This window comes from Methylobacterium sp. E-066 (genome assembly GCF_022829635.1).
In the GTDB taxonomy this organism is placed as follows: Bacteria; Pseudomonadota; Alphaproteobacteria; order Rhizobiales; family Beijerinckiaceae; genus Methylobacterium.
The window spans coordinates 1-56,170 of record NZ_JAKSYO010000022.1 but is presented as its reverse complement, the minus strand read 5'-3'; the positions used below and the strand labels follow the sequence as shown (position 1 = coordinate 56,170).

Genomic DNA, 56,170 nt, shown 5'->3' with positions numbered 1-56,170 from the left:
CGCCCGGGCGAACACCTGACGACGCGCCAGTATGGTCGGCTCGTCGACGAATGGGTAGCGCTGATCGGCCTCGACCCGGCGGGCTACGGCACGCACAGCCTGCGTAGGACGAAGGTTGCGCTAATCTACCGGCGGACGGGCAACCTGCGTGCCTGTCAGCTGCTGCTCGGCCACACCAAGCTGGAGAGTACGGTGCGCTACCTCGGCATCGAGGCAGACGACGCGCTGGTCATGTCCGAGCAGACTGACATTTAACGAACATCGCGGCGGCCTACTGCAGGCCGCCGCACCAAGTCCCCCCGCCGTCCTATAAGGGCGCCAAACAGCGAATTTGGTTTGACCGAAAAGAGATGGTGCGCTTCCGAGTAAGCGCGGCAGGGAAATCCGACGCTCGCTTCAGAGGTTTTAGAACGGGAAGAGCCGCCGAAAGCGGGCAATGTTCACGAGCGCAACGAGTGACGAGGCCACGTATGTGAGGGCGGCAGCGCGCAGTACGGTGCGGGCGCCGGGCATGTCGCCCACGTCGAGGAAGCGACCCGTCTCCAGTATGGGCAGGGCCCGGCGGAAGCTCGCATCGAGTTCGACGGGCAGCGTCAGGAAGTGGAACAGGAGGCGAACGCCAAGGAGCGCGATGCCGATACCTACCTGCAGGGCGAGAAGGGCAGGCGAATGGACGAAGGCGAGCACCACGGGCGCGGTCATCATCACCAAGGCCGCGGCGAACTCGAAGCCCTGCACGATCGGGGCGAACCTCACCCGCGCCGCGAGGAGCCGGTCTCCCGCCGCGTGCTGGAGCGCATGGGCGACCTCGTGCGCCGCGACCGCGACCGCCGTGATTGAGCGGCCGTCATGATTCCCCGGCGACAGCCGCACGACGTTCGCGACCGGATCGTAGTGGTCGGCAGGCGCGATCTTGACGAGGACGTGCTCCAGCCGTGCCAGGTCGAGCAGATGGCGGGCGAGCTCGCCGCCGGTCCCGGGCAAGTCCGGCCGCTCGGTGGCGTATTGCTGCATCGCCCGGCGCACCCACCACTGAGGGCCGAACACCAAACCGAACAGGAGGGCGGCGCCAAGCGCTAGAAGGACGGGCACGAGGGATATGTAGGCACGCCGCCGTAGACGTGGAAGCGCGGCGTCTTACCCGAGATGTTCACCGTCCGACAATCGCGCCACAAGCGTCAAAGACCGGACTGGGTGGCAACCGGACTTTGACCCTTCAGCGGGAAGCGGAAGTTCCGCCCCCAACCTGGGCGGGCTCACGGTGCGTGGATGAGATCTTTGATCCTCGAAGCGAGCGCTTCCATCGCGAACGGCTTGGTCAGCACCTGCATGCCGGGCTGCAAATGCCCGTTGCCGAGAAGCGCGTTCTCCGCGTAGCCGGTGATGAACAGGACCTTGAGGTGGGGGCGCCGCTCACGTCCGGCATCCGCCATCTGTCGCCCATTCATGCCGCCCGGCAGGCCGACGTCGCTCACCAGCAGGTCGATGCGCACGTCCGACTGCAGCACCTTCAGCCCCGCGACGCTGTCGGCCGCCTCGATCGCCGTGTAGCCGAGATCCTCCAGGACCTCGGTCACCAGCATGCGAACGGATGGCTCGTCGTCGACGATGAGCACGGTCTCACCGTCTCCAGCACGCCCCACCTCCGCGAGCATGCCCACGACATCATCCTCGTCGGTCTCCCCGTTGTGCCGCGGCAGATACAGGCACACGGTCGTTCCCAGGCCGACCTCCGAGTAGATCCGCACCTGTCCACCCGACTGCCGGGCGAAGCCGTAGATCATCGACAGGCCGAGCCCCGTGCCCTCACCCAGCGGCTTGGTCGTGAAGAACGGCTCGAACACCTTGGCGATCACCTCAGGCGGCATACCTGTGCCGGTGTCGGTCACGCTCAGCGACAGGTACTGCCCTTCTGGGATCTCGTGCTTGATCGCGGCCGGTCGATCCAACCACCTGTTGGCGGTCTCGATGGTGATGCGTCCGCCGTCCGGCATCGCGTCGCGAGCATTGATGCACAGGTTCAGCAGCGCGTTCTCGAGCTGGCCCGGGTCAATCAGGGTGGCCCACAACCCCGCCGCACCGACCACCTCCAGCGCGATCTGCGGCCCGATGGTGCGCCGGATCAGATCCTCCATCTCCAACACAAGACGGTTGACGTTGGTGGGCTTGGGATCGAGTGTCTGACGGCGCGAGAAGGCGAGCAGGCGGTGGGTGAGCGCAGCAGCGCGCTTGGCCGCGCCCTGAGCGACCGTCATGTAGCGGTCGAGATCGTTCAGTCGTCCCTGGCTCATCCGGGCCTGCATCAACTCCAGCGAACCCGAGATGCCGGCGAGCAAGTTGTTGAAGTCGTGCGCTAGCCCGCCCGTGAGCTGGCCGACCGCCTCCATCTTCTGGGACTGGCGGAGCAGTTCCTCGGCCCGCATCAGCTCTGCCGTGCGCTCAGCGACGCGCTGTTCCAGCGTCTCATTGAGGGCGCGAAGATCCGAGGCGGCACGGTCGCGCTCGGCCTCGACCGCACGGCGCGCCTCGACGTCGAGTAGGACGCCGGGGAAGCTCAGAGGCGTACCGTCAGGCCCGTGGTCGACCCGGCCATTCGCTTCCAGCCAGTAGTACTTCCCGTCCGCGCGCCGGGTGCGATACTGATGGGCGTACGCGCCACCGCGCACGATGGCCTCGTTGATCGCCTCAGCCAATCCCGCCTGGTCATCGGGGTGAACGGTCGCGACGATTTGTGCGAGGGGGATGCCATCCCGACCGAGCGCCGGGTCGAGGCCGAAGGCGCAGGCGAAGGCTTCGTCGACGGTGAAGCGGTCGGTCGGCAGATCCCAGTGCCAAGTGCCGATGATCGCCCCGGCCGCCAGCGCGAGCTGGACACGGTCCACGTTCTCGCGGGCGAGCGCCTCGCTGGCACGCAGGCGCTCCTCCGCCACGCGCCGGGCGGTGACGTCGTTGAAGAAGATCGCGATCTGCCGGTCGACCGGATCGCCGACCGGAACGGCCCGGACATCGAACCAGCGCCCGAATGCCTCGGCATAGTTCTCGAAGTTGGTCGGTTCTCTGGTCTTTGCGACCCGCCCGTAGGTCTCGAACCAGAAGCGCTCCAGATCCGGGGCGAACTCCGTGACCCATTTCCCGCGCAGATTGACCCCGGCCTCTCGCTCGAAAGCGGGATTGGCTTCGACGAAGCGGTAGTCCACCGGCTCATCGTCGACATCGAACTTGACCTGGACGATGGCGAACGCCGCCTCGACCGTGTCCAAGATCGTCCTGAACCGCTCCTCGCTGTGCGCCAGGGCGTCGATCGCCCGCCGCTGCTCGGTGACGTCACGCGCTATGCCCGAGAACCGCAATGGACGCTTAGAAGGGTCACGTTCGATCTCGCCTTTGCGGGCGATCCAGCGAAGCTCGCCGGTATCCGGACGGCGGATGCGGTACTCGACGTCCCGGGGCGGCTCGCCCTCTCGCCGGGTCGCCGCCGTCGAGATGAGATGCGCGTCCTCGGGGATGATCAGCCCCTCGAACGCCGTCGCGGGGTAGCTCGCCCGTTCGGGCAAACCGTAGAGGCGGCAGAACTCCGGGGTCGGGGTGAGAACGTTGTCGGCTAGGTCGATGGTGAACAGGCCGACGCCGCCGGCAGCCTGAGCCTGACGCAGGCGCGCCTCGGCTTCCACAAGCGCCCTTCCCGCCATGTGCTGGTCGGTGCGGTCGCGCAAGATCTTGACGAAGCCGATGGCGGTGCCAGCCTCGTCACGCAGGGCCATCATCTCGCCGCTGCCCCAGAACCGCTCACCGCCCTTGCGCAAATGCCAGCGCTCGTCGACCCCAGGTCCCTCGGTCAGGGCGCTGTGCATCTCCTGGGCAGGGATGTCGGCGGCGCGGTCCTCGGGCGTGAAGAACACGGCGGCGGGTTTGCCGCAGACCTCTCCAGGCGTCCAACCGAGGATGCGCGTGGCGCCCTCGTTCCAGTTGGTCACATGCCCGTCGAGGTCCATCACGACGATGGCGTAGTCGGTGGCGCTCTCGAAGACCGCTCGGTAGCGGCTCTCGCTGGCTTGCACGGCACGCTGAGCGGCAGCCTCCCGGACTTCGATCAGGCCAGCCGAGGCCGCACCGGCGAATAGGCGAGCGACCTGCAGATGCCGATCCGTGAAGGCGTCCGGTCGGCTCGATTGCAGCTTCAGCACGCCGATGCTCTTGCGCCCGCGGAATACCGGCACGGTCACGCACGAGCGCAGCTTCATCCGCTCGGCCCGGAGCTGGTTCACGCGCATGTCGACCCGCACGTCGGGTACCAGCAACGGCTTGCGGGAGTGGAAGCAGGCCCCGGACAGGCTGCCCTCCAACGGAACGCGCTGGCCCTGGAAGGCTTCGAGGGTGCCGACAACGGCTCGGTATTCGAGCTCCTCGCCTTCGACGAACTCGACGGCCCCGCCATCAGCCTCGGAGACGACTTCCATGGCGCCGTCTATGAGAAGCTTCAGAATAGCGTCGAGATCGCCCCCGGCTTCCGAGATGGCCGTCTGTGTGCGGTGGAGAGTGTCACGGGTACGCTGAACCACCGCCTGCTCGGCCAGCAGCGCATCGCGCTCGATCACCGCTCGCTTGAGGTCGAGCTGGCTCATCACCTGCCGGGCGAGTGCCCTCAGGTTGCTGGCCTGGGCATCGGTCAGGCGGTCCGGGCGGGGCTTGGTGTCGATGACGCACAGGCTGCCGATGACCTGCCCCTCGGCGGTACGCAGTGGCGCGCCGGCGTAGAACCGGATGAAGGGATCGCCGGTGACGAGAGGGTTCGCCTCGGTCCGCGGATCGGTCGTAAGATCCGGGATGACGAGCAGGTCTGGCTCGGCCAAGACATGGGCGCAGACCGAGCTGTTGAGGTCAGTCTCACAGTGTGGGAACCGGACATTAGCCTTGAACCATTGGCGATCAGCCGCCACGAGGCTGACCAGCGCCACCGGGGTCTGGCACAGCTGGGCGGCCAGCTGCACGATGTCGTCGAAACCTTCCTCAGGCGAGGTGTCGAGGATGTTGTGGGCGTCGAGCGCGGCGAGCCGGACCGGATCCTGAACGACGTCTTCAATGACGGACATCGCGCTCAGACCGAACCACGCTCGGTCTCTGGCCGCTCTCCCACAGGCGGAGCACCGAGTATCGCGCCTTCACGGTCGATCTTGAGGCGCAGTGCTGAGCGGACCACTTCGCTTGCACTGGTGTAACGGCCTGAGGCGACCTGGGCCCGGATGTATGCCTCCAACTCTTTCGTCAGGGCGATGCAACGTGTGGGGGTAGCGGACATGAGCCGCCCTCGCACGGGCGGGCGGAGCTATCAATCCTTATGGGTGACGGCGGCGTTCAACTGTTCGCCATCACCGATCTCGACATGTTTTCCGTTTTCGGTGCCGATCGCGGCTCGACCACTTTCCATCTGCCCCAGTCGTATAACTTGTTTCATCAAGCGCTGGGGAGCGGACTTTCCGACCTTCTGCAATGGGTGGAAAGCGTCCCCTAGCCTTTCCCCTGGAAGCAGACGTTCAGTCTTCACCCTGACCACGACCTTGATGCCGATGTAGTCTGTTTCCAAAGGCTGACGAAGGCGACGTTCCGGAAGGCGAGTGCGATGAAAGAATTGCGCTCCTAGAAGTTGCATATCTGGTTGCATCAAATGCGATCAAAATTGCTATCAACATTTACTTTCGGACGATGCATCCTGCAATCACAGGGCAGATAAAAGATTTATCAGCCCACGCTTGCAGCGTAACCCAAGATCAGAAAGCTCAGAGCATGCTTACTCGCATCCTCAATTCGCTTTTCCTCCAGGCCTTGAGTTCGCCAGCCTCCGGTTGGGTAGTGCGTACGGTCATCGTCTTGGCGTCAGGAGAAGCATCACCTTGTGGCGCCGCCTCCGACGGTGGAGCCCGCAAGATAGTCCTGATCCGGTAGTCAGAAGGTTCGCCGAGAGGTGGCTCGGTTCAAGCTGCCCGAGCGAGATCGCCCTCGATTGCGGTGAGCGCCCGCTCCAGCGCCGCAAAGCAGAGCGGGTCGAACGCCGTGCCAAGGTCTGCGCGCATGATGCCGAGCGCCTTCTCAAGCGACATGGCCGCACGGTAAGGCCGGTCGGCGGTCAGCGCGTCGAACACGTCGGCGACCGAGACAATGCGGGTCTCGGGTGCGATCGCGTCGCCTTTCAAGCCGCGTGGATAGCCCTTGCCGTCGAGCCGTTCGTGGTGCCCGCCGCCGATGCAGGCCATCTCGTGGAACACCGCGGCGCGGGTCAGGATGGTCTCGGAAAGGGACGCGTGATTGCGCATGTCCCGCCACTCCGCGTCATCCAGTTTGCCGTTCTTGTCGAGGATCGCGTTCGAGACCCCGAGCTTGCCAACATCGTGAAGCAGCGCAGCCCGCTTCAGCCAGCGGCGGCGTTCCGACGTATAGCCAAGTTCAGCCGCGATCATGTCGGCGTAGACCGCAACCCGCTCCGAATGGCCGGAGGTGAACGGGCTCTTGGCGTCGATAATCTGAGCAAAGGCACGGGCGATGTCGTCGAGGTAGTCTTCGTCAACGACGATCGGGCTGACCGGCGCCAACGCGAACACCGCCTCCTCGACCTCATCCGAGGCCAGGGTGTTCCAGAAGCCGGGTTTGGACGCGGCCGCCTCGAAGCAGGCGACCACCTGAGGATCGAACCATGTGCCCGAGCGCGCCCGCACCTCGGCAATCGCGGCCGCGGGGCCGGCCGCGGTGTGGAACACGTCCACTACCTGAGCGAGCAGCGCTACCCGTGCGTAAATTGGGATCGCTGGGCCAGCGAGGCGGTCCGGTCGACCGCCGCCGTTCCAGTGCTCGTCCAGGGCGTGGATGGCCTCGGAGACGCTCGCGGGGAAGCGAAGCTGTCGGGCGATCTGAGCACCACGCTGACAGCGGGTCTGGATCAGGTCGTCGGTAATCGCTCCGCCGTTCTGCAGGATGTTGAGCACGGCACGGAAGCGTTCGGCGAGGCCGGCCTTGAGGCCGGTATGAGAGAAGACAAAGCCGAGCACCTTCGGCAGACTGTCGCTCACCGTTTTGAAGTCACGTTTGAAGCTGAGATCGTCGGAGAGGTAGAGTTCGCAGATGCGCGCGGCATTGCTAGAGCACCCTAGGTCCTTCAGCATCACCGTGTGGTAGAGTTCCCAGAGCTGCAAGTCCGGCAGGCCCATTTCCCGGCCGATGTTAAAGCCGATCCAGGTCGCGCGCACGCAATGCCCGACGGGCTGACCCTCCGTCAGGTCCAGGGCATGGCTCAAGGCGCCGAGCACTTCCGACAGCTGGATCGTCCTGGCTTCCTCTTCGCTGCCTGACACGATCCGCATCGTTCTCGTCCAGTCTCTTGCCTTATAGGCCTCTATAGGCGGCAAGACTGCCTGAAGAACCTAATCAAAGCGTTGCGCTGCCTTTCGCTCGCTAATCAGCCCCAAGCGGACATTTCCAGCTTCCGCAAAGGGTCGAAGTCGCCCGTTTGATCAAGGTCGAGAATTAATTCGGCGGCATCCGTGCCTGGGCGTCCTGAAACTTTTCGTCGACCAGCGCCGTAGCGATACGCGACGGAAACTTCGTGCCCAGGCTGAAAGCTTTGATTTGAGCGCGCGCTGCTTATTGTAAAATTATCATAGTATAGAAAATTAGTTTTCTAATACAAGGAACAGCAATACGATGATGCTGTTGTTCAGTGGGTTGGATAATATATTCACCTCCATAGGAGATCCTGCATGAAAAACTTCGCTCTCGCCCTCACCGCCCTGGCCGCCCTCGGCGGCGTGACGCTGGCCGCCGGCTCCGCATTCGCTGCCCCGATGGCCGTCAACGGCCTGAAGTCCGATACCGGCGTGACCCAGGTCCGCATGATGCACGGCGACCGGATGATGATGAAGAAGCGCATGATGCGGAAGCGGATGATGAAGAAGCGCATGATGATGAAGCGCGGCATGTAATTCGAGGCGCCCTGCGCTTCCGGAGGCCCCGATCCAGGGGCCTCCAACCTTTTCGAGGATCGCCCCGAGGGAGTTCGTTTGCCACGCACCTATCTGACGCGCTCGGCGCCCGACACGGGCGAGGTCGAGACACGACGCTGGATGTTCCGGCACCCGGTTGTTATCCGCGTCACGCATTGGTTGAATGCCATCTGCCTCGTCGTGCTGCTGATGAGCGGCTTGCAGATCTTCAACGCCCACCCAGCCCTATACTGGGGCAAGATCTCGACCTTTGACACGCCGCTCCTGGCGATGTCTTCGACCGAGGACGACCCACCCAAGGGCGTGACCACGGTCCTTGGGCGCACCTTCGACACCACCGGCTATCTCGGCTCCTCCGCCGGCGCCGACGGCGAGCCAGCGGATCGCGGCTTCCCGTCCTGGCTGACCCTGCCGAGCGACCAGGACCTCACCGGCGGACGCAGCTGGCACTTCTTCTTCGCCTGGGCCTTCGTCCTGAACGGCGCCCTCTACCTGCTCTACGGCCTGTTCAGCGGGCAACTCTGGTTCCGGGTGATCCCGTCGCGCGACCAGGTCCGGCACTTCGGCGCCTCGGTGTGGGAGCACCTCACCTTACGCTTTCCGCAGGGCGACGAGGCCAAGCGCTACAACGTCATCCAGAAGCTCACCTACGCCCTCGTGCTGTTCGTGTTCCTACCGGTGCAGGTGCTGGCGGGCCTGGCGATGTCGCCGGCGATGAACGCAGCATTCCCGTTCCTCCTGACCCTGTTCGATGGGCGCCAATCGGCGCGCACGATCCACTTTGTCGTCGCGGCGCTGCTGGTCCTGTTCGTGATCGTGCACGTCACCCTGGTCCTGCTCTCGGGCTTTTGGAACAACATGCGCGGCATGGTGACCGGCTGGTTCGTGATCGAGCGCAAGGTCGAGCCGGCCGGCGCTGCGGGGGAGCCCCGGGCATGAGCCACCTTCCAAGCCGACGCTCCCTCCTGACGGGGGCTTCCGCCGCGGCCGCGGCGGCCATGCTCGGCGGGTGCGACCGCCTCGGCAAGGCAGAGTGGTTCCAGCGCACGCTCAAGACCGGCGAGGACGCAAACCTGTTCGTCCAGCGCTTGCTCCTGACCGAGCGGGCCCTCGCCCCAGAATACGCCGAGGCGGCCATCTCGCCGTGGTTCAAGCCGAACGGCACCGAGGATCCGCCAGACAAGGACTACAAAGCCCTGGCGAAGGGCAGGTTCGCCAAGTACCACCTGGAGGTCGGCGGCCTCGTGGAGGCGCCCTTCAGGCTGTCCCTGGCCGAGCTCCGCGAGCTTCCCGCCCGCACCCAGATCACCCGGCACGATTGCGTCGAGGGGTGGAGCGCTATCGGCAAGTGGACCGGGGTGCCGCTCGCCGACCTCCTGACCCGGGCCAAGCTGAAGCCGGAGGCGCGCTACGTGGTGTTCCACTGCGCCGACACCATGGACCAGGGCGACGACGACGGTGCGGCGGACACCGCGCAGGATGAAGGCTCGGACGAGGCGACGCCCGCGGGCAATGCCAACCCGGCCATGACCAAGCAGTCGGGCGGCGGGGAGAGCAAGCGGAGCTCAGGCGGGCAGCAGGCGTCCGACGAAACCGCGGCCACCGCCGGAAAGCCTGTCCGATACTACGAGAGCATCGACCTAGTCGACGCGTTCCACCCGCAGACGATCCTCGCCTATGACATGAACGGCAAGGCGCTTCCCGTCTCGAACGGCGCCCCGCTTCGCCTGCGCGTGGAACGCAACCTCGGCTACAAGCAGGCCAAGTACGTGATGCGCATCGAGGTGATCGAGAGCCTTGCCGGCATCGGCGAGGGCAAGGGCGGCTACTGGGAGGATCAGGGCTACGCCTGGTATGCCGGCATCTGAGCCGTCTGCGCGCTGTCGGCTTCGGGTGGGACCCTGACCTCTGGTCCGGAAGCGGACGTTCCGCCTCCGACCCAACCCGGTCAAATTGGACACCGTTATCGCTGCCCGTAAGCAGACCTTTACGTCTCCCGCCGTGGGCAAAACGGTGCCGTTTTCGGTTCACGCAACACCCGGGCGAGCCACATCGACGGAGTTAAGCCGACTTACGGGGGGCGGCGGCCTGAAGCGAGCCATGTCGCGAGCCGGGGGCATGCCGTACATGCGCGCGTATTCCCGGCTGAACTGCGATGCGCTCTCGTAGCCGACAGAGAAAGCGATGGCTGCGGCATCGCGTGGCTCGAACAGCAACAACCGGCGCGCCTTCAGAAGGCGAAGCCGCTTCTGGTACTGGATCGGGGTCATGGCGGTGATCGCCTTGAAGTGGCGATAGAAGGCCGCAACGCTCATCCCGGCCATCGTCGCAAGGACCTTAACGCGGACTGGCTCGGCATAGTGTGCCTGTATCCATTCGAGGGTCCGTCCGACCTGGGATAATCGACTGTCCGGCCGACCGATTTGCCGGAGCAGGTCTCCCTGCGGTCCCTGAAGCACGCGAAACAGGATCTCGCGCTCGATCATCGATGCCAGCATGCCGATTTCGTTCGGTCGATCAACCAAGCGCATCAGCCGGAGCCAGGCGTCGATGAGTTCCGGTTCGGCGGCGGTGACCGAGAAGCAAGGACCACACGTCGGCGACCGGGCATCGCCAAGGTCGTCGAGCATGTTCGCGATAATGCCCGGGTCCAGGGTCAGGCTAAGCGCGAGATACGGCTCCCGGGGGCCATCGGACTGGATCTGGCCGATTGCCGGCACGTCGACCGGGATCAGGAAGTACGTCGCTGGCTCGAAGCGCAGGATCTGATCCCCGACCGAGAGGCTTTTGGTCCCCTGCAGGACCATGTGGAGCATCGGCTCGTACACCTGGTTCGAGCAGGCTTCCGCCCGGACCATCGACACGCGGGGAAGCCCTGTTGGCGTCCACTTGTCTCCGGCACGCATCACGATGGCGCGCAGTTCGTCCATCCCGTCCGTCATGCCTGATGGGCTAGCACCAGGTGATCGCCGCCACAAGCGACTGAGAAGATTGGGCAAGGATGAGCGAGTAACCGGCACGCGGAAAATCGACCGACGACTTAGGTTCCGGTCGTCGACGGGGCCCCTCGGTTCCGGTGACGAAAGTCGCGAACCTTAGGGACAAACCATGAAGCTCGATGGAAAGATCGCCGTCGTCACCGGTGCCTCCAGTGGCATCGGCGCCGGCATCGCCAAGGCACTCGGTGCCGAGGGTGCTACCGTTATCGTAAACTTTGCGACCAGCCGGACGGGAGCGGACGCCGTCGTCGCGTCCATCGAGGCGGGCGGCGGGAGGGCGGTCGCGATCCAGGCGGACATGAGCAGGTCGACCGACGTCGCCCGCCTGTTCGACACCGTGAAGGCCGCCCACGGCCGGGTCGACGTCCTCGTGAACAACGCGGGCATCGCCGTCTTCGAGATGGTCGCCGACCTCACCGAGGAAGCCTTCCACCGGCAGTTTAATGTCAACGTGCTGGGCTACTTCCTGGCGATCCGAGAGGCGGTGAAGCACTTCGGAGAGACCGGCGGCAGCATCATCAACGTCAGCTCGATCCTCAGCTCCGACCCGTATCTCGCCTCCAGCGTCTATTCGGCGACGAAGGGCGCCGTCGACACGATGACGTTCGCCTTGGCCCGCGAACTCGGACCGCGCGGGATCAGGGTCAACTCGATCCTGCCCGGCCACACGAATACTCCGGCCACCATCGGGCATTTCGACGGTGCATTCGGCGAGAAGCTCGTTGCTGGCACGCCGCTTGGCCGCTTTGGCGAGCCCGAGGACATCGCCCCAGTCGCGGTCTTCTTAGCGTCGAACGACTCCCACTGGGTGACTGGGGAGGCCATCCGGGCCGCGGGCGGCGTGCGCGGTGTAGGATACTAGCCAATCCGCCCACTCAGGCCGTAGGTCTATGTCTCACCAAGTAGCCTACGATCGGACGGTCCAGGCTTATGCAAAGGGTCGTGGCTGGCCCTCCGGCTATGTCCGCTTCGATGCATCCGCCGTCCGAAAGCGGACGGACAGAAAACCACCCGACGCGGACGTGGAGCGTCCTCCATTAGGCAGCTGCGAAGCGGACCTTCCGAGGGTCTGAGAAGGGTCGGAGGCAGACCTCCATGGATCAGCCATGAAGGCTACGTCGGGAGGATCAGGCAACCGTCGTCTGCGAGAGCGAAGTCAGGGTTCCAGGCCACCTCCCACACAAACCCATCCGGGTCGCAGAAATGGCCGTGGTATCCACCCCAGACCGCGTTCTGCGCCAACTGGGTGATCGTCCCTCCGAGCGCCTCGGCACGCGCGAGCACTTCATCCACTTCGTCACGGCTGCGCGTGTTGTAAGCGAGCGTGAAGCCCTGTGAGGGGAGGCTCTGCAGAGGGACGCCAGCATCCGCGGCCAGCTCAGCGCGTGGATAGAGCGAGAGACCCAGACCGCCCAGCTGAAAGAAGGCGACACCCTGTGCGGCAACGACCCGGCGAGGCCAGCCCAACCCTTCGTAGAAGGCGGTTGCGCGGTCGAGGTCAGTGACGCCGAGAGTGACGAGGCTGATACGTGGTTCCAAAGCAGGCCCTTCTATCGGTGACAGCCTTCTCGCATGAACCGTTGCCCTTGCCTTGAGCGTCCTTGTGGGCGCCAAGCAGAGCGCGGTGCTTCTCGGTATCGGCAGACATGCGTTTCTCCCAGCCGGCGACTGGCCGACTCGGTGAGCCAAGCTCCTTCTTCGGTGCCAGTTCCTGAAGGGTGATGCCGGCTCCGACCTCAGGGCGCCGTTCACCACCGGTCATACGAAGAGCGGGGCTTGGCAAACGGCCAGCTGCTCTCCGGGATGGAGGACCTGACCGGATAACTCGTGTCGAAAACGTTCGCCCCCGGCATCAAGCATTTGATCGTCGCAACCTAACCGCTAGAGGAAAGACTGCTTCCCGCCAACTGAGAGACAAACCACGCGGTGCTTTGCCACCGTAGCGCCGTAGACCTCACCGTTGACGTGACTCCACCCCTTAAAAGTAGCCCCCCCCTGAGGTATGGCTTTGAGCCATGCCGAGGTTGACCCCGATTGTGATCAACGGCCTATGCGAGTTCTCGGGCTATCGCAGCCCCCCCGAATCTTGGTTCGGGCGAAAGGTGAGCCTCCGGGTCTCATTCTGCGGCTTGTTGCGGGTGCCGAACACTCCGTGCCCCCGGTACCCCAAGACCGATCGCCTTTGCAATCGCCGAGCGTTGCTCGGCGTAGCTGGGGGCCACAGTCGGGTAGTCGCTGGGCAGGCGGTAGCGGGCACGGTACGTCTCAGGCGTAAGACCGTGGGCGGTGAGATGTCGCTTTAGGGTCCTGTACAAACGTCCGTCAATAAAGCTCATGATATGGTCATGCTGGACCGATCTGCGGATCTGTGCAGGAGTCGGGACTTCAGTAGTTGCGATGGCTGAATGGAGTTCGTCGGATGGCTGTCCCAGGCTGCAGAGTGCCCAATGAATGGACTCGAACAAGCCTGGCAGATCAGCGGCTGCGATGTGATTGTTGGTCACATAGGCGGCCGTGATCTCAGCTGCTAGCTTAAGGCATGAGTGTGGCAGTAAATCTTGAGAAGACATTTTAGTCATTGAAGTTTTCCTCACATTGCCCCCTACTGCCGGCGAAAGCATAAGATTGATTCCACTTGGTAGGTCTTCGCAGTGCCAGTAGATATTTTCAGAAATAAGTGACCTGCCGCTGGATTTTTGACGGATTCCAGCGACAGGAAGATGATGTTGATAGGCAAAGAAAGCTGCCAATTGTCGTTATTTGTGGGTTCTGTTACCTAGAAAAGTTTTTTCAAATTGATCATCCTCTCAGATTGGAAAGGAGAAATCCAAGTTCGATCAGTACGACGTCAACAAGTTCGCGTAGCTTCGGGTCAATAAGTTCGTTGACGGTTTGTCGAAGATCCAGGGCTTGCTCGGCGGCGCGCCTTATGAGCTCACCCCCGTCATCGACATGGCTGCCATTGGCCAGCGCGTTGCTCATGACATGGTGGCCTTCTTCAGCTTGCCAGCCGGGCAGCGACCCGGCTCTCTGGCGCCAAGACCGAGTCCGTGCTTCCGCGCATCTTCTGGAGCTGTCGGAGGCTGCGGCCGTCGAAGCCGGCATTGACCGCGACGATCTCGACGTCATCGATCATCTGCGGAAGCCCAAGTGGCAGGGCATGGATATGCAACTGAAGCAGCCGTAGAAGCCAACTCGTCGGCATTTCGGAGACGAAGCCTTTCAGGCCTCGCGGCAACCCCCACTCGACGATGCCTGTGAGAATGGCCAGGGCTGTTGGATTAAGCCGACGGCCCGAGGTGCGAGCGGAACCGGCGACGCCGATCCGACTCCATTCGACGATATGCGGCGAGGAGGGTGGCACGCCTTCGCAAAGCTGAGGCAAATGCGTGGAGAGAACGTAGGGGCGTGCAGTTGGAAGAAGCCTGGAGTATCCCACAACCTCATCGTCGTCGACTGCGAGAAGATGGACGGCGTGCTCGTCGTCAAACTCGTCGATCTCACGCTTGTCATCGCGCGCGATTGCTGCCCAGCCCATCTCCTCCACGAAAATCCTATGCCGCAGGCGCCACGCTTGCTCCATTAGGTCTCGGTTATGATCGACATTCGCGGCAGTGATGACTTGAATCATGAAACACCTCCGTGCTTGGTGTGCCCGCCCGACGAGGCGCGCGACACCACGCGAACGCGTGGTGTCCGCCCGTTTGTTGCGCAGTGTGGGCTATTTCCGGAGATGAGGTCTCGGTGCTATCGTCAGTTGAAACGCGGCTCGAAGCTTTCGAGAGCAGACGATTGGGGCTGTCGTGAGCCGAAAATCACTCGATCACACGCTCAAGTTGCTCAAAGAGCTTGACCGAGCTGTCAGCGTTCCCGAGGTGGTTTCAACGGTACACCGCCAACTCGCGGGTTTTGGGATCGACGCGATCATCGCCGGGCTTCTCCCTACATCTTCCGCCCTGACCGGCTTCAACCGGCAGTTCCTGGTGATGGAAAGCGTTCCCGACGAGTGGCGGCAACGGTACCTGCATCGGCGCTACGCCGCACACGATCCGATCGTCGTTCAAACCCTGCACAGGCAGACGGGATTTGGCTGGCGCGACCCCGCACTCCCGTCGCCGACGTCGGAGACCGCTGTTCAAATCATGAACGAGGCGGCCGAGTTCGGCCTTCGCGACGGCTACACGGTCCCCCTGACGACCGTCGAGGGTGAGATCGGCGGGATGAGCTTTGCGGGCCGCCGGCTCGAGATAGCCCCTGAGCATCGCGGAATGCTGACGCTTGTCGCGAGCTACGCCTTCGGTCACGGCCTGCTTGTGCGCGGCCAGCCAATCGAACAATCCGCCGGCCTTTCACCGCGCGAGCGTGAGACCCTTCAGTGGACCGCTGAGGGAAAAACCGACTGGGAAATCGGCGAGATCATGGGCATCTCGGAACACGGGGTCGACTCACACCTGCGCGGGGTGCGCACGAAACTTCGAACACGCAATCGGGCTCAGTCTGTCGCCGAGGGTTTCCGGCTCGGTTTGATCGTCTAGGTACGGGGCATGCCGCATCGGCCGACAGAAAATTCGAGTAGCCCTTGGCGCAAGATGAGCGAGACGATCATCTCCTGCGATTGATTGCGGCAGCCCTCAGCGTACCTGTGCAAGCGTTTGCGACTGAAGGTGCTGTCAAACTGGACAAGGCCGGTGATCTGCACGGCACATACCTGCTCGCCAGGTTGATCCGGGCTTTCCGCGCACTTCCGAACGACGATGAGCGGCTCGACGCGCTCCGCATAATCGAAGAACGAACAAACCGGACTTCTTGACGCAGGCCGCACATCACACGCCGATAAAAGATGGTTCCGGGCACCAACGTCTGAGCCGCCACGAACGACAGCATCTGACCGAAAGCGGCATGTCCGCTTCGGAGGCGTTGGAGTCGTAAAGCAGCCATTTGGCTGCCGCCTCAACTTGGTTGCAGGAAGGGATCTGGTCAGTTTTTCGAAACCACCATGCGCGACGTCGTTCGTAAAGATTGGCTTGGCCCTTTTGGCCTAGAGCCCAGCTATCGATAGATTGAGGGACAAGGACTGTCCCAGCCATCAAGAGGCAGGTTCGCCACCCCCCCCTCGTGATGGTCGTACGGAATGCTCTCGACGGCCAGCCGACCGGATTGGGGACGCTGCGTCCCCACAGATCGGATCCGATGCATCTTCTGTTCGAATGCGGCGCCCACATCTCAGCAGGAGGTCGCTTGATCGGAGACATGAACCGGTCGCCCAGTTCGGAAGGAACCGCGTGTCCCCCTTGTTCGCCCCTTTCTCCCTGGCGGGTCTGCAACTGCCCAATCGGATCGTGATGGCACCGCTCACCCGCTCCAGGGCCGCCAACGACGCCGCCGATGCGATGACCGCATTGTACTACACGCAGAGGGCGAGCGCCGGGCTGATCGTCTCGGAGGGGACGACAATCAGCCAGGAGGGACGGGGCTATCTGTTCAACCCGGGCATCTTCTCCCCCAGGCAGGTCGCTGGCTGGAGAACCGTTACGGACTCCGTGCACGGCGCCGGCGGCCACATGTTCGCCCAGCTCTGGCACGTCGGGCGGGTGTCGCACACCTCGCTTCAGAAGGACCAAGCTCCCCCGGTCAGCGCATCGGGCAGAACGGCGGCGGGCGCCAAGGCGTATGCCTACGACGATGCCGGTAAGCCGGCCTTCGTCGCGGCGTCCCGACCGCGTGCCCTGTCGACCGACGCGGTCGGCCGGGTCGTGCAGGACTTCGCGACCGCCGCATCGAACGCCGTCGAGGCCCGGTTCGACGGGGTCGAGATCCACGGCGCTAACGGCTACCTGCACGAGCAGTTTCTCAACCCGCACGTGAACGACCGCACCGACCGCTATACCGGGGCGACGGTCGCCGGCCGCCTCGCCTTCACGCTGGAGGTGGTCGACGCCATCGCGGCGCGCATCGGGGCCGCCAGGATCGGCATCCGGATTTCGCCTTATGGCCGGCTGTTCGACATGCCGGCCTATGATGAGACCGAGGCGACCTACCTTGCCCTGGCAACCGAGCTGGCCGGGCGTGGCATCGCCTACATCCACGTCATGGACCAGTCGGGCTTCGACACCGGCGCGATGGCGGTGGATGCCATACCGGCGCAGCACCTCTTCTGGGACAAGCTCCGCAAGGCCTTCCCGACCGGCGCGATCATCCTCGCTGGCGGCATGACCCTCGACCGCGCGAACACGCTCGTCGGCGCGGGGACTATCGACTTGGCCGCCTTCGGGCAGGCGTTCATCGCCAATCCAGATCTGGTCGCACGTCTGCGGGAAGGGTTCCCTCTCGCGGTTCCGGACAAGGCGACGTTCTACGGCGGCGGTGCCGCCGGATACGTCGACTACCCGTCCTACCGCGCCGCCTGACCCGGCCCACCCTCGCGCTCGCTCAAGGATACGATCTTGCCCAAGCTCACGACGTCCGTCGACTATTCCGACCGCGACAGGTCGATCACGATCAACTCGTACACCACGGTGCTCCGCCACCCGAAGGTCCCGTACGAGCTGTTCGCCACCTACTGGCGGGACGTGCACGGCCCCCTGTGCGCACGCATCCCCGGGCTTGGCTGGTACGTGCAGACCCACCTCGCGCGCGCGCAGGACGCACGCCTCTGGCCGGCCCTGGACGGTATCCAGCCGTTCCCGGACTACGAGCTAGATGGCGGCGTCGAGATCGGCTTCCACTCCGCGGCGGATCAAGCGGCCTTCAACGAAGCCTGCCCGATCCTGTTCGCGGATGAGCAGAACATGTTCGCGGCGACCGTCGCCTACGCGCTGCCGAAGGGGTCGACGACGCTGGTCGACCGGGTCGCGGACCCCTCCCCGAACGCCGATGACGGGCTCGATCGCATCCACCTCCATCTTGGCGCAGCCCACGACGACGCGGCGGCGTTTGGCGACCGCGTCGGTCGCCTAGCCCGGGCGCTCGCCGCCGATGAGGCGGTGCTGCGGGTCCGCCTCCACCTGCCGGACCCCTACGACAACGCCAAGCCGGCTCCCCCGGCGCCCAACGTCGGCCACGAGGTCCCGGCCGAACGTCGCCTGATCGCGATCCTCGACCTCGCCTTCGCCTCGCCGCTGGACCGGAGCCTGTTCTACGCGTCCGACGCCTTCGTTCGGGCCTGCGACGGCTTGGCGGCCGATATCGCCCATGCCGCGCCGTTTGCCGTCAGTGGCGTCTACACGTATGTCCGGGACAAGCAGCTGACGCTCGCAGGCCTGCGGGGCAGCCGCCCGGCCCAGCTCATCGAGAGGCTCGGTGCCCGCAACCAGGTCGCCGCCGATGTCCGCCACCTGCTGCATACCGGCACGCTCCTGGGCCGCTGATAGCCTCGGCCGGGGAGCCGCCGGCGCGGCGGCTCGGACGGATTCGGCGGCGGATCGGCGCGCCTCCGGCCTCAGCCGCGACCGCGCCGCAAGGCGACCGCCTCATGTCTCCTGAACGCATCGAGGACACCGTCGCGTTCGTGCAGGCGGCGGACGCGCGGAGTTTCACGGTTGCGGCCGAACGGCTCGGCCTGTCGCGCTCGACAATCGGCAAGCGGATCGCCCGACTGGAGGCGCGTCTCGGCGTCCGCCTGCTGCATCGCACGACGCGCAGCGTGACGCTCACCGACGAGGGCGCGACGTTCCACGGGCGCTGCACGGAGATCCTGGAGGCACTGGAGGCCGCCGAGGCGGTGGTGACGGCACGCGGCGTCTCGCCGAGCGGTCGCCTGCGGATCGACGTCCCAGTGTCGCTCGGCCGCCTGCAGGTGCTGCCCGTCCTTCAGCGGTACATGCAGCTCTGGCCGGCGGTCGACGTGAACGTCAGCTTCAACGACCGTTACGTCGACCTCATCGACGAGGGCATCGACGTCGCCGTCCGCGTCGGCAGCATGAGCGACAGCAATCTCGTGAGCCGGAAGGTGGCACCCCACGCGCTCGTCACTTGCGCCGCGCCGGATTACCTAGCCCGCCGCGGGACGCCGTCGACGGTTGACGACCTGGCAAGCCACGATTGCCTCACATTCAATCACGGCGGCCGTCCAGTCGAATGGCGCTTCCGCGTCCAGGGCGCGCCGCAGATGGTCGCGGTCGGGGGAAAGCTGACCTCCAACAACGCCGAAGGGCTGCGCGATACCGTCATCGCGGGCTTCGGGATCGGGCAATTGGCCACGTTCCTCATCGCCGACGCGTTGCGCGACGGCAGGCTCGTGCCGATCCTCGCGAGCCATGCCTCGGAAGGCGAGCCCTTATCGGTTGTCTACCCGGTCCGCCGATTGCTACCGCCCAAGGTCACGGCGTTCGTCGACCTTCTGACTGCGTCCTGGCAGCCCCGCCCGCCTTGGGACCATTGATCCAACGACGGCACCGTGGCTTGGCGAGTACCACCGGGATCTACAGCTCCCACACAAGGTGCGGCCTCTGAGTTCTCGTTCTTCGACCCTGAAGCAGACAGGCTGACATCTACCCGACTGCAACGCTCGATGGGCCATCGGGGCCGCCGGATATAGGCAAGCGACTCGTATCCGTCCTGTATTGAGCCACGCGCATGGACCGAAGCGTGATATGCCAGGCTAGCCGGCAGCATACTCCAGCTGCGGCTCAAGCACGCGGTCGCTGTCCGCGTGCATCGTGACTGGGATCATCTTGGCCGCCGGGGTCTTGCTGCCGGTGGCGTAGTGCCAGATCGGCATCAGGACGTTGCATTCCGGATAGTAGCCGCCGATGCAGCCGATCGGGATGTCGTAGGCGACGACCAGCAGCCCGGAAAGCTGGCGGTCGATGCCGTCATGCGCGACCGTCTTGAGCGTGACCGCCTGCCCGACCTTCAGCCCCAGCCGGTCGATATCCGACCGGTTCATCAGCACCACCTTGCGGGTGTTGTTGATGCCCCGGAACCGGTCGTCGTAGCCGTAGACGGTGGTGTTGAACTGGTCGTTGCTGCGCAGGGTCATCAGGCGCAGCACGTCGTGCCCGATTGCGGGCATGTCGGCATCCTCGTCCAGCGCGTTCGGCGTGACGAAGTTGGCGCGGCCGGTATCGGTGCACCATTCGCGGCGCTTCACCGGCATGTCGCGCTGGAACCCGCCCGGCTCCCACATGCGCCGCTCGTAATCCCAGAACGAATCCGGCAGCGTCTCGCCGATCTCCTTCCGGATCTCGGCATAGTCCTGCATGTACTCATCCCACCGGACCCGGGGGTTGGGTTCGAGCACCGCCCTGGCGAGTTCGCAGATCAGCCGAATCTCGCTGATCAGGTGCGGCGAGGCGGGTTTACGCAGGCCGCGATTGCCGTGCACGCAGGCCGAGGTATCCTCCATCGAGAGGACCTGCGGGCCGGCCTTCGTCTCGTCGATCTCCAAGCGCCCGAGCACCGGCAGGATGTAGCTGATCTCCCCCGGCAGCAGGGCGCTGCGGTTGAGCTTGGTGATGACGTTGACGGTCAGGCGGATCCGGCGCCAGGCCGGCTCCATCTGGCCGTGATCGGGGATCGCCCGGACGAAGTTGCCTCCCAGCATGATGAAGGCGCGGACCTCGTCCTTGAGCACCGCCTCGCAGGCCTCGACGGTGTTGTAGCCGGCCTCACGCGGCGGCTCGAAGCCGAACTGCGCGCCCAGCCGGTCTAGCGGGAACAGCTCGGGCTTCTCGGTGATGCCCACCGTGCGCTGACCCTGGACATTGGAATGGCCCCGGACCGGGCAGATGCCGGCGCCGCTGCGGCCCATATTGCCACGCATCAGCAGCAGGTTCACCAGCATCTGGACGGTCTCGACGCCGGCTTGGTGCTGGGTCAACCCCATGCCGTAGACGGCGATGACGGCCTTCGAGACGCTGTAGACCTTGGCGGTCGATTCCATATCGGCCCGGTGTAGGCCCGAGCCGCGCTCGAGCGCGTCCCAGTCCTGAACCCGCAGCCAGGCGAGGAACGTGTCGAAGCCGTGGGTGTGCTCCGCGATGAAGGCCTCATCCAGCACCGGTCCGCCGCCCTCCGCGAGCGACGCGTCGTGGAGGGCCAGAACCGCCTTGCAGATCCCGGCCAGGGCCGCGAGGTCGCCGCCCGCCTTGACCTGATGGTACTGCGAGCTGATCCGCGTGGCCTTGCGGGTCAGCATCTCGACGGGGGATTGCGGGTTCAGGAAGCGCTCGAGCCCGCGCTCGCGCAGGGGATTGTAGGTGATGATCGGAACGCCGCGCTGGCTGGCCTCCTGCAGCGGGTGCAGCATGCGCGGCGCGTTGCTGCCGGGGTTCTGGCCGAAGAACAGCAGGCAGTCGGCCTTGCCGAAATCGTCCAGCGCCACCGTGCCGATGCCCTGGCCGATGCTGGCCGGCAGCGCCACCGAGGTGGTCTCGTGGCACATGTTGGAGGAGTCGGGCAGGTTGTTGTTGCCGTAGAGCCGGGCGAGCAGCCCGTAGAGGTAGCTCCCCTCATTCGAGAGGCGACCGGAGCTGTAGAAGACCGTGCCCTTCTTGCGGTCCTCCACGGCGCGCAGCTCGCGGGCGATCTCCTCGACGGCATGGCCCCAGGAGACCGGCACGTACTTGTCGCTCGCCGCATCGTAGCGGAGCGGATGGGTCAGCCGGCCGGGCTGCTCAAGGTGATAATCGTCCCAGTCCAGGAGCTCGGTGACTGTGTGCTTGGCGAAGAAGTCCGGGGTGCAGCGATGCGCGGTCAGCTCCCAGGCCACCGCCTTGACCCCGTTCTCGCAGAACTCGAACGGAAGGGGGCTCGCCGGCTTCACCCAGGCGCAGCTGTTGCACTGGTAGCCGTCGACCTTGTTGTGCCGTGTCAGCGCGACCGGAACGCTCGCCAGCACGCCCTCACGCCGCAGGATGTTGCCGACGGAGAGGGCCGAGCCCCATCCGCCGGAGGGCAGGCGGTACGGCTTGAAGGTGGGCTTTTCCAACAGATGAACTCCGGACCTCAATGGCAGGGAAACACCTGCCATCCACCGGTGTTTCATAAAAGAATTCCCGGATCCGGAAATTTATTCGCCTCCAACATACATCAACAACAGAGGTTATGATGGTTATCGGCCGCGATTACATGCTGAGAAAGCCCGACGGGCCTTCGGCAGCGAAGCACTTTCTTCACACGCAGCTCGTGCCGCGGGCCGTCAATCTTGCCGGAGGGCTGGAAGTGGCTTTGAGCCGGGCTTCGACAAGGACCGGCATTCGCCCGGCCGTCATCCTCGGCGGGATCGCGGCCGCGACGGTGATGGCAATGGTCCGGCTTTGGGAAAGCCGCGCCGGAACGGGCCAACGGAGGGTCTGAGGCAGCCACGTCGAGCGTAGCATGTCCTGTTATTACCGTGAGATCCGTTCGCAACTGAGGGGGCGAACCGGATCGCGCATGCAACGCGCGGCGGCCGGAGCCGCCGCGCTTGCCCTTAGCCGTGCGGCTTGAACACGACCTTCGTGCAATTGTCGGTCTTGTCCCGGAACGCCTTGTAGAGCGCCGGTCCTTCCTCCAGGTTGGTGGAGCGGTGGCTGATGATGAACGACGGGTCGATGTCGCCGTTCTGGATGTGCTCCAGCAGCGGCTTCATGTAGCGGACCATGTGGGTCTGGCCGGTCTTTAGGGTCAGGCCCTTGTTCATGAGGATGCCGAGCGCGACCGGCCCGACAGGGCCGGCGAAGACGCCGGGCATCGAGACGTTGCCGCCGGGGCGGCAGGCCAGGATCGCCTGGTTGAGCGCGAACGGCCGCTCCAGGCTCACCGTGTGCTCCATGATCGCGGAGGAAACCTTCTGGAGCGTGGTGTCGGCCCCGTGGGATTCCATGCCGACCGCCTCGATCACCGAGTCGGGACCCAGGCCGTGGGTCATCTCCATGAGCGTGTCCTGCACGTTCTGATGGCCCAGATCGATGGTCTCGGCGCCGGCCTCGCGGGCGAGCGCCAGCCGCTCGGGCACGCTGTCGATGGCGATGACGCGCTTGGCCCCCAGGAGGTAGCAGCACTTCACGGCGAGCACGCCCACCGGCCCGCAGCCCCAGATCGCGACCGTATCCTCCGGGCCGATGTCGCAATGCTCGGCCGCCTGGTAGGCGGTCGGGAAGATGTCGCTGAGGAACAGGACCTGCTCGTCGCTGAGCCCCTCGGGCACCACGATGGGGCCGACATCTGCGTAGGGCACGCGCAGATACTCGGCCTGGCCACCGGCGAAACCGCCGGTGATGTGCGAGAACCCGAACAGCCCAGCGAGGGGGTAGCCGTAGGTCTGCGCCTGCAGCTTGCCGTTCGGATTGGTCCGCTCGCAGCAGCTCCAATTGCCCCATTTGCACTGCCGGCACTCGCCGCAGCAGATCGTGAACGGCACGACGATGCGGTCGCCGACCTTCAGCTTGTGATTGTCGCGCCCGACCTCGATGACCTCGCCCATAGTCTCGTGGCCGAGGATGTCACCGCATTCCATGGTCGGCATGAATCCGCCCATCAGGTGCAGATCCGAGCCGCAGATCGCGCAGGCGGTGACCATGATGATCACGTCCCGCCCATGCTCGATCGTCGGATCAGGCACGGTCTCGCAGGTGATTGTGCCGCGGCTCTGCCAGGTGAGCGCTTTCATTCAAAATATCTCCATCGCCCGTTTTAGGCGCCAATACGAATAACCGGCGTTTAAAGACGAATGATCCCAGGAAAATTCATTCTGAAGACGCAGGAAATATTTTCGCCCGTGACGCGGATCGATCGGGACGACCCGGTGTTTCCCTATTGCAGTGCAACATTTTGCGGCCGCTCCATCGCCGCAGCCGCTCTTGCCGCCGGCTCGGCGTGCGTCGCGAGCCCGCCCTCCATCTCAAGGATCACTCATGCGTCTCGTACTCTCCCTCGGGGCCTCCGCCCTCCTGCTCGGCCTCTCGCAGCTGCCGGTCCGGGCCAGCTCCTGCGCCGAACAGATCGGGACGATCGAGCGCCGCCTCGACAGCGCCGGCGCCATCCACGTGGCCGGCCTCCAGGACGGCCACACGGTCCGCAGCAGCCAGTCGCCGAAGGCCCTGGCGCAGGCCCCGACCGGCGCGCCGAGCGACGCCCATATGATCTCGACGGCGGCCCATATCGCCGAGGCGCGGCGGCTGATCGGCCGGGCGGTAGACGAGGATCGGGCCGGCCAGCAGCACGCCTGCGAGGATACGATGACCGAAGCCAAGGGCATGATCGGCGCGCTGCCGTAGGGCCTCGTCCCGAAACACGCTGCGCGACGCGCGAGCCGTCGCGCTCGCCGCCCGGACGGCATCGCTTCGGATTGATCCGGTTGATCAGGAGCACGGCCCCTCACCTTTCAGGATCAGATCATGACGCGTCGCTCCACCTCCCGCCCCTGGCTCGTGCCGACCCTAATCGGCTCGGTCGCCGCCCTGGGCGCCTCGGCCCTCTACGCGCTGGCGGCGACCCGCAAGGCGGAGCGGCGCACCCCACCGATCGGCCAGTTCATGACCGTCGACGGCGTGCGCCTGCACTACATCGAGCGCGGTCACGGGGAGCCGCTGGTCCTGATTCACGGCAACGGCACCCTGATCCAGGATTTCTTGGTGAGCGGTATCGTCGACGATCTCGCCAAGCGCTACCGCGTCATCATCTTCGACCGGCCCGGCTACGGCTACAGCGACCGCCCCCGGGGCCTCTGGACGCCCCGCGCCCACGCCACCCTGTTCGAGAAGGCGCTGCAGCGGCTCGATGTGTCGCGGGCCATCGTGCTCGGCCATTCCTGGGGCGCGCTGGTCGCGGTCGCCCTGGCGCTGCAGGCCCCGCAGCTGGTGCGCAGCCTCGTCCTGGCCTCGGGCTATTACTATCCCACGCTGCGCGCCGACGTGATCCTCACCGCCCCGGTAGCGATCCCCGGGATCGGCGACCTGATGCGCTACACCGTGTCGCCGTTGGCCGGCCGCCTGATGCTGCCCGCCCTGATCAAGGGGATGTTCGCGCCGGCCGCCGTCTCGGAGCGCTTCGATCGCGCCTTCCCGAAGGCCATGATGCTGCGCCCGCTGCAACTGCGCGCCTCGGCGGAGGATGCCGCCACGATGACGCCGGCGGCCGCGGAGCTTCAGCACCACTACCGGGACCTGAAGCTCCCCGTCGTGATCATCACGGGCGGGGACGATCAGATCGCCGATGTCGGCCGGCAATCGCAGCGGCTGCACCGGGAACTGCCCGGCAGCACGTTCATGGTCGTGCCCGGCATGGGCCACATGATCCACCACCTCGCGCCCGATCAGGTCATTGCCGCCGTGGCGCGGGCATCGGAACCGGCCATTCGGGCGGCCGCCTGATCGAGGCGACACGGGAGACTTTGCGTTGCCCCTCCCGGACGATCCGGATGACACGGTGGTCGGCAGTCCTGATCCGCCCGTGTGCGATTGCCCCTCACGGCGGCCCGGAGGGCCGTTGCCCCCTGGTTCATGGCGTGATCGACGACCTGTCGGCCGAGATCGTCTGGTCTGGCTGAGAACCGTCTCCGATCGCGACGCGATCGGAGACGGTTCTCAGCGGTTACCTCTGTTCTGGAAGTGGGATTCCAGAGGCGATGTTGCTCGGCGCCACGACGGCGAGCGTCACAGCCACAGCATCGTGACCGCCAGGAAGGCCACCTGGAGCGCGAGCATGACGCCGATGAGCGCTTTCGCATCTCGGTCGTCGAGCGCCCATTCCTCACGCTCCCTCCCGGTCATGTTTGCGCCGTTCCGGCGCGGCCGGAATAGGTGAACACCATGCGCCCGGAGGCGTCGGTCACAATCGCGACGCGGGGCCGGCCGGGCTTGCTGCTATCGACCTCGTAGGCCGCGATCGTTGCGGCATCGGCCGCGTCCTTCGCATCGTAGATGCGTGGGGCGCTCCGCGGCACGCCGGCCACCCCGATGCGATCGATCTTGACGCGGTATGTCATGCCGGGCGCTCCAGATTGGACGCCTGCGCCGTCCCCACGGGTCGGAGGAAACAGGAGGTCGGCGCAGGCGATGCCAAGGCCGACGGTACTCGGCGATGACGCGTCAAGATTGCACAGGCGCTAGGTCGAGAAACTTAATTCTGACGGTTTTCGATAAATCGTCCGCCAACAACTTGGCTCGACCCGGAGATACGAGGAACGCCACGCTGAGTGCTGCGAAACGGCGCTGCAAGGGACACGGTCATCAGACAGCCTCCCGATGCCCGCTCCCGTTGATCGATCCTCAAGGATTGATAAGCGGGCTATGCTTGTCGCCACCGGTCGGACCGGACCCGTCTTTGGCCTCCGTGTTGTAGGCGTTGGTCTCGTACCGCTGATCCCGCAGCGGATCGGGATAATCCGTCAGCGCGCGCCAGGGTGTGGCCGGGGTACCAAGGCGAAGGGCGCTTGGGAGGCGGAACAGCCAGAACGCGAGCGCCATCCACGGGACGATGAAGAACAAGAACGCGGCCAGACCCATGGCGATTCTCCCGAAGGTGCCAGCTGGATCTGAGGTGAGCAGCAAGCCGCTCGTTCCTACGGCAATTGGTCTATATCGAGCCTGTCAAAAGACCAATGTTGGCCGGATCAGCTTGATTTGCTCAAATAACGACATTTAAATCTGGAAATACAAGATCGACTTGCGCGCTTGAGATTGACATAGATTGTCGACGAGGTTCCGGCACTTTTCAGGGCCGATGTCCTGAATTGTTTGCGGGGTTCGTGATCTGACGTAACCCTGAGGTGCCGGCAGCGTTCTCGAGGGCGGGACGCCGACACGAGCGAGCCGAGATGGTAGGATCGCCCGGTCCTTCGCGGCTTCGGACCTACGAATCGTGGCGTGGAACATGCCATTCGCCGACGAGTTCGAGCCAGGCGGAGTAGACCAGATTGCCGTCGGCATCGCGCACCTGAACCGAAAACGTGTGACGATCCCGGTCCGGGAGCTTGTTGCGCGCCATATCCGGCAGGGCATCCAGGGCCTTGATGCGGGCGGCATCGAGGCTCGGCAATTCAAAGCCTTCATCGTCCTCCAATCGGAAATCGCCGTCATCGGTGTCGAAGAAAAAAAGTGGCATCGAATATCCAGCCCTCACGCAAGCGGGAGCTCGCCGGCTCTCAGTAGCTAATCCCGTAATATTCGCCCGGCAAAATGTACAGTCTTAAATCGGTCTAAGATTTCAGTCATCAGGATATTTTGCTGTATTTCTGTAGTTTTTGCATCAAAAGATCATAAATTCATCCGGATTAATGGTTGTGCGCAATGCGAATTATTGCGCATCTGCTGGACAGAGCGATGGTCGTATGACCGATCGAGAGGCAATTGCTGGACGCAGAGATCTGGCGCCGGAAGCCCGCCGTCTCCGATCGCAGCAGACATCAAAGGAGATCGCCACGGTGGATGCGGTGCTCGCCGACCCCGCGATCGAAGCCGGCCTGCCAGCCTTATCTCAGGTGAGGCAGCTGCATGGGACGGCGCGGTCGCATCGTAAGATGGCCGGCGTTGAAGGAGGCTCTCAGGCCGCGTCCGCCAATTGCTGCTCGATCCAGGCCTGGGCGGTATCGAGGTCGGCGAAGGTCGGCCGGTTCGGCGTATCGACCCACCCGAAGCCCGCTTCCAAGAACCACATCCCGGCCATGTCCTCGTGATATGCGGACAGCTTCACAAGTACGGCCGCCGGGAAGCCGTCGGCGAAGACCAGCTGCCCGTCGATATCGTAACTGTCGGTGGCGACCCGCACCGGTTGCAAGCGAAGGGTCATCCAGTCGCCCGCTTCTCCAGATGCAGGTACGTCGGGTCAAACTCGGAGACACGCAGAAGTTCATTCCAGGCCTCGATCACCAGGGTGCTGCTTCGGAGCGTGATCAGGGTCTTGCCGCGCATCTCTTGGAGCACACGATTGATGTGCACGGGGGTGAGCCCCAGCGCATCGGCGAGATCCGCCTGAGTGACCGGCAGCGGACAACGGTAATTCCCGGCCAGCCCCACCGCTTGCAGCTTCAGATACAGCTCACAGAACAGGTGAGCGACGTGTTCGAAGGCCGAGCGCCGTCCCATGCTCACCAGCCACTCGCGGAAGATTCCCGCGTCGATCAGGGTGTCACGCCAGAGGATCGCCGCGATGCCGGGATGGCGTGCCGTCAGGTCCCGCAGGTTCTCGTGCGGAATGAAGGCCACGGTGGCTTTGGTCATCGTGCCGAGGCTGTGATCCATGGTGTGGATATGCAGGCTCTGGAGATCCGGGATGTCGCCGGGGATGTGAAACGACAGGATCTGTCGCTTGCCCTGGCTGAGAAGCTTGTAGCGGCAGGCCCAGCCGTCGATGATCAAGCAGCAATGCGAGGGCTTGTCGCCGTCGCGCACGATGTCCTGCCGGGCGTCGAGCTTGTGGATCCTGACCGGCAGGCTCTCGATGGCCTGGCGGTCCTTGTCGGAGAGGCGCGCGATGCTCTCCAGCTTGCGGATGAGCCAGTTCATGGCATGATGATCGGGGGCTGAACTCATACGGCTCCACCGCATATTGCAGGTGGAAGCGCGCGGCTCTCCCAGCCATCAGAACCTGTTTCGGATCGACTGATGATAGGCTCTACAATAGGCCGCGGTTGTCCGGGCGTTCGGTCATAAGACGGGTTTCCGAGGCGATCGCGCCCCGGTCGGGCTCACCGTTCCATCCCGGCCTGCTGTCGCTGCGCGCCCGGCTATCGGCATGGCCTTCATCAAGATGCTCGTTCAGCAAGTCACGTTAAAAGGCGGAAATAGGTCAGAACCTCGACAAATCCCGTCTTTTGATCGGATCGATTCTCTAATACGCTGGCATTGAGTATCCGGCTGTTGCCGCGATGATGTGAGCGCAGTTCGCCGCGCGAGCGCTCCTTGCCCCTTCATCGCTCAGATGGCTCTTTCCAACCCGAGCGCACTAAAGCCCCGTCGCCCGGTCCGGGTGGCGGGGCTTTTTTGGGTGCGGGCCATTCGTTCCCGGGGAGAGCGGGACACCCGGGATTGCGCCGGTGATGCCCCCGAAGAAGCGTAACCGCTTGGCCGAATGGTCTTCCGAGGGGCACCTTCCGGACGCGAACTCGTTCTCCCACCGATGAGGGCGGTCCGATGCAGCAGGCGCTGACGCGGAAGCTTGAGAGCTTCGAACCCTTGTCGGACCAGGCGCGCTGGGCCCTGAACGGCCTGGTGCTGAAGGTCCGGCAAGTCGACGCACGCCAGGATCTAATCCAAGAAGGCGACAAGCCGGACAACGTCCTGCTCATCCTCGATGGCTTCGCCTGCCGCTACAAGGTGCTCCCGGACGGCCAGCGCCAGATCATGGCCCTCTTGGTGCCGGGTGATTTCTGCGACCTCAACGTCTTCATCCTCGACGAGATGGACCACAGCATCGGCACCATCTCGACCTGTCAGGTCGTGGACATCCCCCGGCGGGCCATCGACGAGATCACGGTGCACCATCCGAGCATCGCGCGCGCCTTCTGGTGGTGCTCCCTGGTCGATGGTGCTGTCCTGCGGGAATGGCTGGTGAACATGGGAGGACGCTCTCCGGTCCAGCGCATCGCCCACCTCCTGTGCGAACTCCTGATGCGCCTGGAAGCGGTCGGGCGTGTCACCGACAACAGCTACGCGTTCCCGCTCACCCAAACGGAGATCGCCGACACGATGGGCCTGTCCGACGTGCACGTGAACCGGACGCTGCGGGAACTGCGCGCGCTCGGCCTGATCCATCTCAAGTACCGGGTGTTGACCATCCTCGACGTCGAGCGGCTGAAGGCCTTCTGCCTGTTTACGCCGAACTACCTGCACCTGCGCAACACCCGCTGGGGTGAGCGGCGCGCCCTGAGCTGGCCCGGTCGCGCCCAGGAGGGCTAGCCGATGTCTGAACCGGGCAACGTCGAGACGCTGATCGTGCTGCAGCCGATCGCCGTCGATACGGCGAGCCCTGATCGCGAAGGCCGGCTGGTGATCGCCAACGGCCTCCTCGTGGCGGTGCTGGTGCACCTCTCCGAGCTGGGTCATGAGCATCCAGGACGCTGGTTCATGGAGGCGGGGTTCGGTCGGCTGCACGGACTCAGGGTCCCGGCCTTTCCGAACCTGGAGGCCGCAACGCGCTGGCTCCGACGGCATCTGAAGCCGGCTTGAGCTGGCTCGCCGATCGCGGGATAGGAGGGGTCCCCCGTCGGCTCCGAGGGGGGCTCAGCGCAACAAAGGCACAGGATGAGCGACCCCGAGCAGGGTCGCGCCGAAGCCGTCTACGTCTCGGCCATGGTCGGCGAGATGATGCGGCGCGTTCTTGGTGACGCCCTCGTCGACCTCGCGCTCGCCGCCTACGGGCTCGGCTGGCACTACGAGGCCGGGCTTCAGTTCGAGCGCCTCGTCCTGGCGGGCACGTTCGACCGCCACCCCGGCCTCCAAGTCATCCTCGGGCACTGGGGTGAGGTGGTCCTGTTCTATCTGGAGCGCTTGGCCGCGCTCCAGCGCGTGGCCAAGCTCGACCGACCGGTCGCCGACTACGTGCGTGACAACCTCTACGTCACAGCGAGCGGGATGTTCAGCCTTGATTACTTCCTGCGATGCGTCGAGATCGTAGGCTTGGATCGCGTCCTGTTTTCCACGGACTATCCCTACCAGTACCGCCCCAGCCGAGAGGCCCGAGGATACCTCGCCCGGCTCCCGCTCGACGACGCCGACAGGGTAAAGCTTGCTCACGGTAACTGGGAGCGTCTCACTCGCCGAGACTAACGCGGATCGGCTTTGGTCCAGAGCGACGAGCCTCGAACCGGACGTGGGGAACTTTCGAGAGCGGTCCCTGCGGCTATGTTTGCTTCGATGCATCTACTGCCAGAAAGCGGACCGTCGCAAATCCACCCATCTGAGACGTTCAGACGAGCGAACGCCGCAGCAGATGCTGGCCGTAAGCGGAATGGCCGCTTCTGAACAGGAGCGCCGCACAAGGAGTCGAGCCCCTGCCGCCTCAACTTCGCCGTAGCAGCTTCACCGCGCATTTTCCGAAGGCAGGCTCGCGTTCAACTAGCATTCTGACGGCCAAGCGCCCGATCGGACGATAATTGCGCAGCGATTTCTGTCGGTCAGCCGCGAACGCGGCGTTCATTCGACCTCGCGAGGCGTACAACTGAACGTGCGCTTGAACGCGAAAGCGAACGCGCCCTTTGAGCAATAACCGAAGCCGGTATAGCAACGAATTCGAACGTGTCGACGCGATCCAGGGACCACGCACGTATGCCTTTTGGCGCTCAGCCTTGCAGTTTCGACACGACGTGCTTGACCAACAACAGGCCGACACTCACGCACGTCAAGCCGAACGCAACGACATAGAGATAATCGACCTGCAAGCCAGCATCCGGGTAGTAAGCTGACCTCACCCACTCGGACACCTGCAAAGCGGGGTTGTACTTTAGCCAGTTATAGATTTGTTCAGGTAGGAAGCTTGGCAGGAATATGACGCCGCTGGAAACGTAGAGAAGGATGCTGAACAGGGCATAGCCGATCAACCAGCCAGGGAAGAACCCGATGATGGCGACGTTGATCGTGCCAACGCCGATGCCGAGCATGATGGCGGCAGCATAACCGCAGACTGCAGTGATAGGGTCTGCAGGAACCGGGTCGACGCCGATGATGGTCAAGACGGACATGACCACGATCAATGCCAGGAAGCCGGTCACGATCTCGACCAGTACACGAGAGAATATCAGATCGAACAGTTTGACCTGCGGATAATACGTCAGCGGCCGGTTCATAATGACCGACTTCATGACCTCACGGGATACGTATTGAAAGACTAGAACTGGAACTGCGCCAGATGCGAAGAATAGAGCCCTGTCGCCGCCAAGCGGCGCGGCGATCTTCTGGAAAGTGTAAATTGTGATCAGCGCGAAGACATGCACGCAAGGCCAAAGCACGACGACACCGTAGCCCCAGAGTGAGGCGCCAAAGCGTGTGCGCATGTCACGGAGGATGAGGGCGTGCAGCACATGTAGATAGGCCTCGCACGGACTTTTATGGGTTTGGATCGGCGCAGACTCAGGCATCGAAGCACGCCTTTAGCTTCCATCGCGGCGAAGGGAGGACGTGCTGCGCACCCGATTACCAGGCGCGGAGCACCGGAAGCGGATCTGCTCAGGCTGTACGCTCGGTCGAGGAGCTGCGCGCCATCAGCACCGTCAGCCAGATTGCCGAGACAAGGAAGTAGAACCCGCCGAAGGTGGCGTACGCTGCAATATCCGAGGCTGCGGGGGCCGCGATGTCAGCTGCGCGCTTGATGATGAAGCCGCCAGCCAGGGCTGACTGCGCCCCGCTCAGGACCATGGCCCACTGGGCACCCGTCCGCCAGCGCCGTACACCAGTAGCGAGTTGCAGGAGGCCAGACAGCGTGGCCCAAACACCGAACACCACCAGCACGGTATGGGAGCTGTAGCCAACGGACCAGATCACTGCAGCGGTCGTCAGCAAACTGACCAGGAAGTTGAGCTGCTGGCTGGGATTAGCTTTGAGGCCGCCACTTCGGCGAGCGTCGATCAGGTTGGCGGCGGCATCCCATGCCGGATAGGCGATCAGGAGCGCGATCGAGACGGGCGGCATGCTTTTGCCGATGGTCAGTGCGGCACCGACCCAGGCCGCGGCAACCGCGGCCCGCGTGAAGTAATAGGTTCGCAACCACTCCGAAGAGGCCGTTTCTTGCATTTCGTTGTCCTTTGTATTGATTCCTATCTCGATCAGTCGGACTGTCAAAAATCCTCGCCTTGGCTGTCTTCGAGATAAGTTTCTGGATTAAATTTGGGCTTTAGCGACGCAGTGAGATCGTTTTGCTGCTCAACCTTGTAGGGACGGGACCGCCGGGATGGCCATAACTGAAACACGAGAAAACTTGACCGTTCCTCCGGATGACGCCGCCCGTGGTGCGGCGTCCGGCGATTTGCTGTCACACGTGTTGGCGCAGGTCCGCCTCACCGGTGATGGCGTGTATGCCGATGCGATTCCGGCAGGCGGGCAGGTCGCTCTGAATCCAAGCATTGCGCACGCCTTCATCGTCACCGAAGGCGCCTTTCAATGCGCAGCTCCCGAGGACTCGCATTCCATGCTGGTTGAGATGGGAGACCTCATGCTACTGCCTCATGGTTTGGGCAACATACGTTTGACTGCCGCGCAGGACGCGAAAGTTGTGATCTGCCGATTCTGGTTCGATCCTTACAGCTTGCGGAGCATGATTTCTGCTCTGCCTCAGCGCATCCATATCCCCCACGCCGATGGCGAAGGATGGTTGGATGGGATCCTGCATTTTCTGATGATTGAAACGACAGATACCCAGCCCGGCGCGGCATTGATGATCTCGAAGATTATCGATGTGCTCATCATCCGCACGTTGCGGACCTGGGTTCATCTTGGTCCATCATCCGGATGGTTGGGCGGACTCGCTGATGCGCGCGTGGCCCGTGCGCTCAAAGTCCTGCATCAGGAGCCGCTGCAGATGTGGAGCGTTGAAGCGCTGGCTGACATTGCGGGTATGTCGCGCTCAAATTTTTCAGAACGGTTTACTCAACTCGTCGGCCTTTCACCATTGCGCTACCAGAACGAATGGCGGCTTAATCTCGCCCGGGAGATGCTCGCACGAGGAGAAGCCCGGATCGGCGAGGTAGGGCAGCGCATCGGCTATGAATCGGAGGCCGCCTTCAGTCGCGCCTACAAGGCCCTGTTTGGACATTCTCCAAGAGGTGAGCACAGTTTGTTCGACGAGATCTGACCTAATTAGCTGAAATCAATAAGCTTTTGCTATTTTGAGGTTTAGACAGACTTTCTAGAAATTTTTCTACGTTAGTTTTAGTTCGTTTTTCGTACGCAACGATTTGAGGCAGCTGTATGACCGTTCACGGTGGGTTTCTGCCGGTCGTCTTGCGGGCGGCAAGCCGTTGAAACGGACGTCGTCTACGTGTCCGCTCCATATTAGGCATCTAATGCGAATGGTCGAGCGCACTCGGCAGCGTCCGCTTATTGTACGTCTTGAAAGCCCGCTGAATGGCCGCAATGGGCGCAAAGGCGAACGACCGGTTTTGCGCCCATCGGGGATCCGGCATGGCGTAGTCTGGCCGAAAGCCGCAAGTCTGCTTCGGAGATCGGCGGCCGGAAAAGCGGACGATCTCTTATCGACCCAAGTCAGCCGTCCGCAGCGTTTGGCCGGCGCCTCCAAAGCGGACAAGCATCCTCGTTTCAGCCCTCTGGTCAGGCGTGTTCGTTGACAGGCTATCGAGCGCTGCGTACCCAAGCCTCGGACGTGTAGAAGTCACAACCCGGTCGGTAGTCCGGGTGGCTCAGCGCTCGTACATGGCGGCCGCCGTCAGCGGTCGACTACCAGCGCGTCCTTTCCGATGAACAGGAAAGGTGTGTCCAGTGAAGCTCAACCACATCAATCTCACCAGCATCGACGTTCCTGCTGACGTAGCGATGTTCGAAACCTACTTCGGTCTTCGCACCACGGTGATGCGCGGAAAGACACTCGCCGTCCTGCAAGATGATGGCGGCATGCTACTGGTTCTAAACGACTTCGCGAAAAAGCGGGGCAGCTTTGTTTACCCTGAGGATAGCGACGTCCACCACATTGGCTTCATCCAAGAAAATCGGGAACAGGTTGACGCGCTGAACGCACGCCTGAAGGCCGGCGGCTGGGACGTGCCAGAGCCGCGCGACTATCACGGCGCTTGGACGTTCTACTTCAAAGCTAAAGGCGGCTATTTCGTCGAAGTCGCTACGCAGACCCAGCTCCGGAGCGCAGAAGCTACCGCCTGACCGGGCCGTCCGGTTCGCTTCCGTTGCTCGCCTGTCGGGAGCGGACCGCCTCCAAGCGACCTAAGCGGCCAATCCGCAATCGACCCGATGCAGTCATTTCCACGCTGCTGTGTGGATCCCGAAAGCGGACGTATGTTCCGCTGCTACGATAGCGGCGATGCACTCGATCTGGTCATCCAGGAAGCGCCGGACATGGCTCCGTAGTGGACGTTCACCGTAACAACGGTGATGCCGAACCAATCGCAAAAGGTCGGCACGCGGAACGTTGCGGAGGATCGCCGTGAGACCTGATCGGCGACTCGCCATGCGAACGGAGTCACCGCCCCCAGCGCAGCACCAGCGCGTCGTTCCGCCGGGCGAGCTCGATCAGGCCGGCACGGGTGGCGGGGTGGAGGGGCTGGATCGGCAGGCGCGCGGTCTCGTGGGCGATCACCCCGCCCTCCTGCATCAGCGCCTTGCAGGCAAGCAGCCCGCATTGCCGGTTCTCGTAGTTGATCAGCGGCAGCCAGCGCGCGTAGGCGTCCAGCGCTTCCTCCCGGCGACCGACCGCGTAGGCGTCGGTGATCTGGCGGATCCCGTCCGGATAGGCGCCGCCGGTCATCGCCCCGGTGGCGCCGGCATCGAGGTCGGCCAGCAGGGTGATCGCCTCCTCGCCGTCCCAGGGGCCGATGATGGCGTCGCCTCCGAGCGCGATCAGCTCGCGCAGCTTCGCGGCCGCCTGGGCGGTCTCGATCTTGAAGTAGGCGATGTTGGCGATCTCCCGGGCCATGCGCGCGAGGAACGCGGCCGAGAGCGGCGTGCCCGCAACCGGCGCGTCCTGGATCATGATCGGGATGGAGATCGCATCGGAGACCGCGCGGAAGAAGTCGTAGATGCCGAGCTCGGGCACGCGGATCGTGGCGCCGTGATAGGGCGGCATAACCATCACCATGGCGGCCCCGGCGTCCTGCGCCCGCCGCGAGCGCTCGGCGCAGACCTGCGTGGCGAAGTGCGTGGTGGTGACGATCACCGGCACGCGGCCGGCCACATGCTCCAGCACGGCGTGCATCACGCGCTCGCGCTCGTCATCGGCGAGCACGAACTGCTCAGAGAAGTTCGCCAGGATGCAGATGCCGTGGCTGCCGGCATCGATCATGAAATCGATCGCCCGGCGCTGTCCGTCGAGGTCGAGAGCGCCGGAGGCGTCGAACACCGTTGGGGCCACCGGAAACACGCCGTGGTAGGGGGCCGTCATGCGAAGCGTCCTCGCAACAGTATCTTGTCTAAGTTAGCCCGAAGTGCGTCATGCCATTCGGGGCTTGATTTCAGTCTTAGTCAGTTCGTCATCTCAAGCGGAAGCGATTGGCCGAAGTATTTCTGGTAGATATCATTCAGCTTCCTATTCTTCAGGTTGGTATCTACCCAGCCGTCGACCCAGGCCTTCAGCTCCGTGTCCTTCTTCCGCAGGCCGACGGCCATCGGGTAGGCGTTCATGGTGATTTTGACCGCGAGCTTCTTGGCCGGGTTGGCATCGCGCACGCTGTTGGCGGTGGATAGCGCCGCCGCGAGGATCGATTGCTGGCCGGTGGCCACCGCCGTGTTGGTGGTCGCCTCGTCCTCGTAGCGCACGATGGTGGCGCCGGAGATCGGCTTCAGTGCCTTCGTGAGCTCGATGTCGGCGGTGGTACCGCGGGCGACTGCCACTGTCTTACCGGCCAGATCCTCGGGCTTGGCGATGGCCTCGCCCTCGGGGGCGGCGATCACGACGGGGATGACGCCGTAGGGCTTCGAGTACTCTACGACGCGCTTGCGCTCCTCGGTGATCGAGAAGGAGGCGATCACGATGTCGGCCTTGCCCGAAAGGAGGAACGGCACCCGGTTCGCGCCAGAGACCGGGACGATCTCCAGGGCGACACCGAGGTCCTTTGCGAGCAGCTTGGCGGTGTCGACGTCGGAACCGGTCTCCTGCGCCTTGCCGTCGAGCATCCCGTAGGGCGGGTGGCTGACATCGATTGCGACGAGGATCTTGCCGCGCTGCTTGATCGTATCGAGGGTGTCGGCCGCCTGCGCGGCGGCGGGCATGAGGGCGGCGAGGCCGATCGCGAGCGCGAGGCGGCGGGTGGCGTGGGTCTTGATCATGGGGGTCTCCTCCGGGGGGGGTGTCCGGCCGCCTCGGGGCGGCTCTCGTGGGGGTTGAGTTCAGAGGCCGTTGCCGACGAACTGGCGCAGCTCGGGCGTGGCGGGGTCGCGCAGGATATCCCGCGAGCCCTTCTCCCAGACGGTGCCCTTGTGCATGAACACCAACTGGTCGGCGACGGAGCGGGCGAAGCCCATCTCGTGGGTGACGAGGACCATGGTCATGCCGGCCTTCGCCAGCCCCTCGATCACCCGCAGCACCTCGCCGGTCAGCTCGGGATCGAGGGCCGAGGTCACCTCGTCGAACAGGATCAGGCGCGGCTGCATGGCCAGCGAGCGGGCGATGGCGACCCGCTGCTGCTGGCCCCCCGAGAGTTGCTCCGGGTAGGCCTCGGCCTTGTCGGCGAGCCCGACCTTGTGCAGCACCTCGCGGGCGAGCTCCCTCGCCTCGCTCAGCCCGAGGCGCTTCACCTTGCGCGGGGCGAGCATCACGTTCTGCGCCACGGTGAGGTGCGGAAACAGGTTGTAGCTCTGGAAGACGATGCCGACGTCCTGGCGCAGGCTCCGCAGGTCGGTGCCGGGCTCGTGCAGCCGGCGGCCGCAGACCGTGAGCCGCCCGCCGTTGATGGCTTCCAGCCCGTTGATGCAGCGCAGCGCCGTGCTCTTGCCCGAGCCCGAGCGCCCGACGAGCACGGTCACGTCGCCCCGGTGCACGTCGACGGTGATGCCGCGCAGCACCTCGACGGTGCCGAAGGCCTTCCGCACGTCCTCGAAGCGGACCATCGTCTCCCGCTCCGGCGGTGCGGCCGGCGTGGCCGGGCGCGGGTCGGCGATCGTCATGCCGTCTGTCTCCGCTCGCATCCCTCGTCTCCTGTCAGGCCCGGCGCATCCGCGCCTCGAAGCGGCGGCTCGCCACCGACATCGGATAGCAAATCAAGAAGTAGATCAGCGCCGCGATGGTGAAGACCTGAAACGGCTTGTACGTGGCGTTGTTGATGACCTTCGCCGAATAGGTCAGGTCGAAGAAGCCGATCACGACCGAATAGGACGTGTTCTTGACGATCTGCACCAGGAAGCCGACGGTCGGCGGCACCGCGACCCGCATCGCCTGGGGCAGGATGACGTGGACGAAGCGCTGGGCCGGCGTGAGGGCGAGGCACTCGGCCGCCTCCCACTGCGTGCGGGGCACCGCCTGGATGCAGCCCCGCCAGATCTCGCCGAGATAGGCCGCCGACCACAGGGTCATGGCGATCCCCGCCGCCACGAGGGCCGGCACCTCGAACCCGCCGATGCTGACGCCGAAATAGACGACGAACATGATCACCGGCAGGGGGATGCCCTGGACGAGGGCGACATAGGCGCCCGCGCCCTGCCGCAGGAGCCAGGAGCCAAGGCCTCCCTTCCGCGCCGCCCGGGCGAGCGCCAGCGGCAGGCCGAGCACGGTGCCGCCGACGAAGCCGAAGAGCGACAGGACGAGGGTCCAGCCGGCCCCCCGGAGGATGAAGAGGAACTGGTCCGGCGTCAGGCCGAGCGGGAGGCCGAGGATGCTCATGCCGGCCTCACAGGGGGGTGCCGAGGCGGCGCCGCCGCGGGAAGGCCAGGGTGGCACAGCCCAAGAGCACGAGGCGCAGGCCGGCCGCCATCACTACGTAGATCCCGGCGATGACGAGGTAGACCTCGAAGCCGCGGAAGGTGAAGGCCTGGATCTGGTAGGCGGCGCCGGTAAGCTCCTCCGCCGAGATCTGCGACATGATCGAGGTGGCGAGCATCATCAGCACGAACTGGCTGACCAGCGCCGGGTAGACCCGCTCCACCGCCTGCGGGAACTGGATGCCCCAGATCACCTGGGTCCGGGTGAGCGCGAGACAGGAGGCCGCCTCGACCTGCCCCTTCGGGATCGTCTCGAAGCCGGCGCGCATGATCTCGGCGGTGTAGGCGCCGACATTGATGACGAGGGCGATCACCGCCGCCGGGAAGGCGCCAATCCGCACCTGCAGCACCGCGAGGCCGAAGAACAGCCAGAAGACCTGGATCACCAGCGGCGTGTTTCGGATCGCCTCCACGTAGATCACCGTGATCCGGGAAAGCCAGCGCGGGCCGTACAGGCGCCCGACCGCGCAGAGGGTGCCCAGCACGAAGCCGGGCAGGATCGAGGCCGCGGTCATGCCGAGCGTCAGCCAGACGCCACGCCACAGATCGGGCCCGTATTCGTTCAGGAACGCGAAGTCGAAATCATACGACATGCGCACGACCGGCGGGCTGGCAACAACAACGCATCGTCTCCCCCCCAAACGATGCTGCGCATCGCCGTGGTGACATCTTGAGTGTGTGCCGATAGATGGCGTTCGCCGACCGCCTGGCGGCAGGACGATTGTGCTTCCTCGGACGATCGGCGCCTTTCGACGCTCTTGACTTGAAGACGGCTACCATGATTGTACATTGCACGCAATAGCCAATCAGCCGCCGCGCCTCCACCGGGGTGCCGCTGCGGACCCGGAGGATCCCATGACGATCGCCCTCGATCCGGTCGCCCTCGACGGCGCCGCGCCCGCCATCCGCCTGAACCCCGCCGACAACGTCGCCGTCGCCCGCTCGCGCCTCGCGCCGGGGGACGAGGCGGGCCACGGGGTGCGGGCGCTGGGCGAGGGCGTGCCGAGCGGCCACAAGGTGGCGCTGGCACCGATCCCGGCGGGGGCGCCGGTGACGAAGTACGGCCAGCTCATCGGCTACGCCCGGCGGGACATCGCCCCGGGCGAGCACGTCCACCTGCACAACATGGAGATGCGGGACGGCGCCGTGGCCCACGAGTTCTGCGCCGACGCGCGGCCGACGCCGCTGCTGCCGGTGGCCGAGCGGCGCACCTTCCAGGGCTACCGCCGCTCGAACGGCGACATCGGCACCCGCAACTACATCGGCATCCTCACCTCGGTGAACTGCTCGGCCACCGTCGCCAAGGCCGCCGCCGACCTGATGAACCGCACCGGCCTCAAGGACCATCCGAACGTCGACGGCGTCGTGGCGCTCACCCATGGCGGCGGCTGCGCCATCAACACCGGGACCGAGGGCTACCGCTTCCTGGCGCGCACCCTCTCAGGCTACGCCCGGAACCCGAATTTCGGCGGCATCCTGATCATCGGGCTCGGCTGCGAGACGAACCACATCGGCAAGCTGATGGATGAGTCCCGCCTCGCGGAGGGGCCGTTCCTGCGCACCATGACGATCCAGGGGATGGGCGGCACCCGCAAGACCGTGGAGGCCGCCGCCGAGGCGATCCGCGGGATGCTCGACGCGGTGAACGCGGTGGAGCGCGAGACCGTACCCCTGTCGGGCATCAAGCTCGCCCTCCAGTGCGGCGGGTCGGACGGCTACTCGGGCATCTCGGCCAACCCCGCGCTCGGCCACGCCGCCGACCTGCTGGTGCGCCACGGCGGCACGGCGGTGCTGTCCGAGACGCCGGAGATCTACGGCGCCGAGCACCTCCTCACCCGCCGGGCGGTGGACCGGGCGGTGGCGGAGAAGCTCGTCGCCCGGATCGACTGGTGGCGCGACTACACCGAGCGGCACGGGGCGGAGCTGAACAACAACCCCTCCCACGGCAACAAGGCCGGCGGGCTCACCACCATCCTGGAAAAATCCCTCGGCGCGGTGGCCAAGGGCGGGACCATGCCGCTCACGGCGGTCTACGAGTACGCCGAGCCCATCGACCGCACCGGATTCGTCTTCATGGACACCCCTGGCTACGATCCCGTCGCGGTGACGGGGCAGGTGGCGGGCGGCTGCAACGTGATCTGCTTCACCACCGGCCGGGGCTCCGTCTCCGGCTTCAAGCCCGCGCCCTGCATCAAGATCGCCACCAACTCCGAGATGTACGCCCACATGGAGGAGGACATGGACATCGATTGCGGGGGCATCGTCACCGGCCGCGACTCCATCGAGGCGGCGGGCGAGCGGATCTTCGAGACGATCATCGCGGTGGCCTCGGGCGAGCGGTCGCTGAGCGAGGGGTACGACTACGGCGACAACGAGTTCGTGCCCTGGCCGCTCGGCGCCGTGACGTGAGCGCCGGGGGGAGCCCGCGCCCGTCCCGGCCTCCGGCCGCCGAGCCGGAGCGGGTCGCGACGCCGGAGCGCACCTTGGCCGCGCGCCGCCCGGCCTACGCGCTAATCGGTGACGCCCTGCGTGGCGCGATCCGGGCCGGCCGGCTGGTGCCGGGCTGCGTGCTGGCCGAGAGCGCGATCGCCACGATGTTCAGGGCGAGCCGTTCCCCGGTCCGGCAGGCCTTCGCCGCCCTGGAGGAGGAGGGCCTCGTCCACCGCTTCGACGGGCGAGGTGTCGCCGTCGGCGGGGCGCCCCCGGACCGGCGGCTTCCCGTAACGCCGGACCTGATCAGCCTCAATGAGACACGCACCCCGGAGGATGGGTGGGAGCCGTTCTATTACGAGCTGGAGCGCGACGTGATCCTCGCCTCTCTCCTCGGCCGGTTCCGCGTCAACGAGTTGGCCCTCGCCCGGCACCTCGGCGTCGGCCGCACCGTCGCCCGCAACCTCCTCCTGCGTGCCCAAGGCGTCGGGCTTGTGACCAAGGAGGGTAACGGCCAGTGGCAGATCATCCCCCTCGACGCCCAGCGGATCGAGCACCTCTACGACTTGCGCCTCATCCTCGAACCGCCTTTACTCCGAGCTGCAGTCGGTCGCATCCCCGCGACAGCCCTTGCCGCGATGGAGGCCCGCCTCGCTGAAGCGGTTCGTGTGATGCCGGACCTCGACATTGCCGAGCTCGACATCCTTGAGAACGACTTGCATGTCGCCTGCCTTGCACATAGCCCAAACAAGGAGATGGCGGAGGCCTTGCGCCGGACCCGCTGCGTTCTCGTCGTTGGTAAGCACATCCAGAATGCCCTGCCCGGCCGACCGGGCATCGAACCGTTCATGGACGAGCATCTCCAAGTTCTCAATGCCGTCCGGTCGGGGGATCACGACAAGGCCTGCTACACGTTAAGCGAGCACCTTACCTCGTCCAAGTCAAAGGCGCTCAAGCGCCTAGCTGATTTTCGACTGGGACAACATGATGTGAATCCTCCTTATATCATTTCATGATCGTCGTATGCATGTAGTTAGCATCGTAATTCTACCTTACAAGTGTAGAGGTCTGCGCCAGGAACTCTGATTCGTAGATATACGACAGTTCATGACGACAGAATGGGCAATTATGCTTTCGACGAACGACAGTACAACGAGGCACAAAGGGTTCGCTACATGCGAAGCGATTAGATGCCAGCACGGGGCGGTAGGAGGAGATGCACGTTTCTGACCGGCGTTCTGCAAAATGGTCATTCCGGTTCCAGCCAATTTCAACCAATTGCAGGGCGTCCGCTATCTTCGGGTCTGCGCCCGAAAACGGACCGTCGCAAATCCACCCGAAACAGTCATGCAGTTAGCCGGCAGAGCTTCCCGGAAGAGGCCGTTCGTCGATCCAGTGCTCCGATCAGATGGGTGCCGGGCGGCAAGCTCTACGTCCGAATGTGCTCCCACACCTTGGAGATGACGACCGATCCCTCGCCGACCGAGGCTGCGACCCGCTTGACGGAGCTGGCGCGGACGTCGCCGACCGCGAAGATTCCCGGATGCGACGTCGCATAAGGCGAACGTGCGCCGATCGCGTCTCCGGTCAGGACAAAACCGTGGCCATCGAGCTCGACGAGCCCCGAGAGCCAAGCGGTATTGGGGGCGGCACCCACCATGACGAACACAGCACAGGTCGAGATCCTGCGCGTCGTTCCGTCGGCGACGGCGCGGATGGTCACCGCGTCGAGACGGTCGTCGCCGTGCAGGGCGGTGACTTCGGCCCCGTACTCGATAGTGATCGCCGGATCTGCCTCGAGCCGGCTCGACAGGTACCGCGACATGGAGGTCGCGAGCGATTGCCCGCGCACCAAGAGGCGAACGTGTCGCGCTGAGCGGCTGAGGTACATCGCGGCCTGGCCCGCCGAGTTGCCGCCGCCGATGACGATCGTCTCGGCATTCCGGCAGTAGCGCGCCTCGATCTCCGTCGCAGCGTAGTAGATGCCTGCGCCCTCGAACGCTTCGAGGCGGTCGATCGGCAATCTCCGGTACTGGACGCCGGTCGCGACGACGACGGCCTGTCCCCGGACGCGCCGGCCGTTGTCGAACGTCGTACAGAACGATCCGTCCTCAAGCCGTTCCAACTTCGCCACGCGCCGCGGCATCGCGAAGCGTGTGCCGAACTTCATCGCCTGGATCTCGCCGCGCCAGACGAGGTCGGCACCCGAGATCCCGGTCGGGAAGCCCATGTAGTTCTCGATCCGACTTGATGTGCCGGCCTGACCGCCGATCGCCACATCCTCGATGACCAACGCGTGCAGCCCCTCCGCACCCGCATAGACGCCCGCTGCCACCCCGGCCGGACCGCCGCCCACGATGAGGACGTCGAAGGCCTCGTCGTCGACGAGGTTGTAGTCGAGGCCGAGCAGCCGCGCGACCTTGGCGGGCGTCGGTTCGGTCACGACCACGTCCCGGCCGAAGATGACCGCCGGTCGAGTAGCCGAGATCGAGCAGGCCGTGGCGACGCTCGCCGCCTCCGGGCTGCCCAGCGGATAGGTCCTGTAGGGAAGCCGGTTGCGGCTCGCGAACTCGGCGATCCGCCGTACGTTACGGTCGTCGTCCTCGCCGATGAGCACGAGCGTGCCGTCGTGCGAGTCGAGCTGCCGCCGTCGCCGTGCGGCGAGGACTGTGATGATGATGTCCGACATCTCCGGGATCTCGGACATCAGTCGCAGCATCTCGGGGCGCGGCACCACGGTGACGACCGTATCCGCGCTCGCCCGCATGGGCATCGACCAGACGCCGCCGTTCAGGAACGAGATCTCGCCCATGAACTGGGTCGGACCGAGGGTGGATGGGAGATGGCGCTCGTCCGTGAAGGGATTCACGACTTCGATCTCGCCGGCCTCGACATACACGAAGCGATCGGCTGGATCACCGGCACGGACGAGAAAGGCGCCGGCGGGGTAATGCTTCTCGGCCCCGATCGCCCGCAATGCGGCGACATGCGATGCAGCGAGGGGGATACGCTGCATCTCACGCAGGTCACGGCCGATCGTTTCCATGCGTCGCTTCCGTCACAAGCTATCCGCTGCGGCGCAGCATTGATGGCTCAGCCGCAATAGGCAAGACCTTCAGCGGGGGACGATTGTTTGATCGAAGCCGGTGGCCTGAAGTGGCTTGCGTGGATCTGCAAACCGGCCTTGGCCCACGTCCGCTTCAGAGAAGCCGGCGAAAATCCTTAAATGGCAGAGATGGGCGCAAAGCTGAATGTCCGGTTTTGCCTCCATCGGCGATCCGGCATGCCGTAGATTGGCCGGAAGCAGCATGTCCGCTTCGGAGTAAGTGGAACTGCGGAGTGGACCTTCGGCTCCCGTGCAAGACTATTCAGTTCGGACACTTCCTGCGTCGACCACCTCATATTAGGCCGAGGCATCCAGCCGCAGAACAGATGGAGGGGCTCGTCGCGGAACGCGTACGCTCTCCTCGCGAAACGGCGCGATCGGGCGCTAGTTCAACGCTGTGCCTTGTCGCGTCGCGATGAGATGTCGCTCTGACATCTGTGAGCCGCAGAAGGCCGCTGGACCGATCGAGGATCTGCGATGGTGACGAGACGAACCGTGCTGGCTGGAGTTGCGCAGCCTGCCGCCCTCGCTGCGATGCCGCTTGCGGTGTGCGGCCCTGCCTCGGCCCAAGCTCCGGCCGCGAGGCAGGCACCGGGCTTCTACCGCTACAAAGTCGGTGCCATCGAGGTGACGGCGATCAACGATGGGTTCGCACTGCGGCAGCTCGACGGCTTCATTCCCAACGCACCGCCGGCTGCGCTGAAGCAGGCGATGGCGGACGCGTTCCTTCCCTCCGACGCCCTGCCCTTAACCTTCACCTCGGTCGTCCTGCGGATCGGGGGTCGCACGATCTTGGTCGACACCGGCTTCGCCGATAACGGGCCGCCGACGACGGGCTACTGGATGGCCAATTTCCGCGCAGCCGGCTTCGAACCGTCTGCCGTCGACGACATCGTGATCAGCCACTTCCACCCGGACCACATCGGCGGCATCCGTCGCAGGGACGGGTCTGCGGTCTTCCCGAAGGCGCGGGTCCACGTCCCGGAGGCGGAATGGGCGTTCTGGACCGACGAAGCCCGGATGGCGGGGGCGCCGGACGGGTGGAAGCCGACGTTCGCGGCGACGAATCGGGTATTCGGACCGATGATGGCCGATGTGGCACGCTTCGCCGCGGGCGAGGAAGTGGTGCCTTCGTTGATCGCCGTGGCCGCGTACGGCCACACCCCCGGTCACACGGCATTCATGCTGAGATCCGACTCGGCCAAGCAGATGCTCATGGGGGACACGGCCAACCATCCGGCACTCTTCGTCCGCAATCCGGAGTGGGCGGCCGTGTTCGACATGGATGCCGGTCAGGCGCGTGATACGCGGAAGGCGATGCTGGACATAGCCTCGGCAGAAGGGCTGCAAGTCTCGTTCTACCACGCGCCGTTCCCGGCGGTGGGCCATATCCTCAAGGAGGCTGACGCCTTCAGGTTCGTTCCGCTTCAGTGGAGCCCGATCGCTTAGGGCCATGACGCCACTAGGCGCAGGCTTGGGCCGGAATGCGGCAATCGCTCGTTTCCGCCTCGCCGAGCAGGAGCTTCCATGAAACGTCTCGCCACCGTGACCCTCGCCGGCCTGATGGCGATAGCGCACGGCCCCTGCGGCGCGGCGCAGATCGAGCGTCTGAGGGGAACGATCGAGGCGGTCGACGGTGAAACAGTCAAGATCCGAACGATCGATGGCGAGACAGAGGCGGTCTTGTTTGCCCCGCAGACGCGTATCGCACTCCTCGCCAGATCCAGCCTCAGCGCTGTCCGGGAGGGCGACTTCATCGGCACCGCTACGAAGGGTAGCGATCCGCCGACGGCCCTGGAAATTCACATCTTTCCTGAATCGATGCGCGGCACCGGCGTGGGGCATCGCGACTGGGATACGATCCCCGACACCCTGGCGGGCGGCAAACGCGTGAAGAGCGCGATGACGAACGGCACCGTAAGAACTGGAGGCGGCCCCAGGGTGAAGAGCACGATGACCAATGGTACGGTCGCAAGCAGTGGGCGGGCCGGCGATGCGACAACTCTCGTCGTCACCTACGACAAGGACCGGTCCCTGACGATTCTCGTGCCGCCACAGGCCCCGATCGTGGCCTATGAGCCGGCCGACCGCTCGATCGTTCAGCCGGGTGGCAGGGTTTTCATTACGGCTGAGCGCGATGGCAACAGACTGATGGCCGTCCGGATCGCCGTCGGCAAAGATGGGCTCACGCCGCCCCAGTAAGGCCTTGTCGGGCGGCGAGATCAGAACTCGGCCATCGATGCGGCTCGCTCGACCTCGGGCCGGCATGGAAGTGGGAGTGACCCATGGACCTCGACCGACGGCTCCTCGTTGTAGGAGCGACGGCAACGCTTCTTTCCTCCTCGGCCGTCGCAGCTGAGGACCGGCCAGCGGCACGGATGAAAGCTGTCGTCGCCGGGCCCGAGGAACCTGCTCTGGCGGAGGTCGAGACCCCGGTGCCGAAGCCGACCGAGGTCCTCGTCAGGGTCCGGGCAGCCGCCCTCAATCGCGCTGATCTGGCCGTCGCCGCGGGGCAGCCGCACGGCACCGCCGGCGGCCCCAATGCGATACCGGGCCTCGAATGGGCTGGCGAGATCGTGGCGGTCGGGGCCGAGGTAGCAGATTTTCATCCCGGTGATCGGGTCATGTGTTCCGGCGCCGGCGGATATGCAGAATATGCCGTCGCGGATTATGGGCGCACGCTGCCGCTGCCGGCGAGCATGTCGTTCGAGACGGCCGCCACTCTGCCGGTGGCTTTGCAGACGATGCACGACGCGATCGTCACGCAGGCACGCCTGCGCCCCGGCGAGACGGTGTTGATCCAGGGAGCAAGCTCCGGGGTCGGGCTGATGGCGCTGCAGATCGCTCGTTGGCAACGGGCCTCCGTGGTGATCGGTACGTCGCGAAACCCCGAGCACCGCACGCGCCTGTCCGGTTTCGGCGCGACACTGGCGGTCGACACGAAAGATCCGACCTGGCCCGAACAGGTCCGGCAAGCGACGGGCGGCAAGGGCGTCGACGTCATCATCGACCAAGTCTCGGCGCCGGTGGCCAACGGCAACATGCAGGCTGCGGCTGTCCTCGGACGGATCATCAACGTCGGTCGGCTTGGGGGAGGCCGCGGTGAGTTCGATTTCGACCTGCACGCTACCAAGCGCATCAGCTACATCGGCGTGACCAACCGAACACGGTCGATCGAAGAACAGCGCACGATCACCGACCGCGTCCGGGCAGACCTCTGGCAGGGCGTCGCGGATGGACAGTTTAGCCTGCCGATCGACAGCAGATTTCCATTGGCAAATGCGCCGGCCGCGCTCGCGCGCATGAAGCAAAACGAGCATTTTGGAAAGATTGTCCTACGGATGTGAGCAGGCTTGATAGTCACGGCGCGTTGAATCGGACACGTCTTTCGGGGCGCCTCTACGCTTCACTGGCCTGAGCAGAGCGAATTTTGCGCGAAGGGGAACGTGCTTTCCGGCCAGCCATTATCTTGAGCTGGCCAAGCCATCGACGGATTCGAAAAGCAGCCAATGCCAGAAGCAGACGGATCCATCCGTAGAGTAGTGAGCGCTACGGGCGGAGGCAACAAAATTTTAAAATATTAATTCAATTGAAAAATGGAAGGCCCAACACATGAATAAAATAAATTATAAGTTAATTTTACCAATGTGCGGTAAAAGGCCTTGAAAACCAACACAATTGCCTTCAAAGCAACTTGTTTTCATATATATAATTAAAAATAATTAGCAATAAATGGTCATAGGACTCGGCGACGACCTATTATTTACGGATCGCATAGAACGCGATGGTGGCGCTTTCATATTGCTCGGGCAATTTTTGATCGCGAGCATATCGGTCAGGAATTCCATCAGATGTATGGGAAATCGTCCGACGCCCGAATGTCTGAGCCCAGGTGAGCCTCGTCACATTCTCGGAAATAGGCATGGCCGTCCCCTCTTTGCCGGCCGTTTTGCGTCGCTTCTTCGCGGCTGCACCTATCCATCGCAAGACCAGGGGCCCTCTTGCATAGGAAGTTGGTGCAGATGCATTCAGGATGACGCTGCGCCTTAGAGATCTAGCGATACCGCGCCGTCCCCGACATCGATTGATCATGAGTTTCCTTCAGGCTGACATGTAAGAGCATGCTCGTACTCAAACCCAACACGATTCGCGCACAACGGCCGCATGGCCGCTCCGGCCTGCTTCCGGACTCCGCCAGCCGGAATTACCAGCACCTCGCCTTCCCATTCACACGAAGTTTGTAAAGTTGTCAGTGCGATGTGGAATGCGGTCTGCACCGGGCACGATGATGCGAACGCTTGCCCAGCATGGAAATCGTTTCTCTTGGCCTTCTGCATGCTCAACCGGAGGTGTGATGGACGCCCTCGGATTCGTGCTTAGCCGATCACGAAAGCTCCGTGGACCAGTCCATATGGACTGGTCCACGGAGCATGACTGCGCTTAGGCGTTTGCACTAAACAGGATTGGGCATGGCGCAGGAAGCGATCCTTATCATCGACGACCACGCGCTATTCCGATCCGGCATCGTGTCGATGCTAGCGACGGCGTTCGACAGTATCTCGATCGTCGACTGCGCATCACTGCACGAGGCCCTCACCATCGACGCCGTCGTGCCTACGGTCGTCCTCCTGGACATCCAGTTGCCCGGCTTGAGTGGCCTCGAAGGGATGGGCCTGATCCAGCAACGCTGGCCCGCTGCCAGAATCGTCGTCGTCTCCGCCCTGGATATGCCCGATACAGTTGGCGCATCGCTCGCTCAGGGAGCGTGTGCTTTCCTGTCCAAGACGGACCGGCCAGACAGGATGATGTCAGTCCTGCGCGAGATGCTGGAGGATCCTCCCGCTACTCCAAATGTCGGCGGCGCCGTCTGTCCATCGTTGACGCCACGGCAGGCAGAGGTGCTCACCCTCGTCGGACGGGGATTGTCCAACAAGATGATCGGACGGCGTCTCGGTCTATCGGAGCATACGGTTCGCGGCCACGTGCAGGGTTTGTTATCGGTCTTGAGGGTCACCAGGCGCGCTGAAGCTGTCTTCAAGGCTCAACAGCTTGGCCTAATTCGATGACTTTATCGCAGGACCACCGGATCGTCGCCGAGGAGCTGCGGCTCGTTCTGGACGGCGTCATGCAGTCGATCGCCGTCGGTTTCCTCGTCTCGACGCTCATGCTGCTCGTGTTGTGGACGTTGGCGCCTCATGCCGTCCTATTGAGCTGGTATGTCGCGTTCCTAGTCGAGCGAGTAGCGGCGGCCGCCTTCGCTCGCCGTATGCGCCATACCGTGAGCGAACCCGCGAGTGCGCGCCGGATTGAGCGCGTCGTCTTCCTGAGCAAAATCGTCGAAGGCTCGATCCTGGGTTCGTTGATATGGATCGCACTCCCGCTGCAAGTCCCTGCGGTGAGCATCCTGACGATGTCGTTGCTGGGTGCGACCTGCAGCAACGGCGTCTCGCTTCTGGCACCACGGCGCCATCTTTATCTCGCGCTTGTCATCCCCATAGTCACGTTAGCGTCGGTGACCCTGTGGTCGCTAGGCGGTATCCCCTATCGAGCGCTGGCGATCTGCTCGATCCTCTTCGTCGTCGGGCAGTACGGTCAGGTCGTGCTTGCCAGCCGTCGCGTCCGAGAGTCTATCGAACTTCGTTTCGAGAACACTGCCCTTATCGAGCAGTTACGCGCTGAGACTGCCGCCGCCCACCTCGCTCGTCGCGACGCCGAGTACGCCAATACCGCGAAGTCGCAATTTCTTGCGGCCGCCAGTCACGACCTGCGCCAACCCGTTCATGCCCTCGGCTTGTTCCTCCAGGCTCTGAGCCAGACGAGTCTCGCCGGCCCTCAGCGGCGGATCCTCCAAAATGCACAGACCGCGAACGTCGCCTCGACTGATATGCTCAACACGTTGCTGGATTTCTCGCGCCTCGAGGCTGGGGTCGTCACGCCTCGACCGAAAGCTTTCGAACTTCAACCCCTGCTCGACAAGATCGAGAACGATCTGGCCCATCTTGCCGATGCCAAGGGCTTGATCTACCGAACGCCGCAAACGGATCTAGCAATCGTCTCAGACGCCGCCTTGCTGGAACTGGTCCTGCGTAATCTCGTCCTCAACGCTATCCGCTATACGGATCACGGCGGCTTGCTCATCGGCTGCCGCCGCCGAAGCGCGAATGTGTCGATCGAAGTTTACGACACTGGCATTGGCATCCCCGAGGACAAACGAGAGGAAATTTTCCGCGAGTTCTATCAGCTCGGCAATCCCGAACGCGACCGCCACCAGGGACTTGGGCTGGGGCTCGCGATCGCCCGGGGCATCGCCGGCGCACTAGGTCACGTCCTCTCCCTTTCGTCGAGGGAGGGGAGCGGCAGCGTGTTTCGCATCCTTGTTCCCAGAACGCTCGAAGTCGAGGCCGCCGACGATCGCCCCGCGGGCAATCTAGAGGGGGGCAGACTGACCGGTTCGCGCATTATGATCGTTGATGACGATGCCATCGTTCGCGACGCGATGATGGCGCTCCTCTCCGGTTGGGGATGCTTATGCTGGGCATTTGAGGACCCGAGCGACGTCGCACGGTTCCCCGGGCACGAGCCCGCCCCCGATGCGCTGATTTGCGATTACCGGCTGCGCGGGGGGCAAACGGGCGCCGAAGCCATCGCAATGCTGAGGCAGCATTGGAAACGGCCGATCCCGGCGATCCTCATTACTGGCGACACTGCGCCCGTTCGCATGCGGGAGGCCTCGGACAGCGGAGTCCCGCTAATTCATAAGCCGGTTCGACCAGATCTGCTTCGAAGTGCCCTTATAGCGTTGATTTCACAACGGTAAACGCCGATATGCTGTTGAGTTTGTTGCCAGTGCTGAACGCCCACGTCAGCTCTGGTGCGTTGGCGGCCCAAGATCCGGATTGAAAACTCGTCGGCTGTAGTCGACGGAGAGCAGGCTATCGACTTAACTCGTATCTATGTCCGGCGGTCATACATGCGCCGCTTCTCTCTATAAATACTGGCAACTGCAGATTAATGGGGCGGATGAGGATGCTGAACTCGAGACGTCCGGCGGCTGCCTGGTTAAGGGAGGGCTCGATACCCTAGGCAGGTTGGCGCAGCCGAATGCCGGAAAGCTCAGGCGATCAACCGTGACGAATGTCGACGTAGAGGGTGTTCCCGAGCCAATCGAATGTTGGCAACGCTCTACTGGCGTCCCGTAAGAACGTCGATCAGCCGTCCGTTCCGGTTCTGAGCTGAACGGAGCGCCCCCCCGGCACACCGAGACCGATCGCCTCAGCCAGCTTGGAGCGATGTTGCGCGTATTCCTCAGCGACCATCGGATAGTCGGCCGGCAGACCATAGCGCTCTCGGTAGCTCAGCGGGTGCAACCCGTGGGCGGTAAGGTGACGCTTCAGGGTCTTGTAGGACCGGCCGTCGATGAAGCTGATGATGCCATGCTGTTGGACTGACTTGCGGATCTGCGCCGGGCTCGGCTTGTCGATCTGCGCCTGCAGAGAGGGTTCAGTCGCAACCGCCGCCACGCCGGTCGCCAGACTTACGATCGTATCATGCACTTTTGTGATCAGAGTCGGCAGTTCAGAAACAGGCACTCGGTTTTTCGAGACGTAAGCTGAGACGATGCCGGTCGCCAGGTCGGTCAATGACAGGGGGCTGGCTGAGGTCGAGGCGGGCACGTGCAGGCTCCTGAAAGGAATCAGCCCCAGATGTAGTTCGATGTGTCCCGTTGCGCTTGCCTGTGCGCGTGCTACCGTTTGCCCGAACGCGCAAGCAGAAGCACGCACTCAGACAAACGCTATGAGGACTTTGTTCTCGACGGCGGACGAGAAGCCGAAAAACAGGTTCCGCCGTTGGCGCGAGACGATCTTCGAACGGATCGTGCCGGTCGAACTGACGCCGCTTGGCGATGGCGTATTCAAGGGCGTCATGGAGGCTGCCGACGTTGGTCCCCTGCTCATCACCCGCGTGACGCAGAGTGCAGTCAACACCGCGGCAACCTCGGACACGATACGCCGTCACGGCAAGCACGACACGTTAAACGTCGCAATCACCCTGAGTGGTGAGGTCTTCAGTGCTCAGGATGACCGCACCTCGATCCAGCGAGCCGGTGACATGGTGGTGCTGGATCGTCGGCCGACCACGATGGCATCCGACGCCGACACGCGAACGCTCTTCATTGAAGTACCTCGCGAGTGCCTTGAACGCGTGCTCGGATCGACGCGACGCTACACAGCTTTGACGATCGGTGCCGAGCAACCCGGGACCTCGCTTGTGACGACCTTCTTCCATGAACTGGTTCGCACGCATGAACACCTGACGCCGAACATGGCCACGCGCATGGCTTACATTGGTATCGACCTAATCGTCGCCAGCATCGCAGAGCGCCTCGCGCATGAAGTGCCTAAGAACCTCCAGGGTACCCTCATCGTTCAGAGAGCTGCCGCGTACATCGAGGCCAACCTTGGCGACGCGGACTTAAACCCTGCTCAGCTTGCAGCCGCTGTGGGCGTTTCGCTGCGCCATCTCCAGGAGCTATTCCACGAGCACGAACGCAACATAGCCGATTGGATCTGGCGGCGGCGCTTGGAGGTCGCCGCGCAGCGGCTGGCGGATCCCGGATTTGCCCACCTAGACATCGGGCCCCTCGCCTACGGTTGCGGCTTCAAAAGCCAGAGCCACTTCAGTCGGCGCTTTAAAAATCACTACGGGCTTTCACCCAGCGAGCACCGATGGCGTGCGCTGACTTTGGCGACGTGAACACCAAGCGGCACCAATCTGGGGTTTCCGCTGCTGTTCCCCATGCGCCCGCTTCAGCCTGGGTATAGGCCCCCCGGGGCCGGCGGGCGTGCCGGCCTTAAGGCAGAACAACGGATCTTCGGCGAATGAGCGATTTGCGGATCCCGGGCTCGATGCCGAGCAGCTGGGAAGTGACATCCGTTTGTGGGGCTGTCGCCAGACCGGGACCGCATCTGCTCTTGGGATACTGCCAGCTTGGGACGAACGGCGGCACTGGGCGCGAGGCTGGCGATACCTCAAGGTATGAGCGCGATACTTGTCAAAAGCTATCACTACGATCGCCAGCCCTGAAGTCTGCCGGTGCGGCTCAGCCTGGGTGCGGTCCCATGCGGCGACGGTCATGCTCGATCGCGAACACATGGCTGTAGAGGTTGGCCACCCAGCTCCGCCCCTCGACAGTCAGATCGAGAAAGCGCACCGCGTCGCCGATGACCGGCTCGATCTTGCCCCAGAAGAACGCCGGATACCGCTCCGCGAGGTCGGCCGGGCTGGCATAGCCGAGCTGGTCGTCGAGGCCGACCTCGGCGAACTCATGAAACAGCGCGTTCAGTTTGCGTGGGTAGAGTGGATCGCCGAGTTGCCCGATCAGGTCCGCCGCACGCATCAAGCCGGCTTCGGTCCCAGTCTCCCGGTGCTCGTCGTCCGCGGGCACGGGGAAACGGGTCAACTCGATGGCCCGCATCACCCGCTGCGCATCGACGAGATCATGCGTGCCGAAGCGCTCCTGCACCGCAAGCTTCGAACGCTCGATGTGGTAGGGCGCCAGCGCCGCGTCCGATGCACCGCGTGGCAAACCGATAGTCGTGCCCTGCGCGTCGATGACGAATGCGTTCGCCCGGTCGCCTGAGCAGACACCGCGCACGTAGCCGATGTCGTGGTACAGCGCCGCCAGGATCATGTGCAGCCAATCCTCCGGCGTGATGCCCTTGTCGAGGAACCGGCCGCGTAGGATGTCCTGAGCCACGAGGGTGACGAGGGCGGTGTGGTCGCCGTCGTGGTAGAGCGCATCGCTGCCGACGATGCGCTCGATGGTCAGACGAGCGGACGCCTCGATCACCTCGGCGAAACGCGGTTCGCGACTGCCGAAGGTGCGCTGGTAGGTGAGCGCGAGGTGCTCGCCAAGCGCATCGGCCAGCATCTTCGTCACGTCGAACATGACTGGTCTCTCACAAATCGTGCAAACGCCCACACAGCCTGCTGTGTCGATCAGCATCATGACATCAAGTGAGCGGCGGCCCATATTGAGCAAAGCGCCCCGCGAAATGTCGGGGCGCCGGACTCCGGGGCAGGCTCGTAGGATCTCATAGCCGTCGTGGCTGCGCGCGCATTCCCCGGCTCGGCCGGTCCCGAGATCGAGGCGCTGGCCGGTACCATCGAGCGCGTCACCTTCCACAGCCCTGAGACCGGCTTCTGCGTGCTCAAGGTCCAGGCCCGGGGCAAGCGTGACCTCGTCCCGGTGATCGGGCATGCCCCCGCCATCGCTGCTGGCGAGTGGATCACCGCCACCGGCATCTGGCACACGGATCGCCAGCACGGCGTGCAGTTCAAGGCTGACACCCTCAAGGTCACGCCGCCCACCGGGGTGGAGGGCATCGAGAAGTACCTCGCGTCCGGCCACATGCGTGGCATCGGTCCGGCCATGGCCAAGCGCATCGTCGCGGCGTTCGGGGAGGGCACGTTCGAGATCATCGAGGCCGAGCCGCAGCGACTGCCCGAGGTCGCCGGCATCGGCCCGAAGCGCGCCGCTCGCATCATCGCCGGCTGGGCCGAGCAGAAGGCCGTGCGCGAGATCATGCTGTTCCTGCACGCTCACGGCGTCGGCACAGCGCGGGCGGTGCGGATCTTCAAGACCTACGGGCACGACGCCATCGCGGTCATGACCGAGGATCCGTATCGGCTGGCCAAGGACATCCGCGGCATCGGCTTCAAGACCGCCGACGCCATCGCCATGAAACTCGGGCTGACCCCGGAGGCGCCGCAGCGGCTGCGGGCGGGCATCTCGTTTGCCCTGCAGACGGCGACCGACGGCGGACACTGTGCGCTACCTGTGGCGGAGCTGATCAAGCTCGCGGGCGAACTGCTCGGCGTCGAAGCGGCACTGATCCGCTCGGCGCTGCTCGACGTGCTGGAGACCGGCGAGGTCGTGCAGGACATCCTCGGCGACAAGGCGTGCATCTTCCTGGCTGGGCTGCACGCCGCCGAGCGGATGATCGCCGAGCGGCTGCTCCGCCGAACGAAGGGTACACCGCCCTGGCCCGAGATCGACCTCGCCCGGGCTCTGCCCTGGGTCCAGGACAAGACCGGCAAGACGCTCTCGCCCTCGCAAGGGGAAGCCGTGCGGCGGGTGCTCGGTGCCAAGCTCGCGGTGATCACCGGCGGTCCGGGCGTGGGCAAGACCTCGACCCTCGACACGATCCTGCGGATCCTGCGGGCCAAGGGCGTGCAGGTGCTGCTTGCCGCCCCGACCGGCCGGGCGGCCAAGCGCATGACCGAGCAGACCGGGCTCGAGGCGAAGACGATCCACCGCCTGCTGGAGATCGACCCGAAGCACGGCGGCTTCTCGCGCAACGAGGACAATCCGCTCGCCTGCGACCTGCTGGTGATCGACGAGACCTCGATGGTCGACGTGCCGCTGATGAACGCCCTGACCAGGGCGGTGCCGGAGCACGCCGCGCTGCTCCTCGTCGGCGATGTTGACCAGCTGCCCTCGGTCGGGCCCGGTCAGGTCTTGGCCGACATCATCGCTTCGGGGGCTATCCCGGTGGCGCGGCTGACCGAAGTGTTCCGGCAGGCGGCCGAGAGCCGGATCGTCGTGAATGCGCACCGGATCAACGCCGGCAAGATGCCCGAGCCAGCTGCTCGGGGCGCGGACAGCGACTTCCACCTGATCGAGATCGACGAGCCCGAGCCGGCGGTGGCGACGCTGATCGAGGTGGTGACCAGACGCATCCCGGCGCGCTTCGGCCTCGATCCGGTCCGGGACGTGCAGGTGCTCACCCCGATGCAGCGCGGCGTGCTCGGCGCGCGCAACCTCAACCACGAACTTCAAGCGGTGCTGAACCCGAACCCCGCCATCTCGGTGGAGCGGTTCGGCTGGTGCTTCTCACCCGGCGACCGAGTGATGGAGAGCCAGAACGACTACGACCGGGAGGTGTTCAACGGCGATCTCGGAACCGTCGCCCGCATCGACGAGGGCGAGGGCGCGGTGATCGTCGATTTCGACGGCCGCGAGGTGGTCTACCCATACGGTGAACTCGACACGCTGGTCCCGGCCTACGCCACGACCATCCACAAGTCGCAGGGCTCGGAGTACCCGGCGGTGGTGATCCCGCTGGCCATGCAGCA

Annotated in this window: 56 protein-coding genes (1 of these 56 cut by a window edge); 28 read left to right on the top strand and 28 right to left on the bottom strand. The window is 64.3% G+C overall.

Annotation, left to right across the window (positions count from 1 at the left end; all coding sequences use genetic code 11):
* On the top strand, window positions 1-255 hold the 3' portion of the coding sequence (locus tag MKL20_RS01340) for a tyrosine-type recombinase/integrase (RefSeq protein WP_244035156.1). 366 nt of this gene lie to the left of the window's left edge; only the last 255 of its 621 coding nucleotides appear in the window; the start codon falls outside the window, past its left edge; its stop codon occupies window positions 253-255.
* Between the two features lie 150 nt (window positions 256-405).
* Here MKL20_RS01340 and MKL20_RS01335 read toward each other — a convergent pair whose 3' ends face one another.
* From MKL20_RS01335 to MKL20_RS01310, 5 genes are all read right to left on the bottom strand, one after another.
* Window positions 406-1,092, bottom strand: a complete 687-nt coding sequence (locus tag MKL20_RS01335; protein WP_244035155.1) for a zinc metallopeptidase — start codon at window positions 1,090-1,092, stop codon at window positions 406-408.
* 164 nt (window positions 1,093-1,256) lie between these two features.
* Window positions 1,257-5,090 carry a PAS domain S-box protein gene (locus MKL20_RS01330; RefSeq protein WP_313902699.1) on the bottom strand — a complete coding sequence of 1,278 codons (3,834 nt, stop codon included), beginning with the start codon at window positions 5,088-5,090 and terminating at the stop codon, window positions 1,257-1,259.
* 5 nt (window positions 5,091-5,095) lie between these two features.
* Window positions 5,096-5,296: a type II toxin-antitoxin system ParD family antitoxin gene (locus MKL20_RS01320; protein WP_244035154.1), complete on the bottom strand. Its 201-nt coding sequence runs from the start codon at window positions 5,294-5,296 to the stop codon at window positions 5,096-5,098.
* Between the two features lie 30 nt (window positions 5,297-5,326).
* Window positions 5,327-5,659 (bottom strand): hypothetical protein, encoded by a 333-nt coding sequence (locus MKL20_RS01315; RefSeq protein WP_244035153.1) that lies wholly within the window; start codon window positions 5,657-5,659, stop codon window positions 5,327-5,329.
* 310 nt (window positions 5,660-5,969) lie between these two features.
* On the bottom strand, window positions 5,970-7,349 hold the full coding sequence (locus tag MKL20_RS01310) for an HD-GYP domain-containing protein (RefSeq protein ID WP_244035152.1): 1,380 nt from the start codon (window positions 7,347-7,349) through the stop codon (window positions 5,970-5,972).
* A gap of 396 nt (window positions 7,350-7,745) precedes the next feature.
* On the opposite strand from MKL20_RS01310, the gene MKL20_RS01305 reads away from it, so the two are divergent.
* The 3 genes from MKL20_RS01305 (at window position 7,746) to MKL20_RS01295 (ending at window position 9,856) form a co-directional block, all read left to right on the top strand.
* Window positions 7,746-7,967, top strand: a complete 222-nt coding sequence (locus MKL20_RS01305) for a hypothetical protein (RefSeq protein WP_244035151.1) — start codon at window positions 7,746-7,748, stop codon at window positions 7,965-7,967.
* Window positions 7,968-8,045: 78 nt separating this feature from the next.
* Entirely contained in the window at window positions 8,046-8,927 is an 882-nt protein-coding gene (locus MKL20_RS01300; protein WP_244035150.1) for a cytochrome b/b6 domain-containing protein, read from the top strand.
* Window positions 8,924-9,856 carry a molybdopterin-binding protein gene (locus tag MKL20_RS01295; RefSeq protein WP_244035149.1) on the top strand — a complete coding sequence of 311 codons (933 nt, stop codon included), beginning with the start codon at window positions 8,924-8,926 and terminating at the stop codon, window positions 9,854-9,856. The genes MKL20_RS01300 and MKL20_RS01295 overlap by 4 nt, the downstream gene beginning before the upstream one ends.
* Window positions 9,857-10,015: 159 nt before the next feature.
* Here MKL20_RS01295 and MKL20_RS01290 read toward each other — a convergent pair whose 3' ends face one another.
* Window positions 10,016-10,918, bottom strand: a complete 903-nt coding sequence (locus MKL20_RS01290) for an AraC family transcriptional regulator (RefSeq protein WP_313902698.1) — start codon at window positions 10,916-10,918, stop codon at window positions 10,016-10,018.
* A 178-nt stretch (window positions 10,919-11,096) separates the two neighbouring features.
* Between MKL20_RS01290 and MKL20_RS01285 the strand changes: the two genes are divergently transcribed.
* Window positions 11,097-11,849: an SDR family NAD(P)-dependent oxidoreductase gene (locus MKL20_RS01285; protein ID WP_058193906.1), complete on the top strand. Its 753-nt coding sequence runs from the start codon at window positions 11,097-11,099 to the stop codon at window positions 11,847-11,849.
* Between the two features lie 251 nt (window positions 11,850-12,100).
* On the opposite strand, the gene MKL20_RS01280 is transcribed toward MKL20_RS01285, so the two are convergent.
* The 4 genes from MKL20_RS01280 to MKL20_RS01265 form a co-directional block, all read right to left on the bottom strand.
* Window positions 12,101-12,526, bottom strand: a complete 426-nt coding sequence (locus MKL20_RS01280; RefSeq protein ID WP_244035147.1) for a VOC family protein — start codon at window positions 12,524-12,526, stop codon at window positions 12,101-12,103.
* Between the two features lie 578 nt (window positions 12,527-13,104).
* Entirely contained in the window at window positions 13,105-13,557 is a 453-nt protein-coding gene (locus MKL20_RS01275) for a MucR family transcriptional regulator (protein ID WP_244035173.1), read from the bottom strand.
* A 229-nt stretch (window positions 13,558-13,786) separates the two neighbouring features.
* Window positions 13,787-13,969, bottom strand: a complete 183-nt coding sequence (locus MKL20_RS01270; protein ID WP_244035146.1) for a hypothetical protein — start codon at window positions 13,967-13,969, stop codon at window positions 13,787-13,789.
* Window positions 13,970-13,985: 16 nt separating this feature from the next.
* On the bottom strand, window positions 13,986-14,618 hold the full coding sequence (locus tag MKL20_RS01265) for an acyl-homoserine-lactone synthase (RefSeq protein WP_244035145.1): 633 nt from the start codon (window positions 14,616-14,618) through the stop codon (window positions 13,986-13,988).
* Window positions 14,619-14,790: 172 nt separating this feature from the next.
* Between MKL20_RS01265 and MKL20_RS01260 the strand changes: the two genes are divergently transcribed.
* From MKL20_RS01260 to MKL20_RS01240, 5 genes are all read left to right on the top strand, one after another.
* On the top strand, window positions 14,791-15,522 hold the full coding sequence (locus MKL20_RS01260; RefSeq protein ID WP_243970933.1) for an autoinducer binding domain-containing protein: 732 nt from the start codon (window positions 14,791-14,793) through the stop codon (window positions 15,520-15,522).
* A 44-nt stretch (window positions 15,523-15,566) separates the two neighbouring features.
* On the top strand, window positions 15,567-15,797 hold the full coding sequence (locus MKL20_RS01255; protein ID WP_244035144.1) for a hypothetical protein: 231 nt from the start codon (window positions 15,567-15,569) through the stop codon (window positions 15,795-15,797).
* 472 nt (window positions 15,798-16,269) lie between these two features.
* Window positions 16,270-17,394 (top strand): alkene reductase, encoded by a 1,125-nt coding sequence (locus MKL20_RS01250; protein ID WP_244035143.1) that lies wholly within the window; start codon window positions 16,270-16,272, stop codon window positions 17,392-17,394.
* Between the two features lie 36 nt (window positions 17,395-17,430).
* Complete coding sequence (locus tag MKL20_RS01245) at window positions 17,431-18,354, top strand: hypothetical protein (protein ID WP_244035142.1); 924 nt, start codon at window positions 17,431-17,433, stop codon at window positions 18,352-18,354.
* 104 nt (window positions 18,355-18,458) lie between these two features.
* Entirely contained in the window at window positions 18,459-19,367 is a 909-nt protein-coding gene (locus tag MKL20_RS01240) for a LysR family transcriptional regulator (protein ID WP_279594449.1), read from the top strand.
* A gap of 219 nt (window positions 19,368-19,586) precedes the next feature.
* Here MKL20_RS01240 and MKL20_RS01235 read toward each other — a convergent pair whose 3' ends face one another.
* Window positions 19,587-21,959, bottom strand: a complete 2,373-nt coding sequence (locus MKL20_RS01235) for an FdhF/YdeP family oxidoreductase (protein ID WP_244035140.1) — start codon at window positions 21,957-21,959, stop codon at window positions 19,587-19,589.
* Window positions 21,960-22,033: 74 nt separating this feature from the next.
* Here MKL20_RS01235 and MKL20_RS01230 point away from each other — a divergent pair, with 74 nt between their 5' ends.
* The gene (locus MKL20_RS01230; protein ID WP_244035139.1) at window positions 22,034-22,285 is read left to right on the top strand and encodes a hypothetical protein; all 252 of its coding nucleotides are present in this window, start codon (window positions 22,034-22,036) and stop codon (window positions 22,283-22,285) included.
* Window positions 22,286-22,400: 115 nt separating this feature from the next.
* On the opposite strand, the gene MKL20_RS01225 is transcribed toward MKL20_RS01230, so the two are convergent.
* Window positions 22,401-23,579 carry a zinc-dependent alcohol dehydrogenase gene (locus MKL20_RS01225; protein WP_244035138.1) on the bottom strand — a complete coding sequence of 393 codons (1,179 nt, stop codon included), beginning with the start codon at window positions 23,577-23,579 and terminating at the stop codon, window positions 22,401-22,403.
* A gap of 244 nt (window positions 23,580-23,823) precedes the next feature.
* On the opposite strand from MKL20_RS01225, the gene MKL20_RS01220 reads away from it, so the two are divergent.
* The gene (locus tag MKL20_RS01220; protein WP_244035137.1) at window positions 23,824-24,186 is read left to right on the top strand and encodes a hypothetical protein; all 363 of its coding nucleotides are present in this window, start codon (window positions 23,824-23,826) and stop codon (window positions 24,184-24,186) included.
* Window positions 24,187-24,306: 120 nt separating this feature from the next.
* A complete protein-coding gene (locus tag MKL20_RS01215; protein WP_244035136.1) occupies window positions 24,307-25,281 on the top strand; it encodes an alpha/beta fold hydrolase in 975 nt (324 codons plus the stop codon).
* 395 nt (window positions 25,282-25,676) lie between these two features.
* On the opposite strand, the gene MKL20_RS01210 is transcribed toward MKL20_RS01215, so the two are convergent.
* The 5 genes from MKL20_RS01210 to MKL20_RS01190 all read right to left on the bottom strand — a co-directional run bounded on the left by MKL20_RS01210 (window position 25,677) and on the right by MKL20_RS01190 (window position 28,413).
* A complete protein-coding gene (locus tag MKL20_RS01210) occupies window positions 25,677-25,895 on the bottom strand; it encodes a hypothetical protein (protein ID WP_244035135.1) in 219 nt (72 codons plus the stop codon).
* 283 nt (window positions 25,896-26,178) lie between these two features.
* Window positions 26,179-26,415: a hypothetical protein gene (locus MKL20_RS01205; RefSeq protein ID WP_244035134.1), complete on the bottom strand. Its 237-nt coding sequence runs from the start codon at window positions 26,413-26,415 to the stop codon at window positions 26,179-26,181.
* Window positions 26,416-26,761: 346 nt separating this feature from the next.
* Window positions 26,762-27,031 (bottom strand): DUF6894 family protein, encoded by a 270-nt coding sequence (locus tag MKL20_RS01200; protein ID WP_244035133.1) that lies wholly within the window; start codon window positions 27,029-27,031, stop codon window positions 26,762-26,764.
* A gap of 420 nt (window positions 27,032-27,451) precedes the next feature.
* Window positions 27,452-27,697 (bottom strand): hypothetical protein, encoded by a 246-nt coding sequence (locus MKL20_RS01195; protein ID WP_244035132.1) that lies wholly within the window; start codon window positions 27,695-27,697, stop codon window positions 27,452-27,454.
* The gene (locus MKL20_RS01190; RefSeq protein ID WP_409568087.1) at window positions 27,694-28,413 is read right to left on the bottom strand and encodes a Crp/Fnr family transcriptional regulator; all 720 of its coding nucleotides are present in this window, start codon (window positions 28,411-28,413) and stop codon (window positions 27,694-27,696) included. Before MKL20_RS01190 ends, MKL20_RS01195 begins: the two co-directional genes overlap by 4 nt.
* Window positions 28,414-29,040: 627 nt before the next feature.
* Between MKL20_RS01190 and MKL20_RS01185 the strand changes: the two genes are divergently transcribed.
* From MKL20_RS01185 to MKL20_RS01175, 3 genes are all read left to right on the top strand, one after another.
* Window positions 29,041-29,805, top strand: coding sequence for a Crp/Fnr family transcriptional regulator (locus tag MKL20_RS01185; RefSeq protein WP_244035130.1), 765 nt, complete (start codon window positions 29,041-29,043; stop codon window positions 29,803-29,805).
* A gap of 3 nt (window positions 29,806-29,808) precedes the next feature.
* Entirely contained in the window at window positions 29,809-30,075 is a 267-nt protein-coding gene (locus MKL20_RS01180) for a hypothetical protein (protein ID WP_244035129.1), read from the top strand.
* Between the two features lie 75 nt (window positions 30,076-30,150).
* Entirely contained in the window at window positions 30,151-30,675 is a 525-nt protein-coding gene (locus MKL20_RS01175; RefSeq protein ID WP_244035128.1) for an amidohydrolase family protein, read from the top strand.
* Window positions 30,676-31,187: 512 nt separating this feature from the next.
* On the opposite strand, the gene MKL20_RS01170 is transcribed toward MKL20_RS01175, so the two are convergent.
* Together MKL20_RS01170 and MKL20_RS01165 are read right to left on the bottom strand one after the other, a co-directional pair.
* Window positions 31,188-31,982 (bottom strand): ABC transporter permease, encoded by a 795-nt coding sequence (locus tag MKL20_RS01170; RefSeq protein WP_244035127.1) that lies wholly within the window; start codon window positions 31,980-31,982, stop codon window positions 31,188-31,190.
* A gap of 88 nt (window positions 31,983-32,070) precedes the next feature.
* The gene (locus MKL20_RS01165) at window positions 32,071-32,634 is read right to left on the bottom strand and encodes a DUF308 domain-containing protein (RefSeq protein WP_244035126.1); all 564 of its coding nucleotides are present in this window, start codon (window positions 32,632-32,634) and stop codon (window positions 32,071-32,073) included.
* A gap of 163 nt (window positions 32,635-32,797) precedes the next feature.
* Between MKL20_RS01165 and MKL20_RS01160 the strand changes: the two genes are divergently transcribed.
* Both MKL20_RS01160 and MKL20_RS01155 read left to right on the top strand, forming a co-directional pair.
* On the top strand, window positions 32,798-33,691 hold the full coding sequence (locus MKL20_RS01160) for an AraC family transcriptional regulator (RefSeq protein WP_244035172.1): 894 nt from the start codon (window positions 32,798-32,800) through the stop codon (window positions 33,689-33,691).
* Window positions 33,692-34,335: 644 nt separating this feature from the next.
* Window positions 34,336-34,731, top strand: a complete 396-nt coding sequence (locus MKL20_RS01155; protein WP_244035125.1) for a VOC family protein — start codon at window positions 34,336-34,338, stop codon at window positions 34,729-34,731.
* Between the two features lie 316 nt (window positions 34,732-35,047).
* Here MKL20_RS01155 and MKL20_RS01150 read toward each other — a convergent pair whose 3' ends face one another.
* From MKL20_RS01150 to MKL20_RS01130, 5 genes are all read right to left on the bottom strand, one after another.
* A complete protein-coding gene (locus MKL20_RS01150; RefSeq protein WP_244035124.1) occupies window positions 35,048-35,965 on the bottom strand; it encodes a dihydrodipicolinate synthase family protein in 918 nt (305 codons plus the stop codon).
* 80 nt (window positions 35,966-36,045) lie between these two features.
* On the bottom strand, window positions 36,046-36,849 hold the full coding sequence (locus MKL20_RS01145; RefSeq protein WP_244035123.1) for a transporter substrate-binding domain-containing protein: 804 nt from the start codon (window positions 36,847-36,849) through the stop codon (window positions 36,046-36,048).
* A 60-nt stretch (window positions 36,850-36,909) separates the two neighbouring features.
* Window positions 36,910-37,686: an amino acid ABC transporter ATP-binding protein gene (locus MKL20_RS01140; protein ID WP_409568089.1), complete on the bottom strand. Its 777-nt coding sequence runs from the start codon at window positions 37,684-37,686 to the stop codon at window positions 36,910-36,912.
* A gap of 34 nt (window positions 37,687-37,720) precedes the next feature.
* Window positions 37,721-38,398 (bottom strand): amino acid ABC transporter permease, encoded by a 678-nt coding sequence (locus MKL20_RS01135; protein ID WP_244035122.1) that lies wholly within the window; start codon window positions 38,396-38,398, stop codon window positions 37,721-37,723.
* Window positions 38,399-38,405: 7 nt separating this feature from the next.
* Window positions 38,406-39,089, bottom strand: a complete 684-nt coding sequence (locus MKL20_RS01130; protein WP_244035121.1) for an amino acid ABC transporter permease — start codon at window positions 39,087-39,089, stop codon at window positions 38,406-38,408.
* A gap of 262 nt (window positions 39,090-39,351) precedes the next feature.
* Between MKL20_RS01130 and MKL20_RS01125 the strand changes: the two genes are divergently transcribed.
* Complete coding sequence (locus MKL20_RS01125) at window positions 39,352-40,905, top strand: UxaA family hydrolase (protein WP_244035120.1); 1,554 nt, start codon at window positions 39,352-39,354, stop codon at window positions 40,903-40,905.
* Between the two features lie 74 nt (window positions 40,906-40,979).
* The gene (locus tag MKL20_RS01120) at window positions 40,980-41,942 is read left to right on the top strand and encodes a GntR family transcriptional regulator (protein WP_244035119.1); all 963 of its coding nucleotides are present in this window, start codon (window positions 40,980-40,982) and stop codon (window positions 41,940-41,942) included.
* 413 nt (window positions 41,943-42,355) lie between these two features.
* Here MKL20_RS01120 and MKL20_RS01115 read toward each other — a convergent pair whose 3' ends face one another.
* Window positions 42,356-43,825 carry an FAD-dependent oxidoreductase gene (locus MKL20_RS01115; RefSeq protein ID WP_244035170.1) on the bottom strand — a complete coding sequence of 490 codons (1,470 nt, stop codon included), beginning with the start codon at window positions 43,823-43,825 and terminating at the stop codon, window positions 42,356-42,358.
* Here MKL20_RS01115 and MKL20_RS33105 point away from each other — a divergent pair.
* Window positions 43,769-44,032, top strand: a complete 264-nt coding sequence (locus MKL20_RS33105; protein ID WP_244035175.1) for a hypothetical protein — start codon at window positions 43,769-43,771, stop codon at window positions 44,030-44,032. The two genes, MKL20_RS01115 and MKL20_RS33105, sit on opposite strands and share 57 nt — an antisense overlap.
* A 9-nt stretch (window positions 44,033-44,041) precedes the next feature.
* Here the strand turns inward: MKL20_RS33105 and MKL20_RS01105 are convergent, their stop codons facing one another.
* On the bottom strand, window positions 44,042-44,236 hold the full coding sequence (locus tag MKL20_RS01105; protein ID WP_244035118.1) for a hypothetical protein: 195 nt from the start codon (window positions 44,234-44,236) through the stop codon (window positions 44,042-44,044).
* Window positions 44,237-44,509: 273 nt separating this feature from the next.
* Here MKL20_RS01105 and MKL20_RS01100 point away from each other — a divergent pair, with 273 nt between their 5' ends.
* From MKL20_RS01100 to MKL20_RS01080, 5 genes are all read left to right on the top strand, one after another.
* A complete protein-coding gene (locus MKL20_RS01100; protein WP_244035117.1) occupies window positions 44,510-45,481 on the top strand; it encodes an MBL fold metallo-hydrolase in 972 nt (323 codons plus the stop codon).
* Window positions 45,482-45,559: 78 nt separating this feature from the next.
* Window positions 45,560-46,234, top strand: coding sequence for a metal ABC transporter permease (locus MKL20_RS01095; protein ID WP_244035116.1), 675 nt, complete (start codon window positions 45,560-45,562; stop codon window positions 46,232-46,234).
* A gap of 176 nt (window positions 46,235-46,410) precedes the next feature.
* Window positions 46,411-47,379, top strand: coding sequence for a zinc-binding dehydrogenase (locus tag MKL20_RS01090; RefSeq protein WP_244035169.1), 969 nt, complete (start codon window positions 46,411-46,413; stop codon window positions 47,377-47,379).
* Between the two features lie 1,122 nt (window positions 47,380-48,501).
* A complete protein-coding gene (locus MKL20_RS01085; RefSeq protein WP_244035115.1) occupies window positions 48,502-49,098 on the top strand; it encodes a response regulator transcription factor in 597 nt (198 codons plus the stop codon).
* Window positions 49,095-50,849: a hybrid sensor histidine kinase/response regulator gene (locus tag MKL20_RS01080; RefSeq protein ID WP_244035114.1), complete on the top strand. Its 1,755-nt coding sequence runs from the start codon at window positions 49,095-49,097 to the stop codon at window positions 50,847-50,849. The genes MKL20_RS01085 and MKL20_RS01080 overlap by 4 nt, the downstream gene beginning before the upstream one ends.
* A 391-nt stretch (window positions 50,850-51,240) precedes the next feature.
* Here MKL20_RS01080 and MKL20_RS01075 read toward each other — a convergent pair whose 3' ends face one another.
* Entirely contained in the window at window positions 51,241-51,705 is a 465-nt protein-coding gene (locus MKL20_RS01075; RefSeq protein WP_244035113.1) for a MucR family transcriptional regulator, read from the bottom strand.
* A 121-nt stretch (window positions 51,706-51,826) separates the two neighbouring features.
* On the opposite strand from MKL20_RS01075, the gene MKL20_RS01070 reads away from it, so the two are divergent.
* The gene (locus tag MKL20_RS01070) at window positions 51,827-52,786 is read left to right on the top strand and encodes a helix-turn-helix domain-containing protein (protein WP_244035112.1); all 960 of its coding nucleotides are present in this window, start codon (window positions 51,827-51,829) and stop codon (window positions 52,784-52,786) included.
* A 346-nt stretch (window positions 52,787-53,132) separates the two neighbouring features.
* On the opposite strand, the gene MKL20_RS01065 is transcribed toward MKL20_RS01070, so the two are convergent.
* A complete protein-coding gene (locus MKL20_RS01065; RefSeq protein WP_244035111.1) occupies window positions 53,133-53,981 on the bottom strand; it encodes a metal-dependent phosphohydrolase in 849 nt (282 codons plus the stop codon).
* A 156-nt stretch (window positions 53,982-54,137) separates the two neighbouring features.
* Between MKL20_RS01065 and MKL20_RS01060 the strand changes: the two genes are divergently transcribed.
* Window positions 54,138-56,170, top strand: a 2,033-nt coding sequence (locus MKL20_RS01060) for an ATP-dependent RecD-like DNA helicase (protein WP_244035110.1), incomplete at its 3' end; no start/stop codon positions are given.

Excerpts from the sequence above, each read along its gene's own strand:
- MKL20_RS01165 (WP_244035126.1), bottom strand. The coding sequence starts at position 32,634 with ATGCAAGAAACGGCCTCTTCGGAGTGGTTGCGAACCTATTACTTCACG.
- MKL20_RS01310 (WP_244035152.1), bottom strand. The coding sequence starts at position 7,349 with ATGCGGATCGTGTCAGGCAGCGAAGAGGAAGCCAGGACGATCCAGCTG.
- MKL20_RS01190 (WP_409568087.1), bottom strand. The coding sequence starts at position 28,413 with ATGAACTGGCTCATCCGCAAGCTGGAGAGCATCGCGCGCCTCTCCGAC.
- MKL20_RS01145 (WP_244035123.1), bottom strand. The coding sequence starts at position 36,849 with ATGATCAAGACCCACGCCACCCGCCGCCTCGCGCTCGCGATCGGCCTC.
- MKL20_RS01195 (WP_244035132.1), bottom strand. The coding sequence starts at position 27,697 with ATGACCCTTCGCTTGCAACCGGTGCGGGTCGCCACCGACAGTTACGAT.
- MKL20_RS01215 (WP_244035136.1), top strand. The coding sequence starts at position 24,307 with ATGACGCGTCGCTCCACCTCCCGCCCCTGGCTCGTGCCGACCCTAATC.
- MKL20_RS01235 (WP_244035140.1), bottom strand. The coding sequence starts at position 21,959 with ATGGCAGGTGTTTCCCTGCCATTGAGGTCCGGAGTTCATCTGTTGGAA.
- MKL20_RS01090 (WP_244035169.1), top strand. The coding sequence starts at position 46,411 with ATGAAAGCTGTCGTCGCCGGGCCCGAGGAACCTGCTCTGGCGGAGGTC.
- MKL20_RS01320 (WP_244035154.1), bottom strand. The coding sequence starts at position 5,296 with ATGTCCGCTACCCCCACACGTTGCATCGCCCTGACGAAAGAGTTGGAG.
- MKL20_RS01225 (WP_244035138.1), bottom strand. The coding sequence starts at position 23,579 with ATGAAAGCGCTCACCTGGCAGAGCCGCGGCACAATCACCTGCGAGACC.
- MKL20_RS01315 (WP_244035153.1), bottom strand. The coding sequence starts at position 5,659 with ATGCAACCAGATATGCAACTTCTAGGAGCGCAATTCTTTCATCGCACT.
- MKL20_RS01185 (WP_244035130.1), top strand. The coding sequence starts at position 29,041 with ATGCAGCAGGCGCTGACGCGGAAGCTTGAGAGCTTCGAACCCTTGTCG.
- MKL20_RS01130 (WP_244035121.1), bottom strand. The coding sequence starts at position 39,089 with ATGTCGTATGATTTCGACTTCGCGTTCCTGAACGAATACGGGCCCGAT.
- MKL20_RS01065 (WP_244035111.1), bottom strand. The coding sequence starts at position 53,981 with ATGTTCGACGTGACGAAGATGCTGGCCGATGCGCTTGGCGAGCACCTC.
- MKL20_RS01140 (WP_409568089.1), bottom strand. The coding sequence starts at position 37,686 with ATGACGATCGCCGACCCGCGCCCGGCCACGCCGGCCGCACCGCCGGAG.
- MKL20_RS01285 (WP_058193906.1), top strand. The coding sequence starts at position 11,097 with ATGAAGCTCGATGGAAAGATCGCCGTCGTCACCGGTGCCTCCAGTGGC.
- MKL20_RS01095 (WP_244035116.1), top strand. The coding sequence starts at position 45,560 with ATGAAACGTCTCGCCACCGTGACCCTCGCCGGCCTGATGGCGATAGCG.
- MKL20_RS01170 (WP_244035127.1), bottom strand. The coding sequence starts at position 31,982 with ATGCCTGAGTCTGCGCCGATCCAAACCCATAAAAGTCCGTGCGAGGCC.
- MKL20_RS01080 (WP_244035114.1), top strand. The coding sequence starts at position 49,095 with ATGACTTTATCGCAGGACCACCGGATCGTCGCCGAGGAGCTGCGGCTC.
- MKL20_RS01275 (WP_244035173.1), bottom strand. The coding sequence starts at position 13,557 with ATGTCTTCTCAAGATTTACTGCCACACTCATGCCTTAAGCTAGCAGCT.
- MKL20_RS01265 (WP_244035145.1), bottom strand. The coding sequence starts at position 14,618 with ATGATTCAAGTCATCACTGCCGCGAATGTCGATCATAACCGAGACCTA.
- MKL20_RS01180 (WP_244035129.1), top strand. The coding sequence starts at position 29,809 with ATGTCTGAACCGGGCAACGTCGAGACGCTGATCGTGCTGCAGCCGATC.
- MKL20_RS01330 (WP_313902699.1), bottom strand. The coding sequence starts at position 5,090 with ATGTCCGTCATTGAAGACGTCGTTCAGGATCCGGTCCGGCTCGCCGCG.
- MKL20_RS33105 (WP_244035175.1), top strand. The coding sequence starts at position 43,769 with ATGGCGCTCGTCCGTGAAGGGATTCACGACTTCGATCTCGCCGGCCTC.
- MKL20_RS01150 (WP_244035124.1), bottom strand. The coding sequence starts at position 35,965 with ATGACGGCCCCCTACCACGGCGTGTTTCCGGTGGCCCCAACGGTGTTC.
- MKL20_RS01105 (WP_244035118.1), bottom strand. The coding sequence starts at position 44,236 with ATGCTGCTTCCGGCCAATCTACGGCATGCCGGATCGCCGATGGAGGCA.
- MKL20_RS01210 (WP_244035135.1), bottom strand. The coding sequence starts at position 25,895 with ATGACATACCGCGTCAAGATCGATCGCATCGGGGTGGCCGGCGTGCCG.
- MKL20_RS01085 (WP_244035115.1), top strand. The coding sequence starts at position 48,502 with ATGGCGCAGGAAGCGATCCTTATCATCGACGACCACGCGCTATTCCGA.
- MKL20_RS01100 (WP_244035117.1), top strand. The coding sequence starts at position 44,510 with ATGGTGACGAGACGAACCGTGCTGGCTGGAGTTGCGCAGCCTGCCGCC.
- MKL20_RS01135 (WP_244035122.1), bottom strand. The coding sequence starts at position 38,398 with ATGAGCATCCTCGGCCTCCCGCTCGGCCTGACGCCGGACCAGTTCCTC.
- MKL20_RS01175 (WP_244035128.1), top strand. The coding sequence starts at position 30,151 with ATGAGCGACCCCGAGCAGGGTCGCGCCGAAGCCGTCTACGTCTCGGCC.
- MKL20_RS01290 (WP_313902698.1), bottom strand. The coding sequence starts at position 10,918 with ATGGACGAACTGCGCGCCATCGTGATGCGTGCCGGAGACAAGTGGACG.
- MKL20_RS01220 (WP_244035137.1), top strand. The coding sequence starts at position 23,824 with ATGCGTCTCGTACTCTCCCTCGGGGCCTCCGCCCTCCTGCTCGGCCTC.
- MKL20_RS01295 (WP_244035149.1), top strand. The coding sequence starts at position 8,924 with ATGAGCCACCTTCCAAGCCGACGCTCCCTCCTGACGGGGGCTTCCGCC.
- MKL20_RS01305 (WP_244035151.1), top strand. The coding sequence starts at position 7,746 with ATGAAAAACTTCGCTCTCGCCCTCACCGCCCTGGCCGCCCTCGGCGGC.
- MKL20_RS01070 (WP_244035112.1), top strand. The coding sequence starts at position 51,827 with ATGAGGACTTTGTTCTCGACGGCGGACGAGAAGCCGAAAAACAGGTTC.
- MKL20_RS01125 (WP_244035120.1), top strand. The coding sequence starts at position 39,352 with ATGACGATCGCCCTCGATCCGGTCGCCCTCGACGGCGCCGCGCCCGCC.
- MKL20_RS01240 (WP_279594449.1), top strand. The coding sequence starts at position 18,459 with ATGTCTCCTGAACGCATCGAGGACACCGTCGCGTTCGTGCAGGCGGCG.
- MKL20_RS01205 (WP_244035134.1), bottom strand. The coding sequence starts at position 26,415 with ATGGGTCTGGCCGCGTTCTTGTTCTTCATCGTCCCGTGGATGGCGCTC.
- MKL20_RS01230 (WP_244035139.1), top strand. The coding sequence starts at position 22,034 with ATGATGGTTATCGGCCGCGATTACATGCTGAGAAAGCCCGACGGGCCT.
- MKL20_RS01270 (WP_244035146.1), bottom strand. The coding sequence starts at position 13,969 with ATGAGCAACGCGCTGGCCAATGGCAGCCATGTCGATGACGGGGGTGAG.